This is a genomic window from Streptomyces sp. NPDC053427 (genome assembly GCF_044544985.1).
GTDB lineage: Bacteria > Actinomycetota > Actinomycetes > Streptomycetales > Streptomycetaceae > Streptomyces.
Window position 1 is genome coordinate 55,881 of the sequence record NZ_JBITYA010000011.1, and the last position, 56,170, is coordinate 112,050.

Sequence of the window (56,170 nt, forward strand, 5' to 3'; positions counted from 1 at the left end):
CGACGCGGAGGACGGTGGCCACCGGCGGGTATCCGGCGGCGATCACGGTGTACTCGCCGGCGGAGAGGTCCACGAAGCGGAACAGGCCGTCGGGTCCGGTGGTCGCGGTGTCGACGACGTTGCCGCCCGCGTCCAGAAGGGTCACCCGTGCGTCCTCCACGGGGCGGCCGCCGCCGGCCCGTACGGTCCCGCGGAGCACCGCGCCGCCCGCGAGTTCGATGTCCTGGCGGGTCTCGCGGGAGGCGTGGACGGTGACGGGCAGGGCGGCGGGCCGGAATGCCGGGGCGCTGGAGGCGAGGGTGTACTCGCCGGCCACCAACTCCCCGATGACGTAGCCGCCTTCGCGACCACTGCGGGTGGTGGCGACGACCTCGCCGCGTACGTCGGTGAGGGTGACCATGGCATCGCGTACGGGTGTGCCGTCGCCGGTGGTGACGGTGCCCGCGAGGCGGCCGGCGCCGCCGAGCACGACGTCGAGTTCGACCGGCCGCTCGCCCACCGTGACGGTGACGGCCTGTGGCTGGTGCCCGCCCGCGGCCGCGATCAGTACGTACGAGCCGGTGCCGGGGGTGCTCAGCGCGTACCGTCCGTCCTCGCCGGTGGCGCCGCGTCCGATCTGCCGGCCGGCGACGTCGATGAGGGTGAGGGCGGCTCGGGGCACGATGGAGCCGTCGTGGTGCTGGACGGTGCCGCACACCGGGACGCCGGCGGAGGGTGCGGCGTAACCGGGGGTGGGCGGATGGCCGTTGACGGCGGCGCGTGCCCGGGGCACGCCGATCGAGGGGTCCTCGGCGTCGCCGTAGGGCGCGTGCGAGGTCTGGGGGGCCTGCGTTGCATGAGAGGCGTGGGACACCGGTGGTTTCACTTTCAGGAAGATGGCGAGCAGGAAGCCCACGACGAGCACCGGCGCGAGGTAGAGGAAGATCCCCGGCATGGCGTTCGCGTACGCGGCGATGTAGCTGTCCCGCAGCCCGGCGGGCAGGGCGTGTACCAGCTGCGGAGTGAGTGAGTCCGGATCGGGCAGCTGGGCCGACCGGGGCAGTTCGTGGGCGAGTTGGCCGGCGAGGCGGTGGGCGAAGAGGGTGCCGAAGAGGGCCGTGCCGACGCTGCCGCCGAGATGACGGAAGTAGGTGGTGGCGCTGGTCGCGGCGCCGAGATCGGCGCGGCGTACGGAGTTCTGCACGGCGAGCACCAGCACCGGCATGACGAAGCCGAGGCCGAGGCCGAGGATGCCCGTCCAGAGGCCGTAGACGCCGCGCGGGGTGTCCCGCTCCAGCCGGGACAGCAGCCACATGCCCTCGGCGGCCACCGCGCAGCCGAGGATCGGGAAAATCTTGTAGTGACCGGTGCGGCTGATGAGGCGGCCGGAGACGAGGGAGGCGAGGACGATGCCGCCCATCAGGGGCAGCATCAGCAGGCCGGAGGCGGTGGCCGTCGCCCCGTCGACCATCTGGAGGAACGTCGGCAGATAGCTGGCGGCGCCGAAGAGCGCGATGCCGATGACCGTCCCGACGAGGCCGGTGAGGGTGAAGACGGAGTCGCGGAACAGCCGGAGCGGCATCAGGGGGTGGGGGGCGAAGTGCTCGACGGCGAGGAACAGCAGGGCGGTGCCGAGCGCCCCGGCGCCGAGTCCGAGGACGACCCGCGAGTTCCAGGCGTACTCGGTGCCGCCCCAACTGGTCAGCAGCACAAGGCAGGTGGTGAACGCGGCGAGCAGCAGCGCGCCCGCGATGTCCAGCTTGGGGCGGCCCGGGGGCCTGGGGAGCGTGAGCGCGGCGGCGACGAGGAGGAAGGTCAGCACGCCGATCGGCACATTGAGGTAGAAGCACCAGCGCCAGGAGGCGTGATCGGTGAGGAGGCCGCCGATCAGCGGCCCGGCCGTGGCGGCGAGGCCGAAGGCCGCGCCGATCAGGCCCATGTAGCGGCCGCGGGCCCTGGGCGGTACGACATCGGCGATGATCGCCTGGACGCCGATCAGGAGGCCGCCGCCGCCGATGCCCTGGACGGCGCGGAAGGCGATCAGTTCGTCCATGGAGCGGGACCAGCCGGACAGTGCCGAGCCGGCGACGAAGACGAGGAGGGCGAAGAGGAAGGCGGGCTTGCGGCCGAAGAGGTCGCCGAGCTTGCCGTGGACCGGCAGGCCGATGGTGGAGGCGAGCAGGTAGGCGGTGACCGCCCAGGACATCTTGGGCAGGCCGTGCAGGTCGCCGACGATCCTGGGGAGCGCGGTGGCGACGACGGTCTGGTCGAGGGCCGCGAGCAGCAGCGTCAGCATCAGGCCGGCGAAGACCAGCCGCATGCGGCCGGAGCCGAGGGGGCTCGCCCCGTTGCTCGGGTCGACGGCGACGGGCGTCGCGGCCCGCTTCGCCCGCTTGCCCCGCTTCGTCAAGGTGGTCCCGCCCACGTACTGCCTCCCTCGTCACACCTGCACCACCGCCCCTTTTTCGCATCGGGCGACAACGGCGAACAAGTACGACGAAAGGGGGCGTGCGGGGCGGGAAGGGGCATCAAGTACGTTGCCCTGGGCGCCTATTGGGCTCCCATCAGGGGTTTCCGTACGACGACGGTCCGGTCGGCCGGACACCGCGGCGCAACGGAAACCACCCGAACCGGTGACCGGCTACTTCTCCATCTCCTTGGCGAGGTTGGCGAGGATCGTGTCGTAGATCCGGCCGAGGCCCTTGGGGGCGAAGGTCCGCTCGAAGAAGCCGCCGACGCCGCCGGCGCCCTGCCAGGTGGTGGTGACCACGACGTTCGCGCGCTTCTCGCCCGCCGGGGTGACGACCCAGGTGGTCACCATGGAGGAGTTGCGGTCCTTCTCGACGAGCTGGCCGTCGGTCGGCTCGTCGACCTCCAGCAGGCAGTCGCGTACGCGCTTGCTGGTGGCCTGGAGCTTCCAGTGGACGAGGGTGCCCTTGCCGTCGCCGCCCTCGCGGATCTCGTACTCGCTGAAGTGCTCGGGCAGCAGCTTCTGGCGCGTGCCGCTGTAGTCGGCGAGCGCGTCGAACACGTCCTCCGGGTCCGCCGCGATCTCGCGCTGCGTGGTGGCCTCGACCTGACCCATGTGTGTCTTCCTCCAGTAGTCGGCTGCCGGTCCTGCGATGCGCCGCCAAGCCAACCACCACTGGGCGGCACGCCCAAAATCCGGGGCGACGGCCGACAAGGGAACATGTGTTCTATTATCGGGAACGGGGGCTCGACAGGACCCTGAAGGAGGCCCGATGCGCTGGGACAATCTGGGCGAAAGCCCTGCCGCGCTGTTCGGTACGGACGTCGTCAGCCGGACGATCGACACCCCCGAATTCCGGGGCATCACCTTCCACGAAGTGCGCGCCCGCTCGATCGTGAACCGCGTCCCGGGCGCCTCCCGGATGCCGTTCGAATGGACCGTGAACCCGTACCGGGGGTGCAGCCACGCCTGTGTCTACTGCTTCGCCCGCAAGACCCACAGCTATCTGGACCTCGATACGGGGCTCGGCTTCGACTCCCAGATCGTGGTGAAGGTCAACGCCCCCGAGCTGCTGCGCCGCGAGCTGGCCGGCCGGCGCTGGCGCGGCGACCACATAGCCATGGGGACGAACGTCGACTGCTATCAGCGGGCCGAGGGCCGGTACGCCCTCATGCCCGGCATCATCACGGCGCTGCGCGACCGGGCCAACCCGTTCTCCCTCCTCACCAAGGGCACGCTCATCCTGCGCGACCTGGAACTGCTGCGGCAGGCCGCCGACGTCACCGACGTCGGCATCTCCGTCTCCGTCGGCTTCCTCGACCGGGAGCTGTGGCGCACGGTCGAGCCGGGCACGCCCGCCCCCGAACGCCGCCTGGACGTCGTCCGTACGCTCACCGCGCACGGCATCCCCTGCGGCGTCCTGATGGCACCGGTGATCCCGTTCCTCGGCGACGCGCCCGACCAGCTGCGGGCGACGGTCCGGGCCGTCGCCGAGGCCGGGGCCGGGTCGGTCACCCCGCTCGTCCTGCATCTGCGGCCCGGCGCCCGCGAGTGGTTCATGGCGTGGCTGGGCCACCACCACCCGCATCTGGTGCGGCGCTACGAGCGGATGTACGCCGGCGGCTCGTACGCCCCCACCTGGTACCAGCGCCGCATCACCCGCCAGGTCCACGAACTCGCCGGGGAGTACGGCATCGGCCCGTACCGCCCCGGCGAGCACCGCAATGTCCGCGACGTCCGCGACGCGGCGGTCAGCGCGGCCGGTGAGGATCCGGCCGGGCCGCTCGATCAGCCCGCGGAGCCCACGCAGTTGACGCTGCTGTGAGCCTCCGGCGCGGCCGCCAGGGCGCCGGCCAGGCGGTCGCGGGCCGCCGTCTGGGCAGCGATCCGCGCGTCGATGACGGCGAGCCGCTCGCGGGCGATCCGCAGGCCCTCGGACGAGGGCGGCGCGGTGGTCATATCGCCGTCCAGGCAGTGCGTGAAGCACCGTACGTCGGCGAGCGTGAGGCCGGCGTCGAGGAGATGGAGGATGTTGCGGACCCGTACGGCCGCGCGCGCGTCGTAGTCGCGATAGCCGTTCGCCGTCCGCTCCGAGCCGATCAGCCCTTCGCTCTCGTAGTTGCGCAGCGCCCGCGGCGACGCCCCCGTCAGCCGTGCCAGCTCTCCGATCCGCACCGGACCACCTCCCCGGCACGTTTCTACCAGGGCGGCGGCCGGCGGCCCGGACCAGGTCAGCCGACCACCGCTCCCCCGTCCACCGGCAGCACCACCCCCGTGACGAACGACGCGGAGGGCGCGGCCAGCTGCGTGATCGCCCAGGCCACCTCCTCGGGCCGTCCGACCCGGCCCATCGGGGTGTGGTCGATCTGCCACTTGCGGACGGCGTCCCGGCGCTCCGGGGACCAGCCCTGGTGCAGCGCGATCGGGGTCTCGATCGCGCCGGGCGCGACGGCGACGACCCGTACGCCGCGCGGCGCGAGCTCCACCGCCCAGCTGCGGGTGAGCAGTTCGAGGGCCGTCTTGGTGGCGGCGTAGACGGAGTTGCCCGGCCAGCCCCGCTGCCCGACCGCGGTGCTGAGGTTGACCACCACGCCGCCGGTCCGCTCCAGGTGCGGCACCGCCGCCTGGGTCAGCAGCACCGGCGCGACGAGGTTGGTGGCCAGCAGCGGCGCCATCAGCTCCTTGGTGTAGCTGCCGAGCGCCCCCTCGCCCACCGTCGCGGCATTGTTGACCAGCACATCCAGCCGTCCGTACGTCTCGACCGCGTACCGCACGACGTCCTCGGGCGCCCCGTCCTCGGTGATGTCGGCGGCATACGGCGCGATCGAGCCGCCCTCGGCGCACTCCCGCGCGGTCTCCTCCAGCGGCGCGCTCCGCCGCCCGACCGCCACCACCCGCGCCCCCTCGGCCGCGAAGGCGCGGGCGGTGGCCCGGCCGATCCCCGTGCCGGCGCCGGTGACGATCACGACCCGGGAGTGCTGTGTCCTGCTGTTCGTGTGTTCCATGCCGGGAGTCTCGAACCCTGCCCCCAGCGTCAAGGTCAAGTCCCGGCCTTCCGGCCGTCGTGCTCGCCGCCGCGGGTGCCGTCCGGCCCGCCTCCCGGCACGTCCTCGTGGACGCCCAGCCGCGCCAGCGACGCCGCCGCGGCCGCCGCCAGGCGGGGATGCGGGAGGGCCGCGGTGAGCGTGGGGACCGCGCGGCGGTCGCCCAGGGCGCCCAGGCCCTCGACGCAGGCGAGGGCCACCCGCCAGTACGGGTTGTTGGGGGTGAGCAGGCGGTCCAGGGTCGCGATCAGGGCCGGTACGGACTGCGGGGCGCGGAGTTCGGCGAGGAGCCGGACGGGGTGCAGGGCGTAGGCGGTGCGCAGCGGGTTGGTGGCGAGGGCCGCGGCGGCGCGGGCGGTGCGGGGGTCGCCCAGGCGGCCGAGGGCGTGCGCGGCGGTGGCGCAGCGGACCGGTTCGCGGTAGTTCAGCAGCAGCACCAGCGTCTCGAAGGCGCGTTTGTCGCCGGCGCAGCCGAGGATGAAGGCCGCGATCTCCCGGGCCCACAGGGGGCGCTCGACGGCGATCAGCATCCGGGCCAGTTCCTCGCGTCCGGCCGGGGTGTTCTTCCGGGCAAGTCCGAGCAGCCGCTCGTAGGCGACCAGATCCTGTGGGGAGCGGAGCTCGGCCCGCACCCGGTCCGTCAACTCGTGGAATTCGTCTTCCATTTGACGCTTCCCTCCCGCCGGGCCTCCCCGGTTCCGCGGACGTGGCCTGCGCCACAGCCTAATGACCCGCACTACCCCTGGCGCTCCGGTTACCCACCGGTTAACCTGCTGGAACGAGCAGCACCCCTGCTCGGGCGGCCGGTGACGCAGCCGCCAGTAAGTGAAGTCGGTTCGGCACCGCACCCAGCACGACAGTTTCAGGAAGCACACGGCACGGCCCCGGGACAGGGCCCGCCGCGGCTCCCTCTCCGCCGGCGCTCCCGCAGCGCTGCGGCTTCCGCGGCTCATCCGCCGTATCCCTCAAGCCGCTGCGCATTGCTCACGGTCGCGTCCGTGCGGCACTCCTCAGTCGTCACCTCTCCCCTGCCCTCAGGGGAACACCTTCTGGAGTCTCGCGATGGGCCCTTCGTCCACCCCTGATCTCTCAACCGACGTTTCCCCTCTGTCCCTTTCGACCGTGGCCGTGGTCGGGCTCGGCACCATGGGCACCGGCATCGCCGAGGTGCTGACCCGGGCCGGCCGCGAGGTCATCGGCATCGACACCGACGAGACCGCGGCCCGGCACGCCGTCGCCGCCCTCGAGGCCTCCACCGCACGCGCCGTGCAGCGCGAGCGGATCACCGAGCGGGAGCGGCAGGACGTCCTGGCCCGGTTCCGCACCTTCTCCGATCTCCAGGCCGCCGCGGACGCCGATCTCGTCATCGAGGTGGTGCCCGAGGACTACGAGCTCAAGCGGCAGGTCGTCACGGCGCTGGACGCCGTCGTCCGCCCCGACACCATCCTGGCCACCGGCACCAACGCGCTGTCGGTGACCCGGCTGGCCGCCGACTCGCAGCGCCCCGAGCGGGTGCTCGGTGTGCACTTCTTCAACCCCGCACCGGCCATGAAGCTGGTCGAGGTGGTCTCCTCGGTGCTCACCGCGCCGACCGCGGTCGCCGCCGTCACCCAGCTCGCCCGCGAGCTGGGCAAGGACCCGATCGCGGTGGGTGACCGCCCCGGCTTCGTCGCCGACGGCCTGCTCTTCGGCTACCTCAACCAGGCCGCCGCGATGTACGAGGCCAAGTACGCCACCCGCGAGGACATCGACGCCGCGATGAGGCTGGGCTGCGGTCTGCCGATGGGCCCGCTCGCCCTCCTGGACCTGATCGGTGTGGACACCGCCCGCACGGTGTTGGAGGCGATGTACGCCGAGTCGCACGACCGGCTGCACGCCCCCGCGCCGATCCTGGGCCAGCTGGCCGAGGCCGGACTGACCGGCCGCAAGGCGGGCCGCGGCTTCTACACGTACGAGGCACCGGGCGGTTCCACGGTCGTGCCGGACGCGGAGACCCCCGCGGCCGCCGGTGACCAGGCCTCGGGGCGTACGGTCCGCTCCGTCGGCGTCGCCGGCTCCGGGACGATGGCGAGCGGCATCGCCGAGGTCTTCGCCAAGGCGGGCTTCGAGGTCGTGCTGGCCGCCCGCAGCCTGGAGAAGGCGGAGACGGCCAAGGCCCGCATCGCCAAGTCGCTGGGTCGCGCGGTGGACAAGGGCAGGCTCACCGCCGAGGCCCGGGATGCCGCGCTCGCGGCGGTCACCCCGGCCGGCTCCCTCGACGCCTTCGCGGACGTGGACCTGGCGGTCGAGGCGGTGGCCGAGGATCTCGAGATCAAGCAGCAGCTCTTCGCCACGCTGGACAAGGTGTGCAAGCCGGGCGCCGTGCTCGCCACGACGACCTCGTCCCTGCCGGTGGTGGCCTGCGCCCGCGCCACGTCCCGCCCGCAGGACGTCATCGGCATGCACTTCTTCAACCCGGCGCCGGCCATGAAGCTGGTGGAGGTGGTCCGTACGGTTCTGACCGCCGACGACGTCCACGCCACCGTCCGCGCCGTCTGCGCCAAGGTCCGCAAGCACGCCGTGGACTGCGGTGACCGCGCCGGCTTCATCGTCAACGCGCTGCTCTTCCCGTACCTGAACAACGCGATCAAGATGGTCCAGGAGCACTACGCCTCCCTGGACGACATCGACGCCGCCATGAAGCTGGGCGGCGGCTACCCGATGGGCCCGTTCGAACTCCTCGATGTCGTCGGCCTGGACGTCTCGCTGGCCATCGAGAAGGTGCTGCACGCCGAGTTCCGCGACCCCGGGCTCGCTCCCGCGCCGCTGCTGGAGCATCTCGTCGCGGCGGGCTGCCTCGGCCGCAAGACCGGCCGCGGCTTCCGTGAGTACGCCAAGCGCTGACGGGCGGGGGCGCCCCCGGCCGCGCGCCGGGGGCACGTGGGGCGGACTGCTGGACCCTCGGGCCGGCGGTCCGTCCCAGGTCACGGGGGCGCGGCCGGTACCTGATGCCGCAGGCCGAGTAAATATGCAGTACCGTCCCCACATGTCCCAGCCCGCTCGTACGCCGACATCCGACGCAACCGACACCAGCACTCCCGGCACTCGCCGCGCGGCCGCTCAACGGCTCAAAATGCGCCGCGAACTGTCGGCGGCGGCAATGGAACTGTTCGCGACCAAGGGCTACGAAGCGACGACGGTCGACGAGATCGCGGCCGCCGCGGGGGTCGCCCGCCGCACCTTCTTCCGCCACTTCCGCTCGAAGGAAGAGGCGATCTTCCCCGACCACGACGACACCCTCGTCCGTGCCGAGGCCGTCCTGGACGCCGCCCCGCCGCACGAGAATCCCCTCGACACGGTCTGCCGCGGCATCAAGGAAGTCATGCGGATGTACGCGGCCGCCCCGGCCGTCTCCGTCGCCCGCTACCGCCTCACCCGTGAAGTCCCCACCCTCCGCGAGGCCGAGATCGCCTCGGTCGCCCGCTACGAGCGGCTGTTCACCCGTTATCTCCTCGGCCACTTCGACGAGGGAGCCCACCGCGAGGGCGACGACGACCCGCTGCTCGCCGAGGTCGCCGCGTCGGCCGTCGTCACCGCGCACAACCACGTCCTGCGCCGCTGGCTGCGCGCGGGCGCCGAGGGCGACGTCGAGACCCAGCTGGACCACGCCTTCGAGATCGTCCGCGAGACGTTCGGCACGGGCATCGGGGCGGGACGCACGTCCACCGGGGAGCCCACCCCGCCGGCGAAGGTGTCGCGGGAGGGCGAGGTACTGGTTGCGGTCGCCCGCACGGATGCGCCGTTGGACGAGGTCATGCGGACCATCGAGCGGGCGCTGAAGAAGCGCTGAGGTCGGCGCTCCGGGTGCGCCCGGACACCCGTGAAGCCGTGTCAGGCACCCTGTGCACGTCTCTGTGAACTCGCCGTGCCGTGCGGGCACTTGCCGCCGCGTTCCGGGTCACCGCGGCCAGGAGCGCGGCGGGCCGCGGGAATGCGCCACCCCGCCCGGAGGTACGGCCCCAACCAGGCGACCGTGCCGCCGAGTTGGGGCCGGACACGACAATCGATCCCACGCTCCGGGCGCTGCCGCCGAGTACGAGCAGCCGGGGCACGTGGCCTGATGGTGGCGCTAGCTCTGCAGGACGTCCTTGACGAACGCGATCCCGTCGATTCCGGCCAGGTGGGCCGGGTCGAGCGGGGCGTAGCCGAACCAGGGGGACACGCGGGGCGCGGGCAGCGGGGCGCCGAGGGCGGTGGCCAGCTGGCGGGCGTCGACGACATAGCGGTCCTCCGGGAGTGCGTACAGGAGTCCTTCGACGGTGTCCGGCGGCGGCGTGTCCACTCCCTGGTGCCGGATCGTGCCGAGGGCCGTGGCCACGAAGGCGTACTCCGCGCCGAGCCGAGCGCTCACCAGCGCACCGGCGCTCCACCACTCCACACGCCCCTGCCACATCTGCATCGCGCTCTTCTCCCGCTGGAGATGGGCGTTCTGGGCGTGGACAACGGCCGGGCCCCGAGCGGCGACGGCGAGGAGGTTGTCGGCCATCATCACGTCCCGCTGCGCGCACAGCCGGGTCATGCGGGACGGTGAGGGGTCGGCCATCCAGTAGTGGTAGCGCAGCAGGCCGGCGGCGGTGCGCCCGTACAGGCGCGCCCGGTCCCAGTCCTCCCGCGAGGTCGCCGCAATCAGGTGCGGCGTCTGCGCGTCGAGCAGCGTCTGAAGGTCGTCGGCGAGCAGCCGCAGCCGGTCGGCCTCGGCCGACCGCCCCACGGACCGGGTCGGGTCCATCATCGCGGCAGGTTCGGTCCACCGGTCGTCGGTGCCGAGCAGGCGGTCGAGCGTTTCCGCGGTGCAGGGGAGCAGGTCCGCGTCCACCCGGGCCGCGAGGTAGCCGTGGAGTGCGGTGAGGGCCTGCCGGGGGCTCGCGGCGGCGGTGATCTCCAGCGGGCCGTCGAAGCCGGCGAAGCGGAGCCGCTCGGACGCGGGCCGGCCGTCGTTGTAGGCGCGCATCCAGCGCACGAGCTCGCGGTTGGCCGCGGAGGCGCCCCAGCCGTGGCTGAATCCGCGCTCCATGACCTCGTCGAGGGTGCCCGTGCCCGAGGTGACGTAGTCGTCCACGAGCAGGCCGCTCAGGCAGTCGCTCTCGATCGCGATCGTCCGGTAGCCCTCCTGCTCGGCGAGCTGCCGGAAGAGCTCGTTGCGCAGGTCGAGCAGGGTGTCCTCGCCATGGGCGGGTTCGCCCAGGGCGAGCAGCCGGGGCCGGGCCGGGAGCAGCCTCATGACGGCGGCAGCGTCGACGGCATGGGCGGTGTCCTTGATGTCGGTAGCCATGGCTTCAACGGTATCGTTGAACCTTCGGTGGAAACTTTTCCGCGATATCGTCGGCTCCATGGGGCGAAACCTTCAAAACGGTGAGCGGCTCAGGCCGGTTGATCTGGCGCGCGGGCACGGTCTGTCCACGCAGGCGGTCAGGAACTACGAGGAGGCCGGCATCCTTCCGGCCGCCGGTCGCACACCCCACGGCTATCGCACCTACACCTCGTTGCACGCGGGGGCCCTGCGCGCGTTTCTCGCCCTGGTGCCCGGCCACGGCCACCGGACGGCGACGTCGATCATGCGGGCGGTGAACGAGGGCGCGGCGGAGGAGGCGTTCCGCCTCATCGACGAGAGCCACGCCCAACTCCTCGACGACCGGCAGACCCTCCAGGCCGTGGAGAGCGCCCTCGGCGACCTCGAACCCGGTGCGAGGTCCGAGCCGGCCGCGGCGTCCGCGCCCGGCGGCACGTTCATCGGGCCGCTGGCGGACAGGCTCGGAATCCGGCCCGCGACGCTGCGCAAATGGGAGCGCGCCGGGCTGGTGCGCCCGCACCGCGACCCGCTGACCGGGTACCGCGTCTACGACGAGGCCGACGTGCGGGACGTCCGGCTGGCCCACCAGCTCAGGCGGGGCGGCTACCTGCTGGAGCAGATCGCGCCGCTGATCGCGCAGGTGCGGGCGGCCGGCGGGCTGGAGCCCCTGGAGGCCGCCCTGCGCGACTGGCACGGTCGGCTGTCCGCCCGCGGGCGGGCGATGCTGACCGGGGCCGCCGAGCTGGAGGCGTACCTCCGCGCGCGCGGATGAGGCGCCGGTCCCGTCGGGTGTTTTGAACGATCATCGCTCATCTCGCTCATCTGAACCCGGTGCCACTCAACCGTGAAATCAATGGCACTCAGTGTCTTGTCAGATGGCACGCGGTGTCATACGTTGGGGGTGTCCGGTCGACCGGTGCACAGCACACCCCGTGCATCGGCTGTCCCAGCAACCCTCCGCGGCTGCTCGCCCGGACGCCTGCGTCACAGGCATCGCATCACGCGCCCACCGGCGCACCGCCAGGCATCGCGACCGACGCCTCCGCACCACGCGGCGGCCGAGGAACCGGCGCCACCCCGGCCGAACCGACGGCACCACTTCCGCACCACCCCCGACGTTCCCTCAAGCCGTTTCCCCACGTGCTTCGCCGGAGGCATACCGTGAACGAAATCCTGGACGCGATCCTCGCGCCCGACACCACCAGCGACGACTTCGCCGCGCTGACCATCCCCGAGTCCTACCGCGCGGTGACCGTGCACAAGGACGAGGCCGAGATGTTCGCCGGCCTGTCCACCAAGGAGAAGGACCCGCGCAAGTCGCTGCACGTCGAGGACGTGCCGGTGCCCGAACTGGGGCCCGGTGAGGCCCTGGTGGCCGTGATGGCCACCTCCGTGAACTACAACAGCGTCTGGACCTCGATCTTCGAGCCCGTGTCGACGTTCTCGTTCCTGGAGCGCTACGGCAAGCTCTCGCCGCTCACCAAGCGCCATGACCTGCCGTACCACGTGATCGGCTCCGACCTGGCCGGCGTCGTCCTGCGCACCGGCCCCGGCGTGAACGCCTGGGGCCCCGGCGACGAGGTCGTCGCGCACTGTCTGTCCGTCGAGCTGGAGTCCTCCGACGGCCACAACGACACCATGCTCGACCCCGAGCAGCGGATCTGGGGCTTCGAGACCAACTTCGGCGGCCTCGCCGAGATCGCCCTGGTCAAGTCCAACCAGCTGATGCCCAAGCCCAAGCACCTGAGCTGGGAGGAGGCGGCGGCGCCCGGTCTGGTCAACTCGACCGCGTACCGCCAGCTGGTCTCGCAGAACGGCGCCGGCATGAAGCAGGGCGACAACGTCCTGATCTGGGGCGCGAGCGGCGGCCTGGGCTCGTACGCGACGCAGTTCGCGCTGGCCGGCGGCGCCAACCCGATCTGCGTGGTCTCCAGCGACAAGAAGGCCGACATCTGCCGGGCCATGGGCGCCGAGGCGATCATCGACCGCAGCGCCGAGGACTACAAGTTCTGGAAGGACGAGCACAACCAGGACCCCCGGGAGTGGAAGCGCTTCGGCAAGCGCATCCGCGAGCTGACCGGCGGCGAGGACGTGGACATCGTCTTCGAGCACCCGGGACGGGAGACCTTCGGCGCGTCCGTGTACGTCACGCGCAAGGGCGGCACCATCGTCACCTGCGCCTCCACCTCCGGCTACAACCACGAGTACGACAACCGCTACCTGTGGATGTCGCTGAAGCGGATCGTGGGCTCGCACTTCGCGAACTACCGCGAGGCGTGGGAGGCCAACCGGCTGATCGCCAAGGGCAAGATCCACCCGACGCTGTCCAAGACGTACACCCTCGAGGAGACCGGGCAGGCGGCGTACGACGTGCACCGCAATCTGCACCAGGGCAAGGTCGGCGTGCTGGCGCTGGCGCCCGAGGAGGGCATGGGCGTGCGCGACGAGGAGATGCGCGCCAAGCACCTCGACGCCATCAACCGCTTCCGCAACGTCTGACGCTGCCAGGCGTCCGAACGACGAAGATACGGGTCACACATGACTGAGCGTCAGAAGGATCGTCCGTGGCTGATGCGGACGTACGCCGGGCACTCCACCGCCGAGGCGTCCAATGAGCTGTACCGGCGCAACCTCGCCAAGGGGCAGACCGGCCTGTCGGTCGCGTTCGACCTCCCGACGCAGACCGGTTACGACCCCGACCACATCCTCGCCCGCGGCGAGGTCGGCCGGGTCGGGGTCCCCGTGTCCCATCTCGGCGACATGCGGCGGCTGTTCCAGGACATACCCCTGGAGCAGATGAACACCTCGATGACCATCAACGCCACCGCCATGTGGCTGCTGGCCCTCTACCAGGTGGTCGCCGAGGACCAGGGCGCCGACATCACCAAGCTGTCGGGGACGACACAGAACGACATCGTCAAGGAGTACCTGTCCCGCGGGACGCATGTCTTCCCGCCGGGGCCGAGCCTCCGCCTGACCACCGACATGATCGCGTACACGGTCAACAACATCCCGAAGTGGAACCCGATCAACATCTGCAGCTACCACCTGCAGGAGGCGGGCGCCACGCCGGTCCAGGAGATCTCGTACGCGATGTCCACCGCGATCGCGGTGCTGGACGCGGTGTTCGCGTCCGGGCAGGTTCCGGAGGACCGCAAGGGCGATGTCGTCGCCCGGATCTCGTTCTTCGTGAACGCCGGCGTCCGGTTCGTCGAGGAGATGTGCAAGATGCGGGCGTTCTCCCGCATCTGGGACAAGGTGACCCGTGAGCGCTACGGCATCGAGAACCCCAAGCACCGGCGCTTCCGCTACGGCGTCCAGGTCAACTCGCTGGGCCTGACCGAGGCCCAGCCGGAGAACAACGTCCAGCGGATCGTGCTGGAGATGCTGGCGGTGACCCTGAGCAAGGACGCGCGCGCCCGCGCCGTCCAACTCCCGGCCTGGAACGAGGCGTTGGGGCTCCCCCGACCCTGGGACCAGCAGTGGTCGCTGCGGATCCAGCAGGTCCTGGCGCACGAGAGCGACCTGCTGGAGTACGAGGACATCTTCGCCGGATCGCATGTCATCGAGGCCAAGGTGGACGCCCTCGTGGACGAGTGCCTGGCCGAGATCGAGCGCATCCAGGAGATGGGCGGCGCGATGGCCGCCGTCGAGTCCGGCTACCTCAAGTCGCAGCTGGTCTCCTCGCACGCCGAGCGCCGGGCCCGGATCGAGGCCGGCGAGGAGAAGATCGTCGGCGTCAACTGCTACGAGTCCACCGAGCCGAATCCGCTCACCGCGGACCTGGACACCGCCATCATGACGGTCGATCCCGCCAACGAGGCGCGGGTCGTCCAGGCGCTGCACGACTGGCGGGACAACCGGGACGAGGCGCGCGCCCAGGAGGCGCTGTCGGTGCTGAAGAAGACCGCGGCGGGCGACGGCAATCTCTTCGCGGCGACCCTGGAATGCGCGCGGGCCGGTGTGACGACCGGCGAGTGGTCCTGGGCGCTGCGGGACGTCTTCGGCGAGTTCCGGGCGCCCACGGGCGTCTCCGGTGCGCCGCTCGCCGTCACGGCCGAGGCGGGCACGCCGCTCGCGCTCGTTCGCGAGAAGGTCGCCAAAACAGCCGCCGACCTCGGCAGCGGCAAGCTGCGCCTGCTGGTCGGCAAGCCCGGCCTGGACGGGCACAGCAACGGCGCCGAGCAGATCGCCGTACGGGCCCGGGACGCCGGCTTCGAGGTCGTCTACCAGGGCATCCGGCTGACCCCGGAGCAGATCGTCTCGGCGGCCGTCGCCGAGGACGTGCACTGTGTGGGGCTGTCGATCCTCTCCGGTTCGCATGCCGAGCTGGTGCCGGACGTACTGGCCCGGCTGCGCCGTACCGGCGTCGACGACATGCCCGTCATCGTCGGCGGAATCATCCCCTCCGCCGATGCGACCGCGCTCCGGGAAGCGGGAGTGGCGGCCGTGTTCACGCCCAAGGACTTCGGTATCACGGAAATCATCGGCCGTATCGTCGACGAGATCCGGAAAGCGAACCAGCTCGACCCTCTGGAGGTCCCCGCATGACCCTCGTGAACCGTCAGCGGCCGCGCCGCTCCTGTCTGGCGGTCCCCGGCAGCAACCCCCGCTTTCTGGAGAAGGCCCAGGGCCTGCCCGCCGACCAGGTCTTCCTGGACCTGGAGGACGCCTGTGCGCCGCTCGCCAAGGAGGGCGCCCGGCACACCATCGTCGACGCGCTGAACAACGGCGACTGGACCGGCAAGACGCGGGTCGTGCGGGTCAACGACTGGACGACGCACTGGACGTACCGGGACGTCATCACGGTCGTCGAGGGCGCGGGCCCCAACCTCGACTGCATCATGCTGCCGAAGGTCCAGGACGCCCAGCAGATCGTGGCGCTGGACCTGCTGCTGACCCAGATCGAGAAGACGATGGGCTTCGAGGTCGGCCGGATCGGCATCGAGGCGCAGATCGAGAACGCCAAGGGTCTGGTGAACGTCGATGACATCGCCGGTGCCTCGCCGCGCCTGGAGACCATCATCTTCGGCCCGGCCGACTTCATGGCGTCCATCAACATGAAGTCCCTGGTGGTCGGCGAGCAGCCCCCGGGCTACCCGGCGGACGCGTACCACTACATCCTCATGCGGATCCTGATGGCCGCGCGGACCCACGACCTCCAGGCCATCGACGGTCCCTACCTCCAGATCAAGAACGTCGACGGCTACCGCGAGGTCGCCGGGCGCGCCGCGGCCCTCGGCTTCGACGGCAAGTGGGTGCTGCACCCGGGTCAGGTCGACGCCGCCAACGAGGTCTTCTCGCCCTCGCAGGAGGACTACGACCACGCCGAGCTGATCCTGGACGCCTACGAGTGGTGCACCTCGGAGGCGGGCGGCAAGAAGGGTTCGGCGATGCTCGGCGACGAGATGATCGACGAGGCGAGCCGGAAGATGGCGCTGGTGATCGCCGGCAAGGGCCGGGCCGCCGGCATGACCCGTACCTCGAAGTTCGAAGCCCCGGAGGCGTAAGCGCGATGCAGTTCGGCCGTACCTATGAAGAGTTCACCATCGGCGATGTGTACAAGCACTGGCCGGGGAAAACCGTCACGGAATACGACGACCACCTCTTCTGTCTGCTCACGATGAATCATCACCCGCTGCACATGGACAGCAACTATGCGGAGCAGACCACCGACTTCGGAAAGAACGTCGTCGTCGGTAACTACATCTATTCGCTGCTGCTGGGCATGTCGGTGCCGGACGTCTCCGGCAAGGCGATCGCCAATCTGGAGGTCGAGTCGCTGAAGCATGTGGCACCGACCTTCCACGGTGACACGATCTACGGCGAGACGACCGTGCTCGACAAGACGCCCTCGAAATCCAAGTCGGACCGCGGCATCGTGTATGTCGAGACCAAGGGCTACAAGCAGGACGGCACGCTGGTCTGCGTCTTCCGGCGCAAGGTGATGGTCCCCACGGCCACGTACATCAAGGAGCGCGGCGGCGAACAGCCCGGCCGCCCGGAGCTCAAGGCCCCGCCGGCCAAGAAGGAGAAGTAGTCACCATGACCCGTCTTGCGCAGACCGAGGGCCTGACCGACATTCAGCGGGAAATTCTCTCCACCGTCCGCGACTTCGTGGACAAGGAGATCCTGCCGGTCGCCACCGAGCTGGAACACCGCGACGAATACCCGGCGGCGATCGTCGAGGGGCTGAAGGAACTCGGCGTCTTCGGGCTGATGATTCCCGAGGAGTACGGCGGCCTGGGTGAGTCTCTTCTCACGTACGCGCTCACCGTCGAGGAAATCGCCCGCGGCTGGATGAGTGTCTCGGGCATCATCAACACCCACTTCATCGTGGCGTACATGCTCAAGCAGCACGGCACGCAGGAGCAGAAGGACTATTTCCTGCCGAAGATGGCGGCCGGTGAAATTCGCGGCGCCTTCTCCATGTCGGAGCCGGCGCTGGGCTCGGACGTGTCGGCCATCTCCTCCAAGGGCGTGCGGGACGGCGACGATTACGTCCTCAACGGTCAGAAGATGTGGCTGACCAATGGCGGTTCGTCCACGCTCGTGGCGGTGCTGTGCCGTACGGACGAGGGCCACCCGGAGGGCACCGCGCCGCACAAGTCGATGACGACCTTCCTGGTGGAGAAGGAGGCGGGCTTCGGCGAGGTCCGCCCCGGGCTCACCATTCCGGGCAAGATCGACAAGATGGGCTACAAGGGTGTCGACACCACCGAGCTGATCATGGACGGCCTGCGCATTCCGGCCGACCGGGTGCTCGGCGGGGAGACCGGACGTGGCTTCTATCACATGATGGACGGCGTCGAGGTCGGCCGGGTCAATGTCGCCGCGCGCGGCTGCGGCGTCGCTCAGCGCGCCTTCGAGCTGGGTGTTTCGTACGCCCAGCAGCGCCACACCTTCGGCAAGCCGATCGCCCAGCATCAGGCCATCCAGTTCAAACTGGCCGAAATGGCAACAAAGGTCGAAGCGGCCCATGCAATGATGGTTAATGCCGCTCGCAAAAAGGACTCCGGCCAGCGAAACGACCTCGAAGCGGGCATGGCGAAGTACCTGGCCTCCGAGTACTGCAAGGAGGTGGTCGAAGACGCATTCCGTATCCATGGCGGCTACGGCTTCTCCAAGGAGTACGAGATCGAGCGTCTCTACCGCGAGGCCCCGATGCTCCTGATCGGTGAAGGTACCGCCGAGATCCAGAAAATGATCATTGGTCGCCGGCTACTGGAGGAGTACCGAATCCAGGGGTGAACGTCCCGTTTGGGGCGTTTTCATCTAGACGAAGATCACACCCCGTCATCGTACTTCGGCCACGGATTGGCTCTGGCTCTTGGCCAGTTGCCGCCCGCACCCGATAGCATCCCCGGAAAGCCGCCGTCCCCCGTATCCCTACGCGGCATCCTCCGCTACGAAGGTCATCCATGCCCCACAGCCAATCCTCTGCACCTCGCGGTCGCGTCCGCCTCGCGCGCGGAGCGTCGCCGTGGCTCCTCCCGACCGTGGCAACGGCAGCGGTCAGCCTGGCCCGCTCCCGTCGCTCGGGACGCTGGGCCGCCGTCGCCGTGCCCACCACCGCTCTCGCGGCGGGCATGCTGTGGTTCTTCCGCGACCCCGAGCGAGAGATCGCTCAGGGCCGCGTCATTTCCCCGGCCGACGGCGTGGTGCAGAGCATCATGCCGTGGAAGGACGGGCGCACCCGCGTCGCGATCTTCATGAGCCCGCTGAACGTCCACGTCAACCGCGCGCCGCTGGCCGGCACGGTGACGTCCGTGGAGCACATCCCCGGCGGATTCGTTCCGGCGTTCAACAAGGAGAGCGAAAACAACGAGCGGGTCGTCTGGCACTTCGACACCGAGCTCGGCGACATCGAGATGGTGCAGATCGCCGGTGCGGTGGCCCGTCGCATCGTCCCCTACGTGCCCCAGGGCACCAAGGTCGAGCAGGGCGAACGCATCGGCCTGATCCGCTTCGGCTCACGCGTCGACGTCTACCTCCCGGAGGGCGTCGAGGCGGCCGTCGAGGTCGGCCAGGCCACCACCGCGGGGGTGACTCGTCTTGACCGTGATTGATCCGGAAACACAGGCCGGCTGGGCGCCCGAGACCGAGGAGGACGGTGACGACATGCCGCTGTCCACGCGGCTGTCGATAGCGGACACCCTCACCCTCGGTAACGCCATTTGCGGCTTCATGGCCGTGTACTTCACCACCACCGGCGTCCTCATCCCGCATCTGACCGGGACCGAGGACGGCGGGATGGCTCGGCACAGCGCCGCGGTGGCCGTGATCCTGATGCTGATGGCGTCGGTCTTCGACCTCTTCGACGGGCTGGTCGCGCGCAAGCTGCGGGCCTCGGCGATGGGGGCCGAGCTCGACAACCTCTCGGACCTCATCAGCTTCGGCCTGGCACCCGCGTACTTCGTGGTGACCTGGGGCATGGTCGCCTCGAACGGCTCGGACGCCAACCAGCGGGTGTCGGTGGTCGCGGCGGTGGTGGTGCTGCTGGCGGTGATCCTGCGGCTGGCGCGGTTCTCCTGCGTCACGCTGCGCGACGGCATCTTCCAGGGCATGCCGAGCCCCTTCGGCGCCCTGACCGTCGTCGCCATCGTGCTGCTGGAGCTGCCGTTCCTGCCGACGCTGCTGGCGATCATCGGCGTGGCCTGGCTGATGGTGAGCCGGGTCGAGTACCCCAAGCCGCGGGGCCGCCTCGCGGTGGCGATGCTCAGCTGGATCGTGCTCAGCATGGGCATGCTCGCCGCCTGGGCGCTGGACGCCCCCGGTGGCCAGCTGCTCCTGTGGACCGGCTGCTCCCTGCAGGTGGTCCTGGGCGCGATGATCCCGCTGTTCGCGACGGCCCGGAGGGTGAACACCTTCCGCGACAACCGCCGCGAGTCGCGGGCGGAGGAGCGCGCCGCGCAGCTGCCCTAACCTTCGTACGACAACGCCGAGGGCCCCGAGCGAACGCATCGCTCGGGGCCCTCGGCGTTGTCGCGGCGTCGGGTGCCTCAGACGTCGCGGACCAGGAAGTCGCGGGCCAGGTTCTCCGCCGCCCGCTCCAGCAGCGGGCCCGCCTCGGCCATGCAGCGGGCCGGGTCCGGCTCCAGGTCCGTCAGGGCGTAGGCGCGGCTGATGCCGGCCGCGCCGAGGGCCTCCTGGGGCAGCTGGAGCCGCCCGCAGACCGCGACGACGTCGATGCCCGCCGCACGGGCCGCGGCGGCGACACCGGCCGGGGCCTTGCCGTGCAGGGTCTGCTCGTCCAGCGAGCCCTCGCCGGTGATCACGAACGTGGCCTTCGCCAGCGCCGGCGCGAACCCGAGCACGTCGAGCATCACGTCGATACCGGGCCGGAACGCCGCGTCCAGGCCGACCAGCGCCCCGTAACCGATACCGCCCGCCGCGCCCGCGCCGGGCGCCAGGGCGTGCTCGGCGGCCTTGGGGCCGACCGCGGCCTCCAGCACCTCCGCGTAGTGCGCCAGGGCGGCGTCCAGCGTGGCCACGTCGGCCTCGCTCGCGCCCTTCTGCGGGCCGTACACCGCGGGGGCGCCCTTGGGGCCCGTGAGCGGATTGTCGACGTCGCTGGCGAGCACGATGTCCGTACCGGCCAGCCGGGGGTCGAGGCCCGACAGATCGGCCGTGGCGAGGTCCGCCAGCGGGCCGCCGCCGGGGGCGACCGGCCGGCCTTCCGCGTCCAGGAAACGCGCGCCCAGCGCCGCGAGCATGCCCGCGCCGCCGTCGGTCGTCGCGCTGCCGCCCACGCCGAAGACGATCGAGGTCGCGCCCGCGTCGAGGGCCGCGAGCAGCAGCTCCCCGGTGCCGTACGTGGTGGCCGTCAGGGGCGCGAAGACGCCCTTCGGGAGGTGCTGGAGGCCGGATGCCTCCGCCATCTCCACCACGGCCGTACCGTCCTCGCGCAGCGCGAAGGTGGCCGTCACCGGCTCGCCGGTGGGGCCCATGACCCGCGCCTCATGGCGGGCGAAACCGGCCGCGAGCGCCGCGGCGACCGTGCCGTCGCCGCCGTCCGCGACCGGGATGGCCGCCACGTCCAGATCGGGAACCACGCGCCGCAGACCGGCCGTGACGTGCTCGGCGACCGCTACGGCCGTGAGCGAACCCTTGAACTTGTCCGCGGCGATCAGCACCTGTCCGGTGTGTGTCCTTGCTGCGTCCGCCACCGTGTTTCCCCTTGCTTTCGAACTGGCAGTCGCGCCGCTGTGACCATATCCGGCGAGGGGGCCCGGCGAACAGGGCATCTCGATCCCTAGGACCGGGCCCGCATCGTCCGTCGGCGGCACCCTCTAGGCTCGCGCCGTGACGACCATGGATTACGCCACTTATATCGCCGGCCTGCCCCGCGTCCTCGCCGGTGCGGGCGCCGTGTTCCGCGACGCGGAGGGCCGCATCCTGCTGGTGGAGCCCAACTACCGCGACACCTGGATCCTGCCCGGCGGGACCGTCGAATCGGACACCGGCGAGTCGCCCCGCCAGGCCGCCCGCCGCGAGACCGCCGAGGAGATCGGCCTGGACATCGAGCCGGGCGCGCTGCTGGCCGTCGACTGGGTACGCGGGGAGGCGCGGCCGCCGCTGGTGTCGTATCTCTTCGACGGCGGAGTACTGGACGAGGCCCAGCTCGCCGCGATCCGCCTCCAGGAGGAGGAGCTGCTGTCGTGGCGGCTGGTGCACTGGGACGAGGCCGAGACGCTGCTGGACGGGCGGATGCGGCTGCGGATCCGCGCCGCGCTGGATGCGCTGGCCGCCGGGCGCGGGCCGGCGGAACTGGAGGACGGGCTGCCGCCGCGGGGGGCCTAGGTGGTGTCCGCAAAGTCCCGTCGTCCGCCCGGAGGGCGGGGCTCGCGGCGTCTGGTGCGTGCGATCGCAAGGCGGAGGGTCGTCCTCGTAGCGGGCTACGTGGACGATCCCGACAACGCAGCGAGCGTGCGTGCCAGGCGCCGCGAGCCAGGCGGGACATTGCGGACACCACCTAGGGCGCTTCTGACGGATCTCCGTGGAAGAAGGAGCGACGCGACGCCGCGGAGATCCGTCAGAAGCGCCCTGGGTGTGCTGTCATCAGGCGCCGAACGCCCCGAAGAGGGCGAGGGTGCCGGCGAGTCCGAGGGCGCCGAGGGTGGTTCCGGCGGTGGCGGCCCACAGATGGCCGATGCCGTGGCGGGCGTAGTGGATGCCCGCCGCACCGAAGGTGACGGCGAGGCCGCCGGCGATGAGCGCCCACGGGAACGTGACGAGCGCGAGGGCGGGTGCCCATGCACCTGCGGCGGAGAGGGCGCCGAGGACGAGTGCGGTGGGGCCCAGGGCAACGGCGGGCGTGTCGGTTCGGTCGGGCACGGTCGGCTCGGGCATGGCCTGCTCCCTTTTTTGAACGAGTTCAAAATGTGCGTCGATCGTATCGCCGGGAGGGGGCGGGGCGCCGGTCGGGGTGGGGGGTCAAGGTGGGCAGTCCGGCGTGGCGGCCGAGTCCGGGTGCAATCCCTCGCCGCAGACCCGTCCGTAGACCCGTGAGCCCGTAAGTCCGCAGGCCCGTAAGCCCGCAGGCCCTGGACGCGGCCCGGACGAGCATCAGCAGTCGAACGGGTCCTAGTGTGGGCGCCATGGATGATCTCGAACGCATGGCGGATATCGCCGCAAGGACCGTGCGGGTGCCGGGAGTTGTGGGGGTGATGCTCGGCGGGAGCCGGGCGCGGGGGACGCACCGGGCGGACTCCGACTGGGATCTGGGGGTCTACTACCGGGGCGAGGTCGATCTGGCGGCGCTGGAGTCGCTGGCCGCCGCGGTGACCGGCGGGCCCGTCGAGGTGTACGGGCCGGGCGCCTGGGGCGCATGGGTGAACGGCGGGGCTTGGCTCGTCCTGCCCGACGGCACACATGTGGACTGGATCCTGCGGGACGTGGACCGTGTGCGGCAGGTGTGGCAGGAGTGCCGCGCGGGCCGCTTCGAGACCGGCATGCAGGCCGGTCACCCGCTGGGATTCTGGTCCCCCGCCTATCCGGGCGAGGTGGCGCTGGGACAGGTGCTCGCCGACACGGACGGGCAGCTGGCGCGCCTGAAGGAGGAGGCCGGGCGCTACCCCGAGGCGCTGCGGACCTCGCTGGCCGGGGGCGCGGTGTGGGATGCGGGATTCTCGGCGGCGATGGCGGCCAAGTCGTGCGGGAGCGGGGACGTACTCCACGCGGCCCTGTGCCTGTCCCGAGCCGTCGGCGACCTCGTCCAGGCGCTGCACGCCCACCACGGCGTCTGGTGCCTCAACGAGAAGGGCGCTCTCGCGGCGGCCTCGGCTCTCCCCGGTACGCCGCCCGGCTTTGCCGCCCGCGCCACCGCGCTGCTCGGTCGACTCGGCTCCACGGCCGAGGAGTTGAAGGCATCGGTGGCGGAGGCGGAGCGGCTGGTGGAGGAGGTGCGGGCGGTGGTCGGCGGCTGAAACGGGGCGGGGCGCCCGCGATCGGCCGGGCGACGGTGGGACATACATGCGAACGCATGCCCGGATCAGGTGGAAATATCGCGCCTTTCCCCTTTTCTGGAGTATCCAGGCAGGTTTCTGGGGAATCCCTCGCGGAGAGCGTTGGGAGAAGCTCATGCGCGACACCGTCAGCCGTGGCCGCGCCACGGATGCCGGCGGTGTGCGCGGTCTGCTGCTCGTCGCGTTGCTGGCGCTGCTGCATGCCGCGCTCATCGTCGGCGCCTGTCACCTGCCGTCCCCCCGGGCGGACCGCTGTCTCACCCACGCCCCCGCCGCCTTCTCGTCGGGCATGCCGGTGGTGCACTGTGCCACCGATGCGCCCGAGCTGACATCGGCCGGCGGCCGGAAACACCATCCGGGCAGCGGCGCCGCGCGCAACAAGGCGTCGGCATGCCCACTGCGCCATCAGACACCCACGGGGACCTGCGGCAAGGCCATCGGGGGCATGCCCCTCGGCACCGTTGTCGCGGCCCCGGGGGGCGCCTCCCCCGGAGCGGTTCACCCCGCCGTCGGCGCACCACCCGAGCGGACGGTCGTCCTGCGCTGCTGATCCGGCCCGGCCGAGGTGTTCGCCCGCGTTTTCCTGCCTTCGGGTGAGGGGCGAGCTCGGCCTGCCGTCCTCAGGTCCCTACTTGCTCAGCGCAGGAGATCGGCATGCCCATCGACGTCTTCGCCGCTCTCGGCGCGCTCGTACGCGCCGAAGCCGCACGCAGCGGAAAGAACCCCACCGGAAAGAACCCCACGGAAAAGACCCGCACCGGAAAGCCCGACATCCCCAGGCCCGCCGGCCGGCCCGCGCCGGAGCAGGCCGGCATCCCCGCACCGGCAGGCCCGGAGGGATCGCCGCCCGGCGCGGCCGCCCCGCACGAGGTCGCGTCCCCGGGGCCGCCCGCCGCCCGCACGAGCCGGCTGTCCCGGATCCTGCGGAAGCTGATCGCGCTCTTCCGTTGAGGCCTGGTCTCTCCGATCACGGTCGGAGAGACGGGGGAAAGGCCGGTGTCCAGGCGGCCTTGGCCGCTCCGCCGTCGACGAGGTGTCAGCGGCTGATGCCCACCGCGTGGCTGAAGGTCGCCGTCTCATCGACGAAATCGAGCATGGCGCGGGCCACGTCGGAGCGGGCGATGACGCCGCCGGCCGGGCCGGCCTCGATGGCGTGGCGGTAGCGGCCCTCGCCCGGCTTGTCGAGGAGCCGGGGCGGACGGACGGCGGTCCAGTCGAGGCCGCTCTCGCGCAGCACTGCCTCCATGCGCTCCAGGTCGGTGTAGAGCTCCTTGAGGACCGCCCACAGCAAGGGTCCGAACACGCGGTGGGTGAGCACCGGCTGGCCCGCGCCGGTGCGGTTGAGCGGGCCCGCGCTGACCACGAGCAGACGGCGTACGCCGGTGGCGGTCAGTGCCTCGACCACGGCGCGGGCGGAGGTGGACGCGGGGCGCAGCGGGTCATGGCGGCCGCCCTGGCCGATGCCGGAGAGCACCGCGTCGGCGCCGTCGACGACGGTCTCGACCGATGCGGCGTCGAGGGGGTCGGTGCGTACGACCGTCAGGCGCTCGTGCCGGACGGCCAGTTTCTCGGGGCTGCGCAGGGCGGCGGTCACCTCGTGCCCGTCGGCCAGGGCGTGGGTGACGAGGTGCCGGCCGACGCCGCCGGACGCGCCGAGAACGGTGAGCTTCATGGCTTCTCCCGAGGTGTCAGGTGTCAGGTGTCAAAGAGGGTGCGCGAAATAGGTGAGTGAGCACTCACCAACCAGTGTGAGTGAGTGCTCACTCACCTGTCAATGTAGACTCGGACCCATGACTCATGACGCCGCCGCTCCGCTGACCGGAGGCGCCCTGACGCGCTCCCGCATCCTCGACGCCGCCGCCACGCTGATGAGCACCGTCGGCCTGACACGCACGACGACGAAGGTGATCGCCCGGGAGGCGGGCTGCTCGGAGGCCTCGCTCTACAAGCACTTCCGCAACAAGGAGGAGATCTTCGTCCGGGTGCTGCACGAGCGCGCCCCGCAGTTCTCCGACGCGCTGGCCCAGCTGCCGGGCAGGGCAGGCGACGACCGGGGCCCCGCCGCGCACCTGACGGAGGTGACGCTGGCCGCCGTCCGCTTCTACCGCCGGGCCTTCCCCATGGCGGCCTCCCTGTTCGCCAGCCCGGAGCTCCTGGCCACGCACCGCCGCCGCCTCGACGAGCTGGGCACCGTGGGCCCGCAGAACGCCACCCAGCACCTGGCCGCGTACCTGGCCGCCGAGCAGGAACGGGGCCGGGTCTCGCCCGGCATCGACCCGCACGCCGCGGCCACCCTGCTCATCGGCGCCTGCTTCCACCGCGCGTTCCTCGACCTGTTCTTCGACGGGCGGGCGCCGGAAGGAGCGCTGCTCCCACGGAGCGAGGAGGAGTTCGCCACGGAGACCGTACGGGCCCTCCTCGGCGGCATCGCGCCGCCCGCGGCCAACTCCCCCGCCCCGTAACCGCGCCGGCACCCCGTCGCGTCAGCCGCAGCCCTCCACCGGGAACAGCACGTTCTCCGTCCGCTCGAAGTCCAGCAGCCGGCGCTTGCGGTCCAGGCCGCCGCCGTAGCCGGTGAGGCTTCCGTTGGCGCCGACGACGCGATGGCACGGCACGATGATGCCGACCGGGTTCCGGCCGTTGGCCAGCCCGACCGCGCGGGCCGCCGTCGGGACACCGAGCTGCTCCGCGAGCCGGCCGTAACTGACCGTCTCGCCGTACGGGATGGTGCACAGCGCCGCCCAGACCCGTCGCTGGAAGGGCGTGCCGCGCAGCGCGAGCGGGAGGTCGAAGGTGGTCAACTCGCCGCGGAAATAAGCCCGTAGCTGGGCGATGGTCGCGGCGAACGGCGGATCGTCCGGGTCCGCCGGGGTGCCGAACGTCTCCTGGGGCGGGCGGTGCCGCTGGTCGGTCATGTAGAGGCCGGTGAGGGCGTCGCCGAGGGCGACGAGGGTGAGCGGGCCCACCGGGGTGTCGGCGAGGACGGTGTGGGTGAGCGGCTCGGCTTGCCGGTCGGTCGTGTCAATGGTCATGGCGGTGGGCTCAGTTCGTGGGGAGGTGGTTGATGGGGTGGTCGTCGGTCGCCCAGAGGTACTGGACGGCGTAGGCGCGCCAGGGTCGCCAGACGGACGAGTGGCGGATGAGGGCCGCCGGGGTGGCGGGCAGCCCGAGGCCGGCGGCGGCGCGGCGCAGCCCGAGGTCGGTCGGCGTGAAGGCATCGGGATCGCCGAGCGCCCGCATGGCGACGACCTCCACGGTCCAGGGGCCGATGCCGGGCAGCGCCGCGAGCCGGGCGCGGGCCGCCTCCCGGTCGCTGCCGACGCCGAGCTGGAGCGCGCCGGAGGCGAGGGCGTCGATGACGCCGGTGAGGGTGGCCCGGCGGGTGCGCGGCATCGCCAGGGATTCGGGGTCGAGTGCGGCGAGTGCGGCGGCGGACGGAAAGAGGTGGGTGAGGCCGCCACCGGGGTCGTCGATCTTCTCGCCGTGCGCGACGACCAGCCGCCCGGCGTGCGTACGGGCCGCGGCGGTGGAGACCTGCTGGCCCAGTACGGCGCGGACCGCGAACTCGTCGGCGTCGACGGTGCGCGGCACCCGGCGGCCGGGCGCCTTGTCGACCAGCTCGGCCAGCTGCGGGTCCTCGCGGAGCAGCCCGTCGACGGCCTCCGGGTCCGCGTCGAGGTCCAGCATCCGCCGGCAGCGGGCGATGGCGCCCGCGAGGTCGCGCAGATCGGTGAGCGCGAGGCGGCAGTCGATGTGTTCGGGGCGGGGTGAGAGGGCGACGATGCCGTGCCCGTACGGGAGGCTCAGGGTGCGGCGGTAGGCGCCGTCGCGCCACTCCTCGACGCCGGGGACGGCGGTGGCCGCGAGATGCCCGAAGAGGTTGTCGGGGTTCAGCGGCCGGCGGAAGGGCAGCCGCAGCGTGAGGGTGCCGGGCGCCGCGGCGTTCTCCCGGCCGGGCCGGGCGCGCTCGCGCAGCGCGGTCGGGGAGAGCGCGAAGACCTCCCGCACGGTCTCGTTGAAGGTACGGATGCTGGCGAACCCGGCGGCGAACGCGACGTCGGCCATCGGCACCGCGGTGGTCTCCACCAGCAGCCGGGCGGTCTGGGCGCGCTGCGCGCGGGCCAGCGCGAGCGGCCCCGCGCCGAGCTCGGCCAGCAGCTGCCGCTCGATCTGGCGGGTGCTGTAGCCGAGGCGGGCCGCCAGCCCCGGGACGCCCTCGCGGTCGACGACCCCGTCGGCGATCAGCCGCATCGCCCGGGCGACCAGGTCGGCCCGTTCGTCCCACTGCGGCGACCCCGGGCTGGCGTCCGGACGGCACCGCTTGCAGGCCCGGAATCCGGCTTGCTGGGCGGCCGCGGCGCTCGGGTAGAAGCGCATGTTCTCGGGCTTGGGCGGCACCACCGGGCAGCTGGGGCGGCAGTAGATTCCGGTGGTGAGCACGGCGGTGTAGAACCAGCCGTCGAAGCGGGCGTCCTTGGACTGCACGGCCCGCAGACAGCGCTCGGTGTCGGTGTGCATGCCCTCAAGGATTCCTCAGCCGACGGGGGCTGGCTGGCGAGAATCCGACATCAGCGTCGGGTCACCAGGGCCGGTACGAACGCCTGTGCCTTCCCCGTACGGCCGCCACGCCGGATCACCCGGAGCGCGGCGGCGGGCCCGGTCCGCGGTGCGGGTGCGGCCATTGGTGGCAGCCCTGTTTTCCCCCACGGGAGAGGGGATGTGAGGATGACTTCATGAGCAACGTGTTTTTCGACATCACCATCAACGACAAGCCCGCAGGACGGATCGTCTTCAAGCTGTACGACGACGTGGTTCCCCAGACCGCCAGGAACTTCCGGGAGCTCGCCACGGGTGAGCACGGCTTCGGCTACGAGGGCTCCGGCTTCCACCGGGTCATCCCCGAGTTCATGCTCCAGGGCGGCGACTTCACCCGGGGCGACGGCACCGGCGGCAAGAGCATCTACGGCGAGAAGTTCGCCGACGAGAACTTCAAGCTGAAGCACACCAAGCCGGGCCTGCTGTCCATGGCCAACGCCGGGAAGAACACCAACGGCTCGCAGTTCTTCATCACCACCATCGTCACGAGCTGGCTGGACGGCAAGCACGTCGTCTTCGGCGAGGTCGTCGAGGGTATGGACATCGTGAAGACGATCGAGGCGGAGGGCTCGCAGAGCGGCAAGACCCGTTCGACGATCAAGATCGCGAAGTCCGGCATCGTCTCCGGTCAGTGAGCAGCAGCAAGTAGGCCGCAGCCAGTAGGCAGCAGCCCGAGAAGTACCGCTTGCCGGTTCCGGATCCTCCGCCGCCGCCTCGGCCCGGCGGAGGGTCCGTACCTGCCCGCTCCGCCGGCCGGTGTGCCGGAGCCGTCGAGGCCGCTCCGCGGCCGGGCCCGGCCCGGGGCCCGGCCGATCAGTTCTGACCGGCCAGGTCGCCGTGGAGGAGGGCGCCGCCGAGCGGGGTCAGGGTGTGCTGGACCTTGTTGAAGGTGCGCACGGTCGTGATCAGGCCGGCCGCGCGCAGGACCGAGGTGTGCTGGCTGGCCGCGGCGGAGGAGATGCCGACGCGTTCGCCGACCTCGGTGGTCGTGCGGCTTCGGGTCAGGCTTTCCAGTACGGCCGCCCGGGTGCGGCCCACCAGCGCGTGCAGGGCGTGGTCGGCGCCCTCCTTGGGCTCCCAGAGGGATTCCGCCCAGTCGGCGTTCACGGGGGTGGGGTAGATCAGGGTCGCCGGACGGCCGTCGCCGCCCTCGCCCGAGAGCGTGGGCGGGCGGCCGGCGAGGAAGAGGGAGGGGACCAGGACCAGTCCGCCGACCTCCAGTTTCACATCGCCGCCCGTTCCCGGGATTTCGAGGATCGGCGGCGTCCAGCGGATGGCGGGGTGGAGCGTGGCGAGCAGTTTGCCCACGCCGTCGCTGAGCATGATCTGGCCGCGCGCGGTGCGGTCGGAGTTCAGCGCCTTGGCGATGGCGGTCCAGTAGGGGGCCACCGCAATGGCATGGAATTCCTCGAGATCGCGGACGACCTGCGGCCGATCGGCCCGGTCGGCGGTGTTCCCGACCGACGGTGTGCCATTGCCGTCGCGCCGCAGTATCTGGCCCATGTCCGCTAACGGCCGCACGATCTGCGCGAGTTTCACCAGCGCGCGGATATTTCCCGAACCGCCTATCTGCTTGCGCCAGGGTTTGAAAACCGGTCCGCCGCCTCCCACGCTAAGCATTTCCAGCGCGAAGAGGGCCTCGCGTAACTGGCTGACCTCGGGCGAAATTCTGGTTCTTGACAAGCTTTCTGACGTAAAATATATGCGACGCATACTCCCCCGCAGGATCCGTGCGCATCGTCGAACCGGCCTCGGTTCACCGGCGACTAGCCGCCCCACCGCCCAACTCGCAAGTCCATTCGACGCTATCACGAGTTCTCGGTTGGCATTCGTAAACACTTGGAATTGCCGTGGTGCCGGGTAGTGGGCCCTGGCGGTCCGTGGCAGTCCGTAGTGGTACCCATGGTGCGTCGGGGACGCAAGTTCTGACAGGGGGGTGCGCACGCCTATGACGGTTCAGCTGACTGAACCTTGACGTGCTCGCTGGCTCGGTCAGCTGCTCAGACGCAACGTGGGCAGCCAGTCGGGGCGGCTCGCCTCGTACTCCGCGATCACGGAGTCGCGCTGCAAAGTGGCCGAAATAGCATCATGCCCCCTGAGGAGAAGCTGCCGGGCCCGCTCGTTCACCGTGAAGTCCCAGCCGCTCCCCGCCATCGTCAGCCGGCAATTCACGAGGTCGACCGTGAGCTCCCGACCCGGGTCCCGCTCCACCTCATTCATGATGCGTTCCACCACCACCGACGGCTGGTCGACCGGCAGCAATCCATTGTTCATCGCATTGCGCTGGAAAATGTCACCGAATCCGGTGGCTATGACGACGGTGAATCCACCGTCCTTCAGCGCCCATACGGCATGTTCCCGGGAGCTGCCGATACCAAAGTTACGGCCCGCCACCAGCACCCCGGCGCCCGCGTGCACCGGCCGGTCCAGAACAAAGTCCGGCTCCTCGCGCCAGCGCGCGAACAAGGCATCCGCATAGCCGGTTTTCGTCACCCTCTTGCAGAATTCCGCGGGAACGATCTGGTCCGTGTCGATATTGTCCCGGCGAAGTGCCACGGCGCGCCCGGTAAAGGTGTCAAAGGGTTTCAGGCTGGTCATTGTGGGATTCCGTTCCTTCGGGGGCCGGGACACGCACTACGGGACCAGGTCGGCCGGGGCGGCGAGGCGGCCGGCCACGGCGGTCGCGGCGGCCACGGACGGCGAGACGAGATGGGTACGGGCCTGCGCGCCCTGCCGGCCCTCGTAGTTGCGGTTCGAGGTCGAGGCGCAGCGCTGGGCCCCGCGCAGCCGGTCGGCGTTCATGCCCAGGCACATCGAGCAGCCGGGCAGCCGCCATTCGCCGCCCGCGGCGGTGATCACCTCGTGCAGGCCCTCCCCCTCGGCCTGCGTACGGACCTGCGCGGAGCCCGGCACCACGATCAGCCGGGTGCCGTCGGCGACCCTGCGGCCCTCCAGTACGCCGGCGGCGGCCCGCAGATCCTCGATCCGGCCGTTGGTGCAGGAGCCGAGGAAGACCACGTCGATGGTCAGATCGCGCAGGGCGGTGCCGGGCGTCAGATCCATGTAGTCCAGGGCGCGTTGGGCCGCCAGGCGCGCCTGCGGGTCGGCCAGTTCGTCGGGGTGCGGCACGACGCCGCCGACGGGGGCGACCTGGCCGGGGTTGGTGCCCCAGGTGACGAGCGGGGTGAGGTCCGACACGTCCAGGGTCACCGTCCGGTCGAAAACGGCGCCGGGGTCGGTGCGCAGGGTGCGCCAGTGGGCCAGGGCGGCGTCCCACTGCGCGCCCTGGGGGGCGTACGGGCGGCCTGCCAGATAGGCGAAGGTGGTGTCGTCGGGGGCGATCAGACCCGCGCGGGCGCCGGCCTCGATGGTCATGTTGCACAGCGTCATCCGGGCCTCCATCGAGAGCCCGCGGACGATCTCACCCCGGTACTCGATCATATGGCCGCGGCCGCCGTTCGTACCGATCTCGGCGATCAGCGCCAGGATGAGGTCCTTGGCCCCCACCTCGGGCGGCAGCGTCCCGGTGAACTCCACCGCCATGGTCCGCGGCCGGTCGATCTCCAGGCACTGGGTGGCCAGTACGTGCTCGACGTCGCTGGTGCCGATGCCGAAGGCGAGGGCGCCCAGTGCACCGTGGGTCGAGGTGTGGCTGTCGCCGCAGACCACCGTCATCCCGGGCTGGACCAGGCCGAGTTGGGGGCCCACGACGTGCACGATGCCCTGGCGCCGGTGGCCCATCCGGTAGAGCTCGACGCCGTATTCCGCGCAGTTGGCGCGCAGGGTGTCGATCTGGGTGCGGCTGACGGGGTCGTGGATCTCGGTGGTGTCGGTGGGGACGTTGTGGTCCTCCAGGGCGAGCGTCAGCTCGGGGCGGCGCACGCGGCGTCCGGCGAGGCGCAGGCCGTCGAACGCCTGCGGGGAGGTGGCCTCGTGGGTGAGGTGCAGATCGGCATAGAGCAGGTCCGGCTCCTGCGGCGCCCGGTGAACGACATGGCTTTCCCACAGCTTTTCGGCGACCGTTCTGGGCGCGGCGGTCCCTTCCGGATCGGCGGTCCTTCTCGGGTCTGCGGTCGTTCTCGGGATGCTCATCGGATTCCCTCGGCCCCAGCTTCCTTACAGATGGCGGGCTTCGTCAGATGGCGGGTCCGGTCGGCTGCCGGGTTCGGTCGGCTGACGAATTCCCCGAAGGGTTTCATCGGGCATCGGCACCGGCCAGGGCATTAAGCGGAGGCCGAATGTTCCAGGTAGCCGCACCCCCGGGTAGCGGCAGCCCCCAGGGCCCGAAGTACAGCCAGCCCTACCGCGGTTGGCCTGCTGCCGTCACTGTGTTCGCGCCTTTTCCCCTCCAGCATGAAGAGCGTCCGGGCCGTGGGCGTCCGGACGGGGAAAGGACGTGACCGAAATGCTGCGCAAGAGGCGTCTGGCCCAGGCGATCGGGCTGGTCCTCATCTCCGTCGTCGGTACGGGCGGCTGGGTCGTGGGGAGCGGGGAGATGGCCGTGACCACCCCGCCGCCGGGCGCCGCCGCCTGGCGCGCGGATCACTCCCTGAGCCGGTCGCTGCCCGATCCGGCGACCGCCTCCCCCGCCACCGTCGCCCGCTTCTTCGCCTCGTTGACCGACGCCCGGCAGCGGGAATTGGCACGCCGTCATCCGCTCACCGTCGGGAATCTGGACGGGGCTCCCCTTCCGCTGCGCTACCGGGCCAATTCCCTTGCCATAAAGGCGGCGAAGGCGGCGCTGGAACGGTCGGGTACGGCTTCGCAGAGCGACCGGGAGACCTCGGCCCGGTACGCCGCATTCCTCCGGCCCGGTCGGCAGATACTCGCCTTCGATCCGCGCGGTCGGGGCCAGATCGCCGAGGTGTACGGGAATGCGGAGACGGCGCGGCGTACGGCGGTCGTCGTCCCCGGTTCCGATATCGACGCCGGGTCGTTCGACCGCACCGAGGACCCTTACGGCACACCGTCGCGCATGGCGCGGGCGCTGCACAGCAAGATGGCCGAAAACGCGCCCGATACGCCGACCGCGGTGATCGCCTGGGCCGGCTACACGACCCCGGTCGGTCTGGGTCCGGACGCCGTCACCGGCCGCCTCGCCGAGGCCGGGGCGCCCCGGCTGAACCGCCTCCTCGCCGGCCTCAAGGCCACCGGAATCCCCGCGCCCACCGTCCTGTGCCACAGCTACGGCTCGGTCCTGTGCGGCGTGGCCGCGCCGGCCATGGGGCCCGACACCGTCTCCGACCTGGTCTTCTTCGGCAGCCCCGGGACGCGCGCCGACACCGTGGCCGAGCTGGGCACCACCGCCCGCGTCTGGGCCGCCCGGGACGCGACCGACTGGATCGGCGACGTTCCGCACCTCCGCCTGCTGGGCCTGGGCCACGGCACCGATCCCACCGACCCCGCGTACGGGGCGCGCCGCGTCTCCGCCGAGCGGGCCGAGGGCCACACCGGCTATCTCGCCCCCGGCGCCGACTCGCTCGACAACTTCGCCGATATCGCCCTCGGCGCCTACTCCGCAGTCCGCTGCGCCGCCGATGACCAGGAGTGCCGCCATGACCTCGGCTGATCTGCTCGCCCCCGTACGCCGGATGATCGGGTCGACCGAGGCGCGGACCCCCGCCGACCGCGACCGTGCCATCGACGGTCTGCGCGCTCTCGCGCTCCTGTCCGTACCGACCGGCCACTGGCTGCTCGGCGGCTTCGCCCGCGATGCGGACGGGGCGCTGCACAACGCCAGCCCGCTCACCGCCCTTCCCTTCCTGGCGCCGCTGAGCTGGGTGCTGCAGATGCTCGGCATCTTCTTCCTGGTCGGCGGTCATGCGTCGGTGCTGTCGTACCGGCGCGCCACCGACCGGGGTGAGTCCACCGCCCGGTGGCTGGGCGGGCGGCTCGCCCGCCTGGGGCGTCCGGTGCTCGGGGTGACGGCCGTATGGGCCGCCCTGCTTCCCCTCCTGTTCGCCGCCGGAGTACCGGCAGCCACCCTGCGGACCGGGGCGACGCTGGTCATCCAGCCGCTGTGGTTCGTCGGCGTCTACGCGGGTGTCACGGCGCTGACCCCGTACTGCGTCCGTGCCGCGCGGCGGCTGGGTGCCTGGGCCGCGGCGCCGCTGCTCGTCTGCGTGGCCGTCGTGGACTTCCTGCGCTACGGACCGTACGCCGACGCCGTGCCCGGCTGGCTGAGCGTGCTCAATCTCCTCCCCGGCTGGCTGTTCGCCTACCAGCTCGGCGTCGCCTGGGGCGAGAAGAGGCTCGGCAGGCGCGCTGCCTGGGTCCTTCTGCTCGGCGGCAGCGCCCTGTTCGCGCTGTTGCTGCTCGCCTTCCACTACCCCGCGAGCATGGTCGGCGTCCCCGGCCAGGACCGCACGAACTCCCACCCGCCGTCGCTGCTCGTGCTGGCGCTGGCCGCCGCCCAGTCCGGCGCCGCCCTCCTCCTCCGCGACCGCATCGCAAAGCTGCTGCGCCGCCCCGCGCTGTGGGCGCCCGTGGTCCTGGTCAACCTCTCGGCGATGACGATCTTCTGCTGGCATCAGACGGCGATGCTCGCCGCCGCCGTACCGAGCTCCTTCTTCGGCACGGTGCCGGGCCTGACGACCGTCCCCGACAGCCTCCCCTGGCTCGCGGCCCGGCTGGCCTGGCTGCCCGTGTTCGCGGCGGCGCTGATCCTCATCGGGCGTGACGTCCGCCGCTTCGAGGCTCCCTGGACCGGCGTGACCCGGGCCCGGCGGACCGTCGCCGCGCTGCTCGCCGCCGGGTTCGCGGTGTACACCGTCGCGGGATGGTGAACGGGAGCGGGCGGGGTTCAGGTGCGGAGCATCTGGGCGACCAGAAAGGCCAGTTCGAGCGACTGGCTGTGGTTCAGCCGCGGGTCGCAGGCCGTCTCGTAGCGGCGGTGGAGGTCGTCGACCAGGACCTCCTCGCCGCCGCCGATGCACTCCGTGACGTCGTCGCCGGTGAGTTCGACGTGGATGCCGCCGGCGTGGGTGCCGAGGGCGCGGTGCACCGCGAAGAAGCCCTCGACCTCGCTGAGGATGTCGTCGAAGCGGCGGGTCTTGTGGCCGCTGGGGGCCTCGAAGGTGTTGCCGTGCATGGGGTCGCAGACCCAGGCGACGGGGGCGGCCTGCGCGGTGACCTTCTCCACGAGGGTGGGGAGCCGGTCGCGCACCGTCCGGGCGCCCATCCGGACCACGAAGGTCAGCCGGCCCGGCTCGGCGGTGGGGTTGAGCTTCTCGGTGTAGGCGAGGGCCTGGTCGGCGGTGGCGTCGGGGCCGAGTTTCACGGCGAGGGGGTTGCGGATGCGGGAGAAGTACTCGACATGGGCGCCGTCCAGGTCGCGGGTGCGCTCGCCGATCCACAGGAGGTGGCCGCTGCCCGCGTACGGGTGTCCGGTGCGGGTGTCGGTGCGGGTGAGCGCGGCCTCGTAGTCGAGGAGGAGGCCCTCGTGGCCGGCGAAGAATTCGACGGCGCGCAGCTCCTGGGGGTCGACCCCGCATGCCGCCATGAAGCGCAGCGAGCGGTCGATCTCGGCGGCCAGCTCCTCGTAGCGGCGGCCGGCGGGTGAGTGGGAGACGAAGCCGCGGTTCCAGGCGTGCGCCTGATGGAGGTCGGCGTAGCCGCCGGTGGCGAAGGCGCGGACGAGGTTGAGGGTCGCGGCCGAGGCCTCGTACATCCGGCGCAGCCGTCGGGGGTCGGGGCGGCGGTCGGCGGCCGTGAAGGCCAGGCCGTTGACGGCGTCGCCGCGGTAGGCGGGGAGGGTGACGTCGCCCTGGGTCTCGGTCGGCCGGGAGCGGGGTTTGGCGTACTGGCCGGCGATCCGGCCGACCTTGATGACGGGGACGGCGGCGCCGTAGGTGAGCACCACGGCCATCTGGAGGAGGGTGCGTAACTTGCGGTTGATGGCGTCGGCGGTCACCCCGGCGAACGTCTCGGCGCAGTCGCCGCCCTGGAGCAGGAACGCCTCGCCGCGGGCGACCGCGGCCATCCGTTCCCGCAGCCGGTCGCATTCCTCCGCGAAGACGAGTGCGGGGGCGTGCGAGAGCCCGTCGGTGACCTCGCGCAGCAGTTCCGGGTCGGGCCACTGCGGCTGCTGGGCGGCCGGGCGGGTGCGCCAGGTGTCGGGGGTGGTGGGCGAGGGGGTGTGCTGGGTCGTCATCGCGGGCCTTTGCTGTGGGTGAGTTCTGGCTGCGGGTGAAATGCCGAGGAACAAGCGGTGTATTCGCTTCGGTGGGGCGGCCCTGTCGTAAGAATTCCAACCCGTCCGACGGAATGCGGTCAAGCGTCGCCGGAGTGGACTGCTGGGACGTCGCTCAATTGGTCTGGTCGCGGTCCGCGGCCAAATGTTTCGCTTGCCGAATGGGATACGAAGACAAATCCGATGGCGTGCCGATCGGCGTACACGTGACGGAAAGGGAGCTGGCGCCGCACGATCCGCTGCGGCTCCATGCCGCCCTGGAGCGGGAATCGGGGCCGCACGAGCCTTTTCTCTTCGAGAGTCTGGCCGGTCCGGATCAGGGCCGTCGCTGGGCGGTGGTCGGGCACGGGCGGCTGGCCGAGGTGCGGGTGTTCGCCGGGCGGGTGGAGATCGACGGCGCGGCCGCGCTGTGCGACGCACTGGCCGCCGCGGCCGAGGCGGCCGGGATGGTGCCGGGGGAACCCGGGCGGCATCCGGGGTGGGCGTTCCAACGGGCCGAGCAGATCTGGGCGTTGCTGCGGCGGGCCCAGGCGAGGTTCGCCGTGACGGGCGATGTTGCGGGCGCCGGCGAGTCCTATGCGTTCGGGTTTCTGGCGTGCCTGGGATACGAAGCCGCCTGGCACATGGACGAGTTACCCGCTCGGGACGGCGAGCGCGGCGGCCCCGATATGACCTTCACGCTCTACCGGGACACCGTCTGGTACGACCGGGAGGCGGGCCGGGCGCGGCTGCTGACGGCGCGCTCGGAAGCGTTCCCGGGGCCGTATCCGTACGCGACGGAGCCCGATGTCGCGGCGCTCGCGGCGGAGGCGGCAGAAGCGACAGAAGCAGCAGAAGCGGCCGGCGGGGACGGCGCGGACTGTCCGCCGGCGCCGGCGCCGCGTGCGGTGCGTGACAGCGTTGCGCGGGAGACCTTCCTGGGGTGGGCGCGGCGGTGTCTGGAGCACATCCGGGTCGGGGACATCTACCAGATCCAGATCGGGCACCGGGTGGACGTCGAGACCGCGCTGACGCCCGTCGAGGTCTACCGGCGGCTGCGGCACCGCAATCCCTCGCCGTACATGTATCTGGCGCCGCGGGCCGGCGACACCCTCATCGGCGCCAGCCCTGAGCTGTTCTTCCGTACCGTGGGCGACACCCTCGCGATGCGGCCGATCGCCGGTACGACGCGGCTGACGGCGTCGGAAGAGGAGAACCAGCTGCGCGTGAAGGAGATGCTGACCAGCACGAAGGAGCAGGCCGAGCATGTGATGCTGGTCGATCTGTGCCGCAACGACATCGGGCGGGTGTGCCGGCCGGGCTCGCTGGCGGTGGACGATCTGATGACCGTCGAGGCGTACTCCCATGTCTTCCACATGGTCTCGACGGTCACCGGGCGGCTGGAACCGACCGCCGATGTCTGGCATTCGCTGTGTGCGACGTTCCCGGCGGGGACGATGACCGGCGCGCCGAAGCTGCGCGCGATGGAGATCGTCGACGGGCTGGAGCGGGAGCCGCGCGGGATGTATGCGGGCGCCGTCGGGCTGATCGATGTCCGGGGCTGGAGCGAGCTGGCGCTGTGCATCCGGACGGTGGTGCGCGACGGCCGTACGGGGACGTACTCCACCCAGAGTTCGGCGGGCATCGTGGCGGAGTCGACGCCCGAGGCGGAGTGGAACGAGACCCTGGCGAAGATGGGCGCCGCCTATTGGGCGCTGACCGGTGAGGAGCTGGCGTGATGCGGGTTGTGCTGGTGGATGCCTATGACAGTTTCGTGCACATCATCGATCAGTATCTGCGGACGCTGGGGGCCGCCACCGAGGTGGTGCGGTCGCACACCCGCAGCCCGCAGGAGCTGGCGGCCACGCGGCCGGATGCGGTGGTGTTGGGGCCCGGTCCGGGACATCCGGCCGACTCCGGACATGTGGAGCTGGTGCGGCACTTCGCGGGAGCGGTGCCGCTGCTGGGGGTGTGCCTGGGGCATCAGGCGATCGCGCTCGCCTTCGGCGGGCGGGTGGCGGTGGCCGACCATCTGATGCACGGGCGGACCAGCGCCGTACGCCACGACGGGGCCGGGGTGTTCCGGGGGCTCGGGTCGGGCACAGTCGCCACCCGCTACCACTCGCTGATCGTCTCCCGGCCGCTGCCGGCGGAGCTGGTGGAGACGGCGACGTCCGAGGACGACGGCTATGTGATGGGGCTGCGGCACCGTGAACTGGCGGTCGAGGGCGTGCAGTTCCACCCGGAGAGCATCATGACGGAGGGCGGGTCGGCGCTGTTCGAGAATTTCCTCGCCGGTGCCGGTGCCGGGCCCGGCCCCCGCTCCGCGTACGCCGCGCCCAGCGCCTCCACCGCCTCCGCGATCCCCGTACGGGGCACCGCGGCATAGCCCAGCACCAGGGCGGGCGCGGCCAGTTCGGGGCGGGCGTGGTAGCGGCGGCCGCCGCGGACGAGTACCGAGCGGCGCAGCGCCCGTTCGACCAGGGCGGCCTCGTCGGTGCCCGGAAGCAGGCTCAGGTAGACGTGCAGACCGGCCGCCGCGCCGGCGATCCGGGCACCGGGCAGATGGCGCCGTACGGACTGGGTCAGGGCCTCGCGGCGGACGCGGAAGCGGGCGCGGCGGCGGCGCAGATGGCGGTCGAAGTGGCCGGAGCGCAGGAACTCGGCGAAGGCGAGCTGGGTGACGACGTCCGAGCCCAGATCGCGGTGCGAGCGCATCCGCTCCAGCGGCGCCAGCAGCCGGGCGGGCACCGCCAGCCAGCCGAAGCGCAGACCGGGGGCGAGGGATTTGCTGGCGGTGCCGCCGTACACCACGCGCTCGGGGGCCAGCCGCTGGAGCGCGGGCGGGCGGGCGCCGCGCTCCAGCCACAGGTCGCCGTCGTAGTCGTCCTCGATCACCCAGGCGTCGGTGTCCCGGGCCCAGCGGACGAGGGCTTCCCTGCGCTGTGCGGTGAGGGTGGCGCCGGTGGGGAACTGGTGGGCGGGGGTGACCAGTACGGCCCGCGCGCCGGTGCGGGAGAGCGCGTCGACGTCGATGCCGTCGGCGTCCACCGGGACCGGTACCGGCCGCTGCCCCACCTCCTGGAGGAACTGCCGCTGCCGGTGGTGGCAGGGGTCCTCCATGGCGATGCGGTCGATGCCGCCGGCGGACAGTACGGAGCACAGCAGGCCGAGTGCCTGGGCGAAGCCGGACATCACCATGATCTGGCCGGGGGTGGTGAGCACCCCGCGCGCCCGGCCCAGGTACTGGGCCAGCTCCTCGCGCAGCGCGCCGGCGCCGGACAGCGGCGGATAGTCCAGGTCGTTCGGGCCGGCGCCGGCCAGGGCCCGCTGGTAGGAGGCGAGCCATTCGCGGTGCGGGAAGCCGGTCAGGCCGGCCGTGCCGCCGCGCAGGTCCCAGCGGGCCGGCGGGACCAGGCCGTCGTCGAGCAGCGTCGGCGGCGCGGGCGGCGCCGCCATGTGCGGGGCGACGCGGGTGCCCGAGCCCCGTACGGCCTCGAGATAGCCCTCGGCGATGAGCCGGCCGTACGCCTCGACCACCACGCTGCGCGAGACGCCGAGGTCCTCGGCGAGCTGCCGGCTGGAGGGCAGCCGGGTGCCCGGGTGCAGCGCCCCGGCCGATATTTCGCTCCGCAGGGTGGACTCGATCTGGGCGGTCAGCGGTAATGCGGATTCTCGGGACACGTCGACGAGGGCGTGCCAGGCCATTTCTTCTCCCCGGAAGTGGACCGGAATTGCCGCGGTGAATTGGTCTGTCCGGTGGTTTGCGGCGAACCACAGAATTGCGGTGAGGAAAGGGGATTGCCGTGACCGATACGGATACCGATGCGGCTACGGATACGGGGACGGGTACGGAAAGGTCCTGGGCCGGCTTGCTGACGGCCCTGCTGGCGGGCGAGGATCTCGCCGCCGAGGACACCGCGTGGGCGATGGACCGGATCATGCGGGGGCGGACAACTCCGGCTCAGCTGGCCGGACTTGTGGTGGCGCTGCGGGCCAAGGGCGAGACCGTCGACGAGGTCGAGGGGTTCGTCCGGGCCATGTATGCGCACGCCGTGCCGCTCGAGGTTCCCGGGCCGTCGCTGGACATCGTCGGCACCGGCGGCGACCGGTCGCACAGCGTCAACATCTCCACGATGTCGGCGATCGTCGCGGCGGGCGCCGGGGCGCGGGTGGTCAAGCACGGCAACCGCTCCGCGTCCTCCGCCTGTGGCTCGGCGGACGTGCTGGAGCGGCTCGGGGTGGCGCTGGACCTGCCGGCCGCGGAGATCGCCGGGCTGGTGGCGGAGGTCGGCATCACGTTCTGCTTCGCGCCGCTGTTCCATCCGTCCGTGCGGCATGCGGCCGCTCCGCGGCGGGAGCTGGGCATTCCCACGGTCTTCAACGTGCTGGGCCCGCTGACCAATCCGGCGCGTCCCACGGCGCAGGCGGTCGGCGTCGCGGACGCCCGGCTGGCGCCGCTGCTGGCCGGGGTGCTGGCCCGGCGCGGCGCCGGTGCGCTGGTCTTCCGTGGCGATGACGGGCTCGATGAGCTGACGGTCACCACGACCTCCACGGTCTGGTCGGTGCGGGACGGGGCGGTGCGCAAGGAGGTGTTCGATCCCCGGGAGATCGGCGTCGGGTACGCGCCGCCGGAGGCGTTGCGGGGCGGCGATGCCGCGCACAACGCGGCGGTGGCGCGGGACCTGCTGGCGGGTGCGCGGGGGCCGGTGCGGGATGCCGTGCTGCTGTCCACCGCCGCGGGACTGGCGGCGCTCGAGCCGACGGACGAACCGATCGCCGTACGGCTCGCGGCCGGGATGGAGCGGGGGGCGCGGGCGATCGACTCGGGGGCGGCGGCGGAGGTGCTGGAGCGGTGGGTGACGGTCTCCGGCAAGCTGGCGGGCGGCGGGAGGTAGGGCCGTCCGGTGGACCGCGGTCCGGCCCGCCGGGTCCCCCCGGCCCGCCGGACCGCCGTCAGCGGCGTCCCGCGGCGCGCAGCGCGGCCAGCGTCCGGTCCGGGCCGTCGGCCCCGGTGACCAGGGCCTCCCCCACCAGGACGGCGTCCGCGCCGCGGGCCGCCACCGCGGCCACGTCCGCCGGCCCGCGGATCCCCGATTCGGCGATCCGTACCACGCCCTCGGGGATCCGCGGCGCCAGCCGCCCGAAGGCGGACCGGTCCACCTCCAGGGTTTTCAGGTTCCGGGCGTTGACCCCGATGACGCGCGCCCCGGCGGCCAGCGCCCGTTCGATCTCCGCCTCGTCGTGCACCTCCACCAGTACGGTCAGGCCCAGTTCCCCGGCCGTCCCCATCAGCGCCACCAGGTCCCGTTGCGCCAGCGCGGCCACGATCAGCAGCACCAGATCGGCGCCGTGCGCCCGCGCCTCCCACAGCTGGTAGGGCGTGACGATGAAGTCCTTGCGCAGGACGGGAATGCCGACCCTGGCACGTACCGCGTCGAGGTCGGCGAGGGTGCCCTGGAAGCGGCGCCGCTCGGTGAGCACGCTGACCGCCGCGGCGCCGGCGCTCTCGTACGCTCCCGCGAGCGCCGCCGGGTCGGCGATCGGCGCCAGCGCCCCCTTGGCGGGGCTGGCCCGCTTGACCTCGGCGATGACCTGGACGCCGGAGGGGCGGCGCAGCGCGGCGACGGCGTCGAGGGCCGGCGGCATGCGGGCGATGTGCTCCCGCAACGCGTCCTGGGGTACGGCTCGTTGGCGTACGAGGAGGTCCTCCCGCGCCCCGGCCACGAGTTCTTCGAGCACGGTGCGCGTCGTCACGGTGCCACCGGGGTGCGTGCCAGGGCGGCGCGCCGGACCGCGGAGCGCACCGCGCGGCGCACCGCCTCGCTCTCCTGGCCGTGCCGGCCGACGGCCCACAAGGAGCGGTCGTCCACGACGACTTCGAGATAGGCGACGGCGCCGTTGAGGCGGCCGGTGACCCGGTCGACCTGGGCGTGCCGTACCTGCCCGGTCACCCCCAGTTCGCCGAGCAGCCGCTGCGCGGGGGCGAGCCACTTCTCGGCCGCCGTCCCGCCGGACGGTTCCTCGATGGCGGGCACCAGCGGGTTCCGGGGGGCGTCCGCGGTCACCGGCAGGGCGTAGGTCTCCTCGAAGGTGAGCCACACCTGCGGCGCGGACGCCTCGCCTCCGGTGCGTTCGCACTGCTTCTGCATCACCGCGGCGAAGTCGATCTGAAGGCGCCGGGGCAGTTCGAGACCGTAGGCGCTGCGCAGCAGATGGGCGATGCCGCCCTTGCCGGACTGGGTGTTGATCCGTATCAGGGCCTGGTAGTCGCGCCCGATGTCCCGCGGGTCGATGGGAAGGTACGGCACGTCCCAGACGCCCTGGTCGCCGGCCTGCTGCCGCGCCATCAGGCCTTTGCTGATCGCGTCCTGATGGGTGCCGGCGAACGAGGTGAAGACGAAGTCGCCCGCCCAGGGGTGCCGGGCCCCTACCGGCATCTGGTTGCAGTCCTCGACGATGCGCCGGATGCGGTCGATGTCGCTGAGGTCCAGCATCGGGTCGATGCCCTGCGAGAAGAGGTTCATGGCGAGGGTGATCAGACAGACGTTGCCGGTCCGCTCGCCGTTGCCGAAGAGGGTGCCCTCGACCCGCTGCGCGCCGGCCAGCACGGCCATCTCGGCGGCCGCGACGCCGCTGCCGCGGTCGTTGTGCGGATGCACGGAGAGCAGGGTGCGGTCGCGGTGGTGGAGGTGCCGGCTGACGTATTCGATCCGGTCGGCGAATTCCTGCGGCGGGAAGATCTCGACGGTCGCGGGCAGGTTGATGCGCAGGGTGTGGTCGGCGCGCGGGGCCCAGAAGTCCAGTACGGCGTTGCAGATGTCCAGCGCGTAGTCGGGCTCGGTCTGGGTGTAGGACTCGGGGGCGTACTGGAGGTAGAGCTCGGTGCCCGGGAGGGAGTCCTGGAGGCGGAGGGCCTGACGGGCGCCGTCGAGGGCGAGGGCGAGGGTCTCCTGCCGGTCGGCGCGCAGCACCAGCCTGCGCTGCACCTCCGACGTCGGGTTGAAGACCTGGAGGCAGGCGCGCCGGGCGCCGCGCAGCACGCGGACGGTCCGCTCGATGAAGTCCTGGCGGATGGGCGCCATCACCTGGATGACGACGTCCTCGGGGATGGCGTCGTCCTCGATGAGATGGCGTACGAAATCGTGGTCGTCCCTGGAAGCCGTCGGGTAGCCGACCTCGATCTCCTTGAAGCCCATGGCCACCAGAAGGTCGAACATCCGGCGTTTGCGCTCGACGTTCATCGGCTCGATGAGCGCCTGGTTGCCGTCGCGCAGATCGACGCTGCTCCACAGGGGTGCCCGCTGGGCCACGCGGTCCGGCCAGGTCCGGTCGGGGAGCCCGAGGGGTTCGTACGGGCGGTACTTGCCGGCCGGCATGCGGCTGGGGCGCTGGACGCCGATGTCCGGCAAGGAGCCGGCTGGCTGCTGTCTGTGCACGGTGCTGTCCTCCATTTGGGGCCTCCCGTAGGACAGTGCGGAATGGGGAAGCGCCGCGCCGCAGAGCGGTTGCCGCGCGGCGCCTCCGCATCGGGGGGTGAGCGGTCAGGCTCTTCGGTGCGGTTCTTCGCGGAGCTCGAGGGTGCAGCACTTGACGCTGCCGCCGCCCTTGAGCAGTTCGGACAGGTCGATCCCGAGGGGTTCGAAGCCGCGCTCGCGCAGCTGTCCGGCGAGTTCGGTGGCCGCTTCGGGCAGCACCACATGGCGGCCGTCGCTGACCGCGTTGAGGCCGAACACGGCGGCGTCCGCGGGGTCGGCGAGCACCGCGTCCGGGAACAGCCGCCCGAGCACGGCCAGGCTGCCGGGCGAGAACGCCCGCGGGTTGTACATGACCTCGTCGTGGTCGAGTACGGCCAGCGCGGTGTCGAGGTGGTAGTAGCGGGGGTCGGTCAGCTCCAGGCCGATGACCGGGCGGCCGAAGAACTCCTGGGCCTCGGCATGCCCTTCGGGGGTGCTGCGGAAGCCGCGGCCGGCCAGGACCCAGCTGCCGGTGACCAGGAAGTCGCCCTCGCCCTCGTTGATGTGCTCGGGGTCGTGCAGGGCGGCGTAGCCGGCGGCGCGGAACCAGTCCAGGTAGGCGGGGCCCTCGGCGGTGCGCTCGGCGTTACGGAAGCGGGCGCCGAGGACCTTGCCGTCGACGACGGTGGCGCCGTTGGCGGCGTAGACCATGTCGGGCAGGCCGGGGAGGGGGGATATCAGCTCCACCTGGTGGCCGAGGTCGGTGTAGAGGGCGCGCAGCCGCTCCCACTGGGCGATGGCCAGTTCGGTGTCGACCGGCTTGGCGGGGTCCATCCAGGGGTTGATGGAGTAGCTGACCTCGAAGTAGGTGGGGCGGCACATCAGGTAGTGCCGGGGCCGGGCGGTCCGGGTGCGGACGGGCTCGCTCATGTCGCTCCAGTTCAGGCGTGGGGAAGGGGGTGCGGACGGACCCTAGGGGCGGGTCTCAGCCCGGCGGTGGCCACGAGCGGTAGGCCCGCAGGCCGTACAGCAAAGGCTCGGTGTCGGCGAGCTCGCGGACGCCGTGGACCTCGCCGAAGACCATGCGCTGGGCGCCGACCCGTACGGTCTGGGTGATCATGCAGTCGGCCACCGCGCGCGCCGCCTCGGTCAGGTGGGGGCCGCCGTGGCCGGCCGGCGCGTCCCAGACGGTGACGGCGAAGCGGTCCGGGTCGCCGGAGGCGAACAGTTCGGCGGTCTCCTGCCCCTTGGCGTGCAGCAGATTGACCGAGAACCGGCCGCTGTGCATGGCGGCCGCCAGGGTGGGGCTGCCGATGCGCATCCCGACGAGCAGGGTCGGCGGCTCCACCGTGACGCTGCACAGCGCCGAACAGGTCATGCCCCAGGGGCGGCCGTCGGCGTCCACGGCGGTGATGATCGCCACGCCGCTGGGGAAGCCGGTCATCAGCGAGCGGAAGCGCGCCGGGGTGGTCTCTTCGCGGGCCGGGGCGCTCGGGCCGGCGGCCGGCGCGCTCTCTTCGATGGATGTCGTGACGCGTTCCAAGGTGCTCACCGCTCGGCTGGTTGGAGGACGGGCTCCGCGGCCGTGGGGGCGGTGCGGCCGCGGCGGTCGACGGCCCACAGGAGCGGGCCGCTGAGTGCGGTGGTGACCAGCGCCATGATGACCAGCGCCAGATAGAGGCCGGGGGTGAGGATGCCCGCGCTGTAGCCGATCTGGAGGGCGACGATCTCGGTCAGGCCGCGGGTGTTCATCAGGGCGGCCAGGCGCATGCCCTCGAGATGCGACTGGGCGCCCGCCCGCGCCCCCAGATAGCTGCCGATCAGCTTCGAGACGATGGCCAGTGCGGTGCCCAGCGCCACCGCCTGCCACGAGAAGAGCGCGTCCGGGCCGACGGCCAGCGAGGTCCCGGTGATGGTGAACAGGACCGGCAGGGCGAGGCGGCCGGTCCTGCCGAGGGTACGGGCGGCCCGCGCGAACGCCCCGTGCTCGCCGTCCGCGGGCAGCGCCAGGCCCACCAGCACCGCGCCGAAGACATCGGTCAGGCCGAGCCGTCCGGTGGCGGTGGAGGCCGCGAAGGCGGCCACGGCGATCAGGATCAGCAGCACCGCGGGGTGTGCGTCGGCCGCCGCCCGTACGGGGGCGGTGGCGGCCAGCCGGCGCAGCAGATACCCGCCGACCACACCGACCGCGAGGACCGCGGCGGCCCGGCCGATGCCGCCCTCGCCGGTGGCCAGGCCCACGGCCAGGGCCAGCAGTACCCAGGTCACCGCATCGATGGTGATCGCGCTGGCCATGGCCAGCCGGCCGGTGCCGGTGCGCTCGATGCCCCGGTCCTTGAGGATGCCGGCCAGTACGGGGACGGCGGTGACCGCCAGCGACACGGCCAGCATCAGCACCAGTGCCGGGGTTTCGGCGCCGCCGCGCAGCCGGGGTCCGCCGTACTCGAGGACCCATACCGCCAGCAGTCCGCCGGCCGCCATGGGCAGCAGCGCGGAGCCGACCGTCAGCCAGGCCACCGCCCGCCCGCTGAGCCGGGCGGCGCCGCCGCGGATCTCCTGCGCGGCGCCCACCAGGAACAGCGCCAGGCCGAAATGGCCCAACTCCTTGAGCGCGTCCTTGCCCTGGGACTGCGGTCCGCCCCAGCCGGTCCCCGTGACCAGCAGCACGCCCAGCAGGAGACAGACCGTGATCTCGCCGACCACCTCCGGCTGGCCGAGGCGGCGGGCCACCCAGCGGCCCAGCAGCGCCGTGGGGGCGATCGCCGCGAGGACCAGCGCCGGTTGGACTACGGTCAGTGCATCCACGGTCTCTCCCATCTCGTCGGTCGTGCCGCCCGGTGGGGCCGGGCCGGCGGGTCAGTGCATCTGGGCGAGGTACTCGTACTGGCTGGGCAGCCGCTTGGCGACGTCCCGGGCCTGGTCCTTGAGCCGCTGGATCTCCTGCGCGGCCCGCGAGTCGTCCATATGCGCCAGCACGGGCGCGGACTTGAGGTCGATACCGCCGAGGCCGAGCAGCATCGCGTGATAGGAGTACGGCTCGAAACCGTGGTAATACGGGAAGACCGTCTCCTCGGTGGGCAGCTTGGACTGCCACGCCTCCATCCGCTCGGCCAGCCCGTCGGGCATCGCCCGGGTCTTGGCGTCCCGCCAATAGGCGTTGTCATTGCGCGCCGCGCCGCGGTAGTGCAGCACCAGGAATTCCCGTACGCCGTCCATGGCATGGGCGACGGTGCGGTTGTACGAGGTGCGCAGCGTCGGGTCCCAGTCGGCGTTCGGGAAATGCTTGACGAGTTCTTCGATGCCCTGCTGGATGAAGAAGATGCCGGTCGATTCCAGCGGCTCGACGAATCCGCTGGAGAGGCCGATGGCCACGCAGTTGTTGACCCAGGAGTTACGGCTGCGCCCGACCCGCATGCGGATGTGATTGGCCTCCACGTCCGCGGCCTGCGGGCCGACGAATTCGCGCAGGGTGCGCTCGGCCTCCTCCGGGGTGGTGTAGTCGCTGGCGTAGACGTAGCCGGTGCCGATGCGCTCGAAGAGCGGAATCGTCCAGATCCAGCCGGCCTCCTGCGCGGTGGCGGTGGTGCAGGGGCGCAGCCGCGTCCGCTCCGCGTCGTGCGGTACGCGCAGCGCGACCGCGCTGTCGTTGGGCAGGGTGTCCTGGTACGAGAGGAACGGCTCGCCCAGCGTCTTGTTGAGCAGCAGGCCGGCGAAGCCGGTGCAGTCGATGAACAGGTCGCCGGCGAGCTCGCCGTGCTCGCGCGTCCTGAGGTGGCTGATCCAGCCGCGGTCGTCGCGGGCGACCTCCACCACATCGTCCTCGATGTGCCGGGCGCCGCGGCTGGTGGCGTACTCGGTGAGGAAGTCGGCGAGCAGCGAGGCGTCGAACTGGTAGGCGTAGGGGAACTGGGTGGCCTGCTCGGCGAGCGTGGTGCGCTCAAGGTCCATGGAGCCGCCGCGCTCGACGAAGTCCTGCTCGAAGAGGGTGCCGTCCAGGTACCGCGGCGAGCGGAGGTTGTCGCAGATCTCGGACATCATGAAGACGTCCCGGTCGAAGCGGTCGCTGGGCTTCTTGTTCAGCCACCACTCGGTGAGCGGGAAGCCGTCGACGACGCGGAGCCGCTCGAAGGGGTGGTAGAAGTAGTGGCCCTTTGCGCGCCAGTTCTCGAAGCGGATGCCCAGCTTGTAGGTGGCATTGCACTTCGGCATCCACTCGTTCTCCGGGAGCCCGAGGTAGTCGAAGAAATGGCGCACGGTGGAGAAGGTGGCCTCGCCGACGCCGATGGTTTTGATCCGCTTGGACTCGACGACGGTGACGTCGATGCTCTCGCCGAGCGCGGCGCGCAAATACGCGGCCGTCATCCAGCCCGAGGTGCCGCCGCCGACAATAACTACGCTGTTGAGCACAATTCCTCCGGGAAAGTTCGGTGAGCGGGAAATGTTGCTGGGCCGGAAATGTGGTGGGCTGGCGCACAGCATCCAGCAGGGCCCAAGGGCGTAACAGGCTCTTAAGCGCTGTTGAAAAGACGCACTTCAGACCGAGTTTTGAAGCGGCATCCGAACCCGGTCGTCACTCGGAAATGGGGACGATCTTGGGGTTGGCCAGTGCGCGGTAGTCCTCGGTGGCCAGGGCCACCGAAAGGTCCAGGCGGGCCGCGTTGAAATACAGGACGGGCTCTTCCATCAGCGCCGGGTCGGCCAGGAGGGAGAGCTCGTCGTGGAACGAGAACGGGATGATGCTGCCGCTGACGCAGCCGGACAGCCGCTCGGCCAGGTCGCGGCGGGCCAGCCGGGCCCGCCGGCCGCCGTACTCGCCGGCCACCCGTGCCAGGGCCACCCGCCGGTCGCCGGGGACCACCGCGAGCACCTGGCGTTCGGCGGCGCCGGCGACGGCGTCCGTCACGGTGACGATCATGCATTTGGCCGCCGCGGAGAGCGGGTGTCCGCGCAGCTCGCTGGCCCGTACGGTGTGCCCCTCGGGCGGGTGGGAGAGCAGCTCGTAGCGGGCGCCGCTGCCCTCCAGCAGCCTCAACAGGCGGTCGGATGCGGTGTGTTCGTCCTGTCCGGTCGCCGCGTTCATGTGCCGGCCGGCTGCGGCGCCGGATCGACGGGCCGCATCCAGGAGTAGCGGTCGGGCAGTTCACCGCGCTGGATGCCGAACAGGGCCTGGGAGAGCCGGGTGGTGACCTCTCCGATGGTGCCGTCGCCGATCGTCCAGGTGCCGTCGGTGGTGCCGACCTCGCCCACGGGGGTGATCCGGGCGGCCGTGCCGCAGGCGAACACCTCGGTCAGCTCGCCGGACGCGCAGCCGTTGCGCCAGTCCTCCAGGCTCACCGGCCGTTCGGCCACGGGCACGCCGAGGGCCGGGGCCAGCCGCAGCAGCGCGTCCCGGGTGACTCCGGCCAGCAGGCTGCCGGACAGCGGCGGGGTGACCAGGCGGGCGTCGCGCCCGGAGCCGTACACGAAGAAGAGGTTCATCCCGCCCAGCTCCTCCACCCAGCGGCGCTCCACCGGGTCGAGCCAGACGACCTGGTCGAAGCCCTCCTCCTGGGCCGCCGCCTGGGGCAGCAGGCTCCCGGCGTAGTTGCCCGCGCACTTGGCGGCGCCGGTGCCGCCGGCCGCGGCCCGGGAGTAGGTGTCGGTGACCCAGACCCGTACCGGGCGCCCGCCGGGGCCGAAGTAGCCCTCGGTGACGAAGGCCATCAGCAGGAAGCGGTAGGCACGGGCCGGGCGCAGCGCGAGGGTGACCTCGCTGGCGAAGACGACGGGCCGCAGGTACAGGCTCATCTGGGGGTCGTCGGGGATCCAGTGCTGGTCCTGGGCGACCAGGGCGTCCACGGCGTCGAGGAACAGCTCCTCGGGCAGCTCGGGCATCATCAGCCGGCGGGCGGAGGAACGCAGCCGGCGGGCGTGCGCGTCCGGCCGGAAGACGCCGACCCGGCCGTTGGCCGAGCGGAACGCCTTGAGCCCCTCGAAGACGACCTGCCCGTAGTGCAGGCCGACCGTGGCGGGGTCCATCAGGAGCGGCCCGTAGGGCTGCAACTCCGCGTCGTGCCAGCCCTGTTCCTCGCTCCACCGGATGGAGACCAGGTGCTCGGTGAAGGCGGAGCCGAAGGCGGTCGAGGCGGTACGCTCCGCGCGCTGCGACGGCGAGAGCGGGCGGGCGACGGGTTTGGACACGATAGGCACTCCGGCCTCCTGTGGCGGGTCGTGCTGATCGGGCGGGTTCAGGGGATGGGGGCGGGGCGGGGCGGGGCGGCGGTTCGGGCGGCCGGGTCGGTCGACCCGGCCGGGGGACGCTGCGGCGGGGGGCTAGACGAGCGGGGCGAAGAAATACGTGTCCCGTCGGCGGAAGCGCTGGTCGGCGTCATCGTGGACGAAGAAGTCGGCGAATTCCAGGGAGACTTCGCGGCCGTCCTTCAGGACGCCCTCGAAGACGCCGGTGACCGCGCTGCGCTCCCCCTGGACGACGACCGAGGTGACGGTGTGCCGGCCGCGCTCGATGACCCGCTCGCCCGTGTAGAAGGCGTGCAGGCCCTGGTGGCCGCGCATCGGCGCATAGCCGGGGCGCCGGTAGACGGCGTCCTCGGTGAAGAGCGCGATCAGGCCGGGCACGTCGGTGGCGTCCACCAGCCGGTAGTACTCGCGCACCTTGGCCGTCTTGGCCTCGTGGGCCGGATCGGGGCGGTCAGTGCTCATCGTCGCCACCGCCCGCGCCTGCCATGGCGACCAGGGTCTGCCGCTCGCCGGTGTAGGGCCGGCGGCCGTGCGAGACCAGCAGGTTGTTGACGATCAGCAGGTCGCCGCGCCGCCACGGGAAGGCGTAGCTGCACTCCTCGAACGCGTCCCGGACGGTGGCCATCTCCTCGTCGGTGATGGGGGTGCCGTCGCCGTAGTAGGCGGCGCGCGGCATGTCCTCCTCGTCGAACATCTCGGCCAGCGCCTCGCGGGTGGCCGGCGGCAGGTTGGAGGCGTGGAAGAGATGGGACTGGTTGAACCAGGACTCGCGTCCGCTGACCGGGTCGGTGATCAGGGCGGGCCTGCGGTGCCTGGTCCGCAGGCCGTCCTCGGTCCAGGTGAGCTCGATGCCGTGCTGCTTGCAGTAGCGCTCGACCTCGGCCCGGTCCTCGGTCTGGTACGACTCCTGCCAGGTCAGGCCCATGCCCTCGCGGTAGGCGCGGGTGTAGAGCACGCCCTTGTCCCGGAAGCGGGCGACCAGGTCGGCGGGCAGCCGGTCCAGCAGCGCGCGGGTGTCCGCGAGCGGGGTCTCGCCGCCGGTCTCGGCGGCGACGACGGAGGCGAAGAACAGCCAGCGCGGGTAACTGTGCGAGTACGCGCTCTCGTTGTGCTGCACGATCGTCTGGTTCGCCGGGTATTCGGTGGAGGTGTAGACGTTGCCGTCGACCTGGCTGCGGGGCGTGGACCGCTCGGTGTAGCTGAGCAGTTCGCCGCCGATGCGCGCCGCGACGTCGTTGAGCAGCGCGGCGTTGTCGACCACGCCGCGCACCAGCACCGCGCCGTAGGTGCCGAGCGCCTCCCTCAGATGCGGGCGCTGCTCGGTGGCCCAGCGGGCGATGTCGGCGGCGTCCGTGCCGTCCCCGTCGGCCTCGTAGACGACGACTTCGGTGTGCGCGGTGCCCTCGAGCCGGCCGCGCCGGCCGCCGAGCACGGCCAGCCGCTCGGGCAGTTCCTCAACCATGGTGTTGCCTCTCCTCCTGTGACGTTCCGTGCCCGGGTGCCGGTCAGGCGCCCATGGCCTCGATCAGGGACTTGGGGCGCATATCGGTCCAGTTCTCGTTGACGTGGTCCAGGCACGCCTGGCGCAGCTGCGGCCCGAAGACGGCCTCCCAGCCCTGGGGGACGTCGGCGAAGCCGGGCCAGAGGGAGTACTGGCCCTCTTCGTTGCGCAGGACGAGGTAGCTGGATTCGTCGTTCTCGAAGGGGTTGGACATGGGGAATTCCCTTTCGCTGAGTGGGCGATGGCGGTACGTGCCGGCGGTATCCGGCGGATTCAGCCGAGGAGGGTGCGCAGTTCGCGCAGGAAGCGCTCGGCGAGTTCGGCGATGGTCTTTTCTCTGTGTACTTCGGTGGAATAGCGGAGGGTGAGCCGGAATTGCTGTCCGCTGACCGCTCCGGCGATATCGAGCAGATGGGGCCGTTCGCCCTGTCCACTCTGTTGCGCGACGGCCGGCAGCACGGCGGAGAAGGGCCCGGATTCCCGGCCGTCGGCGGGCGCCTCGTCGAACCGGCCGAGGTAGTTGAAGATCACCTGGGGGGTGGCCGCCGCGGTCAGCGAGGGGGCGCCGGCGAGGTACCGCAGCGCGCCGTATCCCAGGCCACGCCCGGGAATGTCCCGCAGCTGCCGCCCCATCGCCTTGGCCTTGGCTCGCGGGTCGTTCCCGGTGGGCCGGGCCAGATGGACCGGGTAGAGGGTGGTGAACCAGCCGACGGTGCGGGAGAGATCGATGTCGTCGAATATCTCGTCGCGGCCATGGCCTTCGATATCGACCGTAATGCCGTCGCCGCCGGTCCATTCGGAAAGCGTCGCGCCGAGGGCGGTCAGCAGCAGCGCTTCCGTACGGACCCGGTGGGCGCCCGGCGCGGTACGGAGCAGCGCTTCGGTTTCGCTTTCGGTCAGCTCGACCGTGTATTCCGCCTCGGACGATACCGTATTGGCTCCGCGTGAATCCACCGGCAGGGTGGCCGAATTCTTTTCCACCACCCCTTCCCAATAACGGAGTTCGGCGTTCAGGGCGCCGCCGGCGGCATGGTCGCTCAGCCGTGCCGCCCACCCGGTGAAGGGCGTCGGTACGGGCGCCACGCTCACCGGCTCCCCCGCCCGCGCCTGGCCGTAGGCGGCCGCGAGGTCCGCGAGCAGGATGCGCAGCGAGACCGCGTCGGTGACCAAGTGGTGGGCGACCAGGAGGAGCCGGGAGGGGTGAGCGGTGCCGCCGTCGAAGAGCACCGCTCTCGCCACCGGTCCCCGGGCCAGGTCGAGCGAGGACTGGGCGGCCGCCACCGCACGGTCGACGGACCCCGCCACCTCCTCTTCCGGGATCCCGGAGAGGTCCTCGCGGTCGAGCGGTACGGGGACGAGGCCGGGCGCGGGCCGCTGCACGCGCTCCCCGTCCTGCGGGAACCGCATCCGCAGCGCCTCGTGCCGCGCCGTCACCGCCTCCACCGCCCGGGTGAGCGCGCCGAGGTCGGCGTCCGGGGCGAGTTCCAGCAGGACGGACATGTTGTAGTGCTGCGGCGCCGTGCGGTAGGCGTCGAAGAACCAGTGCTGTACGGGGGTGAGGGGCGCCGGTCCGGCGCTCGGGCCGGCTTCCGCGCTCGCCCCGGTACGGGCTTCCGCGGTCGCGTCCGTAGCGGCCCGGGGGCCCTCCTCGGGCTTCTCGTCCGCCCGGCCCGCCGCATCGATCAGCTCCGCCAGCGCCCGTACCGTGCCGCTGCGGAAGACCTCCTTGGAGGTGAGCGGCAGCCCGGCGCGGCGGCTCCGGGCGACCAGCTGGATGCTGAGGATGGAGTCGCCGCCCAGGTCGAAGAAGCCGTCGTCCAGGCCGACCGCCTCCAGGCCGAGCAGCTCGGCGAAGATCCCGGCGAGCCGCCGCTGGGTGTCGGTCGTCGGCAGGTCGGCGGGGGCCGGTCCCGCGGTGGCCGCCTCCGGTGCGGGGAGCGCCGCGCGGTCGACCTTTCCGTTGATGGTCAGCGGCAGTTCGGGCAGCACGACCAGGGCCGTGGGGACCATGTACTCGGGCAGGCTGCGGGCCGCGAACTCCTTGACCGCCGCCGCGTCCGGCGCGGGGCCGTCGGGGCGCGGGGCCGCGTAGCCGACCAGCCGCAGGCCGCCGGGGCCCTCGGCGGCGAGGACACAGACCTGGCCCACGCCGGGGGCCGCGGCCAGCGCCGCCTCCACCTCGCCCAGTTCGATCCGGTGCGCCCGGATCTTGACCTGGTCGTCGGTGCGGCCCTGGTATTCCAGGCCGCCGTCGGCGGTCCACCGCACCAGGTCCCCGGTGCGGTACATCCGCGCGCCGGGCTCGCCGAACGGATCGGCCACGAAGCGCTCGGCGGTCAGCTCCGGGCGGCCCAGGTAGCCGCGGGCGAGCTGGGCGCCGGCCACATAGAGCTCGCCGGGGACGCCGACGGGTACCGGGCGGAGCAGGGCGTCGAGGACATGGGCGCGCATGTTCCACGAGGGGGTGCCGATGAGCACGGCGCCGGCCGGGTCGGGGTCCTGCGGGGTCAGGCTGTGGACGACGCAGCCCACGGTCGCCTCGGTCGGGCCGTATTCGTTGACGACGGTCGCGCCGGGGTGGGCGGCGCGCCAGGCGGTCAGGGACTCGCCCAGGAGCTGTTCGCCGCCGACGACGAGATCGCCCTCGGCGAGCACCTCCGCGGGCAGCGACTCCAGCAGCCCCACATGGCTGGGGGTGGCCTTGAGGAACGTCGGGACCGGCCGGCCGGCCTCGCTCCACAGCCGCGGGTCGAGGTCCTCCAGGTCGCTGACGTAGACCGTGCCGCCGGCGATCAGCGGGGCGAAGAGGGTGGTGACGGTCAGGTCGAAGGAGACGGAGGAGTGCAGTACCGCGCCGCCGCGGATGCCGGGGTAGGAACCCTCGCACCAGCGGAGATAGTTGGCGAGCCCGGTGTGCGGGACGACCACGCCCTTGGGGCGGCCGGTGGAGCCGGAGGTGTAGATGACGTACGCGGCGTTGCCGGGGCGCAGCGGCGCGCGCCGGTCGGCGTCGGTGAGGTCGCCGCCGGGCTGTGCGGCCAGGGCCGTGCGGGTGGCGGGGTCGCCCAGGACCAGGTGGTGGGTGCCCTCGTCGAGCCGTACCAGAAGGCCGGCCGCGCGCTGGGTGATGACGCAGACCGGGCGGGCGTCGGAGAGCAGCGCGGCGATGCGTTCGGCCGGGTAGGCGGGGTCGACGGGCAGGTAGGCGGCCCCGGCCTTGAGGACGGCGTACAGCGCGGTCAGGAGGCCGGCCGAGCGCGGCATGGAGACGGCGACGACGTCCTCGGGGCCGACGCCGAGGGTGATGAGGTGGCGGGCCAGGCGGTTGGCGCGCTCGTTGAGTTCGGCGTAGGTGAGGGCGGCGTCGTCGGAGACCACCGCGGGGGCGTCGGGGGTGCGGGCCGCACGGTTCTCGAAGAGGTCCATGACGGTGGCGTCCGGCAGCGGGTGGCGGGCGCCGGTCCGGTCCGCGGCGGCGCGGGTGCGCTCCGGCGCGGTGAGCATCGGCAGCGTCGCCATCGGCCGTTCGGTGGCCTCGGGGGCGGTCAGCGCCTCGGCGAGGGTGGCGAGATGGCCGGTCAGGCGGGCGATGGTGGGCTCGTCGAAGAGATCGGTGCTGTATTCGACGGAGCCGCGCAGCGCGCCGTCCTCCTCCCAGTAGTTCAGGGTCAGGTCGAAGAGCGAGAAGTCGCGGGCGAGGGGCTGCTCGGAGAGCTTCAGGCCGTGCAGGTGCAGCGGCTCCGCGGGGGTGTTCTGGAACGCGATCAGCGCCTGGACCAGCGGCGGGCGGCTCAGATCGCGCTCGGCGACGACCGCGTCCACCACCCGCTCGAAGGGCACCTCGCCGTGCGCGAACGCCGCCAGCACGGTTTCGCGCACGGAGTCCAGGAACTCCCCGAAGGGCAGGTTTTCGTCGACGTCCTCGCGCAGCACCAGGGTGTTGACGAAGAAGCCGATCAGGTCCTCCACCTCGCCGCGGTCGCGGCCGGAGCTGAGGGTGCCCAGGGCGATGTCGCGCTGTCCGGACCAGCGGGCGAGCACCAGCTGGCTGAGCGCGGTGACGGCCATGAAGAGCGAGGCACCGTGGTCCTGGGCGGTGCGGGCGAGCCCGGCCGTCGCGGCGGGCGAGAGGCCGAAGGTGTACAGGGCGCCGGCGGAGCCGCGGACCGGGGGCCGGGGCCGGTCGGTGGGCAGTTCCAGCGGCGCGACATGGTCCAACTCCAGCTTCCAGAAGTCGAGTTGGCGTTCCAGTTCGGCCCCGGAGAGATGGTCGCGCTGCCATACGGCGTAGTCCGCGTACTGGACGGACAGCGGGGCGAGGCCGCTGTGCGCCAGCACCTCGGCGGCGTCCCGCGAGCCGCATTCGAGCGCCGCGTCGTAGAGCGCGCCCAGCTCGCGGGCGACCACGCCCATCGACCAGCCGTCGGTGACGATGTGATGCATGGTGACGGCGAGGGCGTGCTCGTCCTCGGCGGCCCGGACGAGCAGCGCGCGCAGCAGCGGGCCGCGGCGCAGATCGAACGGCACGGCGATCTCGGCGCGCAGGATGGCCTGGAGTTCCGCCTCGCGGGCGGCCGGGTCGGCGGCGGTCGGTTCGGCGAGCGGGACGGGGACGTCGTAGGGCGCGCCGATGCGCTGTACGGCCTCGCCGTCGGCGGTGTCGAAGGTCGTACGGAGCACCTCGTGGCGGCGCACGAGGGCGGAGAGGGCGGCGGACAGGGCGCCGGTGTCCAGCGGGCCGGAGAGCCGCAGCACGCCGCCGGCGTTGTAGGCGGCGTTGCCCGGCTCGAACTCGTCGAGGAACCACATCCGGGCCTGGGCGAAGGACAGCGGCAGCGGGCGGTCGCGGTCCGCCGGGGCGATCCGGGCGGTATGGGCGGCGGCCCGGCCGGCGGCGACCTGCTCGGCGAAGCCCGCGAT

General features: G+C 71.9%; 49 protein-coding genes and 1 pseudogene (2 of these 50 only partly in view). 22 read left to right on the forward strand and 28 right to left on the reverse strand.

Annotated features, from left to right (window positions below):
• Both ACIGWZ_RS28585 and ACIGWZ_RS28590 read right to left on the reverse strand, forming a co-directional pair.
• Nucleotides 1-2,404, reverse strand: the 5' portion of a protein-coding gene (locus tag ACIGWZ_RS28585) for an MFS transporter (protein WP_400069578.1). 50 nt of this gene lie to the left of the window's left edge; the window shows 2,404 of its 2,454 coding nt (coding positions 1-2,404); its start codon is at nt 2,402-2,404; its stop codon lies beyond the left edge, outside the window.
• A 216-nt stretch (nt 2,405-2,620) separates the two neighbouring features.
• Complete coding sequence (locus ACIGWZ_RS28590) at nt 2,621-3,064, reverse strand: SRPBCC family protein (protein ID WP_400069579.1); 444 nt, start codon at nt 3,062-3,064, stop codon at nt 2,621-2,623.
• A gap of 157 nt (nt 3,065-3,221) precedes the next feature.
• Here ACIGWZ_RS28590 and ACIGWZ_RS28595 point away from each other — a divergent pair, with 157 nt between their 5' ends.
• Nucleotides 3,222-4,274 (forward strand): Rv2578c family radical SAM protein, encoded by a 1,053-nt coding sequence (locus ACIGWZ_RS28595; protein ID WP_400069580.1) that lies wholly within the window; start codon nt 3,222-3,224, stop codon nt 4,272-4,274.
• On the opposite strand, the gene ACIGWZ_RS28600 is transcribed toward ACIGWZ_RS28595, so the two are convergent.
• From ACIGWZ_RS28600 to ACIGWZ_RS28610, 3 genes are read right to left on the reverse strand one after another with little or no spacing between them, the layout of a single operon-like run.
• Complete coding sequence (locus ACIGWZ_RS28600; protein WP_400069581.1) at nt 4,238-4,624, reverse strand: MerR family transcriptional regulator; 387 nt, start codon at nt 4,622-4,624, stop codon at nt 4,238-4,240. The two genes, ACIGWZ_RS28595 and ACIGWZ_RS28600, sit on opposite strands and share 37 nt — an antisense overlap.
• Before the next feature lie 56 nt (nt 4,625-4,680).
• Nucleotides 4,681-5,454 (reverse strand): SDR family NAD(P)-dependent oxidoreductase, encoded by a 774-nt coding sequence (locus ACIGWZ_RS28605; protein ID WP_400069582.1) that lies wholly within the window; start codon nt 5,452-5,454, stop codon nt 4,681-4,683.
• Between the two features lie 35 nt (nt 5,455-5,489).
• Nucleotides 5,490-6,158 (reverse strand): HEAT repeat domain-containing protein, encoded by a 669-nt coding sequence (locus tag ACIGWZ_RS28610; protein WP_400069583.1) that lies wholly within the window; start codon nt 6,156-6,158, stop codon nt 5,490-5,492.
• Nucleotides 6,159-6,555: 397 nt separating this feature from the next.
• On the opposite strand from ACIGWZ_RS28610, the gene ACIGWZ_RS28615 reads away from it, so the two are divergent.
• Both ACIGWZ_RS28615 and ACIGWZ_RS28620 read left to right on the forward strand, forming a co-directional pair.
• The gene (locus ACIGWZ_RS28615) at nt 6,556-8,376 is read left to right on the forward strand and encodes a 3-hydroxyacyl-CoA dehydrogenase family protein (RefSeq protein ID WP_400069584.1); all 1,821 of its coding nucleotides are present in this window, start codon (nt 6,556-6,558) and stop codon (nt 8,374-8,376) included.
• A gap of 142 nt (nt 8,377-8,518) precedes the next feature.
• Nucleotides 8,519-9,322, forward strand: coding sequence for a TetR family transcriptional regulator (locus ACIGWZ_RS28620; protein WP_400069585.1), 804 nt, complete (start codon nt 8,519-8,521; stop codon nt 9,320-9,322).
• 279 nt (nt 9,323-9,601) lie between these two features.
• Here the strand turns inward: ACIGWZ_RS28620 and ACIGWZ_RS28625 are convergent, their stop codons facing one another.
• Complete coding sequence (locus ACIGWZ_RS28625) at nt 9,602-10,804, reverse strand: erythromycin esterase family protein (protein ID WP_400069586.1); 1,203 nt, start codon at nt 10,802-10,804, stop codon at nt 9,602-9,604.
• A 58-nt stretch (nt 10,805-10,862) separates the two neighbouring features.
• Here ACIGWZ_RS28625 and ACIGWZ_RS28630 point away from each other — a divergent pair, with 58 nt between their 5' ends.
• The 8 genes from ACIGWZ_RS28630 (at nt 10,863) to pssA (ending at nt 19,747) form a co-directional block, all read left to right on the forward strand.
• Nucleotides 10,863-11,594 carry a TioE family transcriptional regulator gene (locus ACIGWZ_RS28630; protein ID WP_400069587.1) on the forward strand — a complete coding sequence of 244 codons (732 nt, stop codon included), beginning with the start codon at nt 10,863-10,865 and terminating at the stop codon, nt 11,592-11,594.
• 389 nt (nt 11,595-11,983) lie between these two features.
• Nucleotides 11,984-13,321 (forward strand): crotonyl-CoA carboxylase/reductase, encoded by a 1,338-nt coding sequence (ccrA, locus tag ACIGWZ_RS28635; RefSeq protein ID WP_400069588.1) that lies wholly within the window; start codon nt 11,984-11,986, stop codon nt 13,319-13,321.
• A 39-nt stretch (nt 13,322-13,360) separates the two neighbouring features.
• Nucleotides 13,361-15,373: a protein meaA gene (locus ACIGWZ_RS28640; protein WP_400069589.1), complete on the forward strand. Its 2,013-nt coding sequence runs from the start codon at nt 13,361-13,363 to the stop codon at nt 15,371-15,373.
• The gene (locus tag ACIGWZ_RS28645) at nt 15,370-16,332 is read left to right on the forward strand and encodes an HpcH/HpaI aldolase/citrate lyase family protein (protein WP_400069590.1); all 963 of its coding nucleotides are present in this window, start codon (nt 15,370-15,372) and stop codon (nt 16,330-16,332) included. The genes ACIGWZ_RS28640 and ACIGWZ_RS28645 overlap by 4 nt, the downstream gene beginning before the upstream one ends.
• A 5-nt stretch (nt 16,333-16,337) precedes the next feature.
• Nucleotides 16,338-16,862, forward strand: coding sequence for a MaoC family dehydratase (locus ACIGWZ_RS28650; RefSeq protein ID WP_400069591.1), 525 nt, complete (start codon nt 16,338-16,340; stop codon nt 16,860-16,862).
• 5 nt (nt 16,863-16,867) lie between these two features.
• On the forward strand, nt 16,868-18,073 hold the full coding sequence (locus ACIGWZ_RS28655) for an acyl-CoA dehydrogenase family protein (protein ID WP_400069592.1): 1,206 nt from the start codon (nt 16,868-16,870) through the stop codon (nt 18,071-18,073).
• 170 nt (nt 18,074-18,243) lie between these two features.
• Nucleotides 18,244-18,891: a phosphatidylserine decarboxylase gene (locus ACIGWZ_RS28660; RefSeq protein WP_127153886.1), complete on the forward strand. Its 648-nt coding sequence runs from the start codon at nt 18,244-18,246 to the stop codon at nt 18,889-18,891.
• Nucleotides 18,878-19,747: a CDP-diacylglycerol--serine O-phosphatidyltransferase gene (gene pssA / locus ACIGWZ_RS28665; RefSeq protein ID WP_400069593.1), complete on the forward strand. Its 870-nt coding sequence runs from the start codon at nt 18,878-18,880 to the stop codon at nt 19,745-19,747. The genes ACIGWZ_RS28660 and pssA overlap by 14 nt, the downstream gene beginning before the upstream one ends.
• A gap of 77 nt (nt 19,748-19,824) precedes the next feature.
• Here pssA and ACIGWZ_RS28670 read toward each other — a convergent pair whose 3' ends face one another.
• Nucleotides 19,825-20,958, reverse strand: coding sequence for a glycerate kinase (locus ACIGWZ_RS28670; RefSeq protein WP_400069839.1), 1,134 nt, complete (start codon nt 20,956-20,958; stop codon nt 19,825-19,827).
• 178 nt (nt 20,959-21,136) lie between these two features.
• Between ACIGWZ_RS28670 and ACIGWZ_RS28675 the strand changes: the two genes are divergently transcribed.
• Entirely contained in the window at nt 21,137-21,625 is a 489-nt protein-coding gene (locus ACIGWZ_RS28675; RefSeq protein ID WP_400069840.1) for an NUDIX domain-containing protein, read from the forward strand.
• Between the two features lie 258 nt (nt 21,626-21,883).
• On the opposite strand, the gene ACIGWZ_RS28680 is transcribed toward ACIGWZ_RS28675, so the two are convergent.
• Nucleotides 21,884-22,174, reverse strand: coding sequence for a hypothetical protein (locus tag ACIGWZ_RS28680; protein WP_400069594.1), 291 nt, complete (start codon nt 22,172-22,174; stop codon nt 21,884-21,886).
• A 266-nt stretch (nt 22,175-22,440) separates the two neighbouring features.
• Here ACIGWZ_RS28680 and ACIGWZ_RS28685 point away from each other — a divergent pair, with 266 nt between their 5' ends.
• The 3 genes from ACIGWZ_RS28685 (at nt 22,441) to ACIGWZ_RS28695 (ending at nt 24,240) form a co-directional block, all read left to right on the forward strand.
• Nucleotides 22,441-23,250, forward strand: coding sequence for a nucleotidyltransferase domain-containing protein (locus ACIGWZ_RS28685; protein WP_400069841.1), 810 nt, complete (start codon nt 22,441-22,443; stop codon nt 23,248-23,250).
• Between the two features lie 154 nt (nt 23,251-23,404).
• Nucleotides 23,405-23,839, forward strand: coding sequence for a hypothetical protein (locus ACIGWZ_RS28690; protein ID WP_400069595.1), 435 nt, complete (start codon nt 23,405-23,407; stop codon nt 23,837-23,839).
• Nucleotides 23,840-23,943: 104 nt separating this feature from the next.
• Nucleotides 23,944-24,240, forward strand: coding sequence for a hypothetical protein (locus tag ACIGWZ_RS28695; RefSeq protein ID WP_400069596.1), 297 nt, complete (start codon nt 23,944-23,946; stop codon nt 24,238-24,240).
• Nucleotides 24,241-24,325: 85 nt separating this feature from the next.
• Here ACIGWZ_RS28695 and ACIGWZ_RS28700 read toward each other — a convergent pair whose 3' ends face one another.
• Nucleotides 24,326-24,961, reverse strand: coding sequence for an NAD(P)-dependent oxidoreductase (locus ACIGWZ_RS28700; protein ID WP_400069597.1), 636 nt, complete (start codon nt 24,959-24,961; stop codon nt 24,326-24,328).
• 118 nt (nt 24,962-25,079) lie between these two features.
• Here ACIGWZ_RS28700 and ACIGWZ_RS28705 point away from each other — a divergent pair, with 118 nt between their 5' ends.
• Nucleotides 25,080-25,751, forward strand: a complete 672-nt coding sequence (locus ACIGWZ_RS28705; RefSeq protein ID WP_400069598.1) for a TetR/AcrR family transcriptional regulator — start codon at nt 25,080-25,082, stop codon at nt 25,749-25,751.
• A 21-nt stretch (nt 25,752-25,772) separates the two neighbouring features.
• Here ACIGWZ_RS28705 and ACIGWZ_RS28710 read toward each other — a convergent pair whose 3' ends face one another.
• Nucleotides 25,773-26,321: a methylated-DNA--[protein]-cysteine S-methyltransferase gene (locus tag ACIGWZ_RS28710; protein ID WP_400069599.1), complete on the reverse strand. Its 549-nt coding sequence runs from the start codon at nt 26,319-26,321 to the stop codon at nt 25,773-25,775.
• 10 nt (nt 26,322-26,331) lie between these two features.
• A complete protein-coding gene (locus ACIGWZ_RS28715) occupies nt 26,332-27,807 on the reverse strand; it encodes an AlkA N-terminal domain-containing protein (RefSeq protein WP_400069600.1) in 1,476 nt (491 codons plus the stop codon).
• A 215-nt stretch (nt 27,808-28,022) separates the two neighbouring features.
• Between ACIGWZ_RS28715 and ACIGWZ_RS28720 the strand changes: the two genes are divergently transcribed.
• Nucleotides 28,023-28,520 carry a peptidylprolyl isomerase gene (locus ACIGWZ_RS28720; protein WP_400069601.1) on the forward strand — a complete coding sequence of 166 codons (498 nt, stop codon included), beginning with the start codon at nt 28,023-28,025 and terminating at the stop codon, nt 28,518-28,520.
• Between the two features lie 178 nt (nt 28,521-28,698).
• Here ACIGWZ_RS28720 and ACIGWZ_RS28725 read toward each other — a convergent pair whose 3' ends face one another.
• From ACIGWZ_RS28725 to leuC, 3 genes are all read right to left on the reverse strand, one after another.
• Nucleotides 28,699-29,424 (reverse strand): ArsR/SmtB family transcription factor, encoded by a 726-nt coding sequence (locus tag ACIGWZ_RS28725; protein WP_400069602.1) that lies wholly within the window; start codon nt 29,422-29,424, stop codon nt 28,699-28,701.
• 453 nt (nt 29,425-29,877) lie between these two features.
• Nucleotides 29,878-30,474 (reverse strand): 3-isopropylmalate dehydratase small subunit, encoded by a 597-nt coding sequence (gene leuD / locus ACIGWZ_RS28730; protein ID WP_400069842.1) that lies wholly within the window; start codon nt 30,472-30,474, stop codon nt 29,878-29,880.
• 45 nt (nt 30,475-30,519) lie between these two features.
• Nucleotides 30,520-31,977 (reverse strand): 3-isopropylmalate dehydratase large subunit, encoded by a 1,458-nt coding sequence (gene leuC, locus ACIGWZ_RS28735; protein WP_400069603.1) that lies wholly within the window; start codon nt 31,975-31,977, stop codon nt 30,520-30,522.
• A 313-nt stretch (nt 31,978-32,290) separates the two neighbouring features.
• Here leuC and ACIGWZ_RS28740 point away from each other — a divergent pair, with 313 nt between their 5' ends.
• Nucleotides 32,291-33,454 carry an alpha/beta hydrolase gene (locus tag ACIGWZ_RS28740; protein WP_400069843.1) on the forward strand — a complete coding sequence of 388 codons (1,164 nt, stop codon included), beginning with the start codon at nt 32,291-32,293 and terminating at the stop codon, nt 33,452-33,454.
• A complete protein-coding gene (locus ACIGWZ_RS28745) occupies nt 33,441-34,670 on the forward strand; it encodes an acyltransferase (protein ID WP_400069604.1) in 1,230 nt (409 codons plus the stop codon). The genes ACIGWZ_RS28740 and ACIGWZ_RS28745 overlap by 14 nt, the downstream gene beginning before the upstream one ends.
• 17 nt (nt 34,671-34,687) lie before the next feature.
• Here ACIGWZ_RS28745 and ACIGWZ_RS28750 read toward each other — a convergent pair whose 3' ends face one another.
• Nucleotides 34,688-36,037 carry a class II 3-deoxy-7-phosphoheptulonate synthase gene (locus ACIGWZ_RS28750; RefSeq protein ID WP_400069605.1) on the reverse strand — a complete coding sequence of 450 codons (1,350 nt, stop codon included), beginning with the start codon at nt 36,035-36,037 and terminating at the stop codon, nt 34,688-34,690.
• A gap of 200 nt (nt 36,038-36,237) precedes the next feature.
• On the opposite strand from ACIGWZ_RS28750, the gene ACIGWZ_RS28755 reads away from it, so the two are divergent.
• Together ACIGWZ_RS28755 and ACIGWZ_RS28760 are read left to right on the forward strand one after the other, a co-directional pair.
• On the forward strand, nt 36,238-37,794 hold the full coding sequence (locus tag ACIGWZ_RS28755) for an anthranilate synthase component I family protein (RefSeq protein ID WP_400069606.1): 1,557 nt from the start codon (nt 36,238-36,240) through the stop codon (nt 37,792-37,794).
• The gene (locus tag ACIGWZ_RS28760; RefSeq protein ID WP_400069844.1) at nt 37,794-38,444 is read left to right on the forward strand and encodes an anthranilate synthase component II; all 651 of its coding nucleotides are present in this window, start codon (nt 37,794-37,796) and stop codon (nt 38,442-38,444) included. Before ACIGWZ_RS28755 ends, ACIGWZ_RS28760 begins: the two co-directional genes overlap by 1 nt.
• An 11-nt stretch (nt 38,445-38,455) precedes the next feature.
• On the opposite strand, the pseudogene ACIGWZ_RS28765 reads toward ACIGWZ_RS28760, so the two are convergent.
• Nucleotides 38,456-39,763: pseudogene (locus tag ACIGWZ_RS28765) on the reverse strand (PLP-dependent aminotransferase family protein); the annotation flags it as partial.
• Between the two features lie 98 nt (nt 39,764-39,861).
• Here ACIGWZ_RS28765 and trpD point away from each other — a divergent pair.
• Entirely contained in the window at nt 39,862-40,953 is a 1,092-nt protein-coding gene (gene trpD / locus ACIGWZ_RS28770; protein WP_400069607.1) for an anthranilate phosphoribosyltransferase, read from the forward strand.
• A 58-nt stretch (nt 40,954-41,011) separates the two neighbouring features.
• Here the strand turns inward: trpD and trpC are convergent, their stop codons facing one another.
• The 12 genes from trpC to ACIGWZ_RS28830 all read right to left on the reverse strand — a co-directional run.
• Entirely contained in the window at nt 41,012-41,812 is an 801-nt protein-coding gene (gene trpC, locus ACIGWZ_RS28775) for an indole-3-glycerol phosphate synthase TrpC (RefSeq protein WP_400069608.1), read from the reverse strand.
• Complete coding sequence (locus ACIGWZ_RS28780) at nt 41,809-43,509, reverse strand: 2-isopropylmalate synthase (protein ID WP_400069609.1); 1,701 nt, start codon at nt 43,507-43,509, stop codon at nt 41,809-41,811. Before ACIGWZ_RS28780 ends, trpC begins: the two co-directional genes overlap by 4 nt.
• 90 nt (nt 43,510-43,599) lie before the next feature.
• Nucleotides 43,600-44,442: a dimethylargininase gene (gene ddaH, locus ACIGWZ_RS28785; RefSeq protein WP_400069610.1), complete on the reverse strand. Its 843-nt coding sequence runs from the start codon at nt 44,440-44,442 to the stop codon at nt 43,600-43,602.
• A 55-nt stretch (nt 44,443-44,497) separates the two neighbouring features.
• Entirely contained in the window at nt 44,498-45,064 is a 567-nt protein-coding gene (locus ACIGWZ_RS28790; protein ID WP_400069611.1) for a flavin reductase family protein, read from the reverse strand.
• The gene (locus ACIGWZ_RS28795; RefSeq protein ID WP_400069612.1) at nt 45,061-46,317 is read right to left on the reverse strand and encodes a cation:proton antiporter; all 1,257 of its coding nucleotides are present in this window, start codon (nt 46,315-46,317) and stop codon (nt 45,061-45,063) included. The genes ACIGWZ_RS28790 and ACIGWZ_RS28795 overlap by 4 nt, the downstream gene beginning before the upstream one ends.
• A 51-nt stretch (nt 46,318-46,368) precedes the next feature.
• Nucleotides 46,369-47,919 carry a tryptophan halogenase family protein gene (locus ACIGWZ_RS28800; RefSeq protein ID WP_400069613.1) on the reverse strand — a complete coding sequence of 517 codons (1,551 nt, stop codon included), beginning with the start codon at nt 47,917-47,919 and terminating at the stop codon, nt 46,369-46,371.
• Between the two features lie 163 nt (nt 47,920-48,082).
• Entirely contained in the window at nt 48,083-48,592 is a 510-nt protein-coding gene (locus ACIGWZ_RS28805; RefSeq protein ID WP_400069614.1) for a YbaK/EbsC family protein, read from the reverse strand.
• Nucleotides 48,589-49,701, reverse strand: coding sequence for a branched-chain amino acid aminotransferase (locus ACIGWZ_RS28810; RefSeq protein ID WP_400069615.1), 1,113 nt, complete (start codon nt 49,699-49,701; stop codon nt 48,589-48,591). The genes ACIGWZ_RS28805 and ACIGWZ_RS28810 overlap by 4 nt, the downstream gene beginning before the upstream one ends.
• Before the next feature lie 123 nt (nt 49,702-49,824).
• A complete protein-coding gene (locus ACIGWZ_RS28815; protein WP_400069616.1) occupies nt 49,825-50,211 on the reverse strand; it encodes a nuclear transport factor 2 family protein in 387 nt (128 codons plus the stop codon).
• Entirely contained in the window at nt 50,201-51,211 is a 1,011-nt protein-coding gene (locus ACIGWZ_RS28820) for a TauD/TfdA family dioxygenase (protein WP_400069617.1), read from the reverse strand. Before ACIGWZ_RS28820 ends, ACIGWZ_RS28815 begins: the two co-directional genes overlap by 11 nt.
• Nucleotides 51,212-51,254: 43 nt before the next feature.
• A complete protein-coding gene (locus tag ACIGWZ_RS28825) occupies nt 51,255-51,464 on the reverse strand; it encodes an MbtH family protein (protein ID WP_400069618.1) in 210 nt (69 codons plus the stop codon).
• A 59-nt stretch (nt 51,465-51,523) separates the two neighbouring features.
• Nucleotides 51,524-56,170, reverse strand: partial view of an amino acid adenylation domain-containing protein gene (locus tag ACIGWZ_RS28830; RefSeq protein WP_400069619.1) — the 3' portion only. The gene runs 3,318 nt beyond the window's last position; the window shows 4,647 of its 7,965 coding nt (coding positions 3,319-7,965); the start codon falls outside the window, past its right edge; its stop codon occupies nt 51,524-51,526.

Excerpts from the sequence above, each read along its gene's own strand:
- ACIGWZ_RS28590 (WP_400069579.1), bottom strand. The coding sequence starts at position 3,064 with ATGGGTCAGGTCGAGGCCACCACGCAGCGCGAGATCGCGGCGGACCCG.
- ACIGWZ_RS28595 (WP_400069580.1), top strand. The coding sequence starts at position 3,222 with ATGCGCTGGGACAATCTGGGCGAAAGCCCTGCCGCGCTGTTCGGTACG.
- ACIGWZ_RS28605 (WP_400069582.1), bottom strand. The coding sequence starts at position 5,454 with ATGGAACACACGAACAGCAGGACACAGCACTCCCGGGTCGTGATCGTC.
- ACIGWZ_RS28610 (WP_400069583.1), bottom strand. The coding sequence starts at position 6,158 with ATGGAAGACGAATTCCACGAGTTGACGGACCGGGTGCGGGCCGAGCTC.
- ACIGWZ_RS28615 (WP_400069584.1), top strand. The coding sequence starts at position 6,556 with ATGGGCCCTTCGTCCACCCCTGATCTCTCAACCGACGTTTCCCCTCTG.
- ACIGWZ_RS28620 (WP_400069585.1), top strand. The coding sequence starts at position 8,519 with ATGTCCCAGCCCGCTCGTACGCCGACATCCGACGCAACCGACACCAGC.
- ACIGWZ_RS28625 (WP_400069586.1), bottom strand. The coding sequence starts at position 10,804 with ATGGCTACCGACATCAAGGACACCGCCCATGCCGTCGACGCTGCCGCC.
- ACIGWZ_RS28630 (WP_400069587.1), top strand. The coding sequence starts at position 10,863 with ATGGGGCGAAACCTTCAAAACGGTGAGCGGCTCAGGCCGGTTGATCTG.
- ACIGWZ_RS28640 (WP_400069589.1), top strand. The coding sequence starts at position 13,361 with ATGACTGAGCGTCAGAAGGATCGTCCGTGGCTGATGCGGACGTACGCC.
- ACIGWZ_RS28645 (WP_400069590.1), top strand. The coding sequence starts at position 15,370 with ATGACCCTCGTGAACCGTCAGCGGCCGCGCCGCTCCTGTCTGGCGGTC.
- ACIGWZ_RS28650 (WP_400069591.1), top strand. The coding sequence starts at position 16,338 with ATGCAGTTCGGCCGTACCTATGAAGAGTTCACCATCGGCGATGTGTAC.
- ACIGWZ_RS28655 (WP_400069592.1), top strand. The coding sequence starts at position 16,868 with ATGACCCGTCTTGCGCAGACCGAGGGCCTGACCGACATTCAGCGGGAA.
- ACIGWZ_RS28660 (WP_127153886.1), top strand. The coding sequence starts at position 18,244 with ATGCCCCACAGCCAATCCTCTGCACCTCGCGGTCGCGTCCGCCTCGCG.
- ACIGWZ_RS28675 (WP_400069840.1), top strand. The coding sequence starts at position 21,137 with ATGGATTACGCCACTTATATCGCCGGCCTGCCCCGCGTCCTCGCCGGT.
- ACIGWZ_RS28680 (WP_400069594.1), bottom strand. The coding sequence starts at position 22,174 with ATGCCCGAGCCGACCGTGCCCGACCGAACCGACACGCCCGCCGTTGCC.
- ACIGWZ_RS28685 (WP_400069841.1), top strand. The coding sequence starts at position 22,441 with ATGGCGGATATCGCCGCAAGGACCGTGCGGGTGCCGGGAGTTGTGGGG.
- ACIGWZ_RS28690 (WP_400069595.1), top strand. The coding sequence starts at position 23,405 with ATGCGCGACACCGTCAGCCGTGGCCGCGCCACGGATGCCGGCGGTGTG.
- ACIGWZ_RS28695 (WP_400069596.1), top strand. The coding sequence starts at position 23,944 with ATGCCCATCGACGTCTTCGCCGCTCTCGGCGCGCTCGTACGCGCCGAA.
- ACIGWZ_RS28700 (WP_400069597.1), bottom strand. The coding sequence starts at position 24,961 with ATGAAGCTCACCGTTCTCGGCGCGTCCGGCGGCGTCGGCCGGCACCTC.
- ACIGWZ_RS28705 (WP_400069598.1), top strand. The coding sequence starts at position 25,080 with ATGACTCATGACGCCGCCGCTCCGCTGACCGGAGGCGCCCTGACGCGC.
- ACIGWZ_RS28710 (WP_400069599.1), bottom strand. The coding sequence starts at position 26,321 with ATGACCATTGACACGACCGACCGGCAAGCCGAGCCGCTCACCCACACC.
- ACIGWZ_RS28715 (WP_400069600.1), bottom strand. The coding sequence starts at position 27,807 with ATGCACACCGACACCGAGCGCTGTCTGCGGGCCGTGCAGTCCAAGGAC.
- ACIGWZ_RS28720 (WP_400069601.1), top strand. The coding sequence starts at position 28,023 with ATGAGCAACGTGTTTTTCGACATCACCATCAACGACAAGCCCGCAGGA.
- leuC (WP_400069603.1), bottom strand. The coding sequence starts at position 31,977 with ATGAGCATCCCGAGAACGACCGCAGACCCGAGAAGGACCGCCGATCCG.
- ACIGWZ_RS28740 (WP_400069843.1), top strand. The coding sequence starts at position 32,291 with ATGCTGCGCAAGAGGCGTCTGGCCCAGGCGATCGGGCTGGTCCTCATC.
- ACIGWZ_RS28745 (WP_400069604.1), top strand. The coding sequence starts at position 33,441 with ATGACCTCGGCTGATCTGCTCGCCCCCGTACGCCGGATGATCGGGTCG.
- ACIGWZ_RS28750 (WP_400069605.1), bottom strand. The coding sequence starts at position 36,037 with ATGACGACCCAGCACACCCCCTCGCCCACCACCCCCGACACCTGGCGC.
- ACIGWZ_RS28755 (WP_400069606.1), top strand. The coding sequence starts at position 36,238 with ATGGGATACGAAGACAAATCCGATGGCGTGCCGATCGGCGTACACGTG.
- ACIGWZ_RS28760 (WP_400069844.1), top strand. The coding sequence starts at position 37,794 with ATGCGGGTTGTGCTGGTGGATGCCTATGACAGTTTCGTGCACATCATC.
- ACIGWZ_RS28780 (WP_400069609.1), bottom strand. The coding sequence starts at position 43,509 with ATGGAGGACAGCACCGTGCACAGACAGCAGCCAGCCGGCTCCTTGCCG.
- ddaH (WP_400069610.1), bottom strand. The coding sequence starts at position 44,442 with ATGAGCGAGCCCGTCCGCACCCGGACCGCCCGGCCCCGGCACTACCTG.
- ACIGWZ_RS28805 (WP_400069614.1), bottom strand. The coding sequence starts at position 48,592 with ATGAACGCGGCGACCGGACAGGACGAACACACCGCATCCGACCGCCTG.
- ACIGWZ_RS28815 (WP_400069616.1), bottom strand. The coding sequence starts at position 50,211 with ATGAGCACTGACCGCCCCGATCCGGCCCACGAGGCCAAGACGGCCAAG.
- ACIGWZ_RS28820 (WP_400069617.1), bottom strand. The coding sequence starts at position 51,211 with ATGGTTGAGGAACTGCCCGAGCGGCTGGCCGTGCTCGGCGGCCGGCGC.
- ACIGWZ_RS28825 (WP_400069618.1), bottom strand. The coding sequence starts at position 51,464 with ATGTCCAACCCCTTCGAGAACGACGAATCCAGCTACCTCGTCCTGCGC.